Source organism: Kurthia populi (genome assembly GCF_042686175.1).
GTDB lineage: Bacteria > Bacillota > Bacilli > Bacillales_A > Planococcaceae > Kurthia > Kurthia populi.
The window spans coordinates 1-48527 of record NZ_JBHUOR010000017.1 but is presented as its reverse complement, the minus strand read 5'-3'; the positions used below and the strand labels follow the sequence as shown (position 1 = coordinate 48527).

Sequence of the window (48527 nt, the reverse complement as noted above, 5' to 3'; positions counted from 1 at the left end):
TGCTTTGCTAGCGTTATCTTGCTTGATAACATTTTTTCGATTCAATTGAACCGAATTTATTGTGATTACATCTTGCTTGTTCAGTTTTCAAGGTTCATTTCGTTTACCGTTATCTTAACGACTTATATATAATAACACATCTTTTTTAAAGTTGTCAACAACTTTTTTAAAAGAAATTTTATTATGTTTTTGTCGGTCACGCTCTTGGCGACTCAACATAATTTATTATATAGAGATTCCCCATTGAAGTCAACAACTTTTGTGAAATAATTTTAAAGAAAACTATTTGAATGAAAATAACGTATGAAAGCGTATTACGTACGCATTATATACAATACAAAGCCCCTATAAGTTCATTCTTCTATTATTAATCTTTCACTAAAACTTTCTCTATATATAAATCTTTGCTTTTTGAAAGATCAATCGTTTCATCAGAACCTACAATCTTTACAACTGGACGTGTTGGATTATTCTTATTCGTAAAAACAATTTGTCCTATTGAATGATTGGATAACATAACACTCGTTCCTAAGCCAACATCTGTCACACAATCTAATAACGCTTGCACAGGTTCAATATGGAATTTACCGAACTCTTCTTTTTGAATCATTTCAATTACATTAAAGGAAGACGTTGCTTTCTTATATATACGCTCACAAGTCATGGCATGAAATACATCTGCAACAGCTAAAATATGTGCGCACACAGTAATCGTATTACCAACAGAGTTACATGGATAGCCACTACCATCTAAACGTTCATGATGCTGAAAAATCGCAATCTTCATTTCTGTTTTAACTAATGGAAGTTCTTTTACCATAAGAAGACTGTCGCGAGGATGCTCTTTAATCATCTGAAATTCATACTGTGAAAGAGGACCAGCCTTTTCACGAATTTTTTTCGGTATTTTAGCCATTCCACTGTCTGCAATCATAGAAGCAAGTGCCAACTGAATCACCTCACCTTTCGTGTAATTCATTTTTTGCGCGATTACCGCTGTAATAAGTGCTGTTGAAATGGCATGATTGTAAATATAGTCACGTGGATTTGAATATTCGTTCAGTGTAAAAATCCGTAGACGGTAGCGCAGCGTATCATTAATAAGAGGTAGAATGATTTCTCGTACATTTGGAATTGAAATCTTCGCACCTGACTCCCAGCTTAAAAATTCATTTTTAAATTTTTCAACGGCATTACGATAGCGCTTCTTAAATGGTGTTAATGGTTCATCAAAATTGAGCGGTGTTGTAATCATTGTCTGCTGCTCAATAACATCCGTAGACATAACAGGTCCCGTAACATATGCCGTTTTCACCTGAAAGGCATTAAATACTTGAATCACTTCACGCGTTACCTTTGTCCCTTTTTTAATAATTGGTGACTGAGTACTTCCCATAATGTCTTCACACACAATACTTCCTAAGCGAACTTCTGGTATTTTCGTTAACACACCTTCCATATGAACACCTCTTCTTTTAATTTGATTCAAATGCTTCATTAATTTTACTTTTATATAGCATTAGTATTATTTTTTCACTCCAATAATAGGTCAATAGTATCTTATCATATTTTAAATATGATTAACATTATTTAATTTACATAAAAAAAGAGACCAGGAATAAATCCTAGTCTCTTATAGTTATAAATTATTCTTCTGATTCAGACGCTTCATCGCCATCGATATCATCTTCAGGTACTTCTTTTTCTACTTTTGCAACAGTCGCAACATGTTCGCCATCTGATAAACGGATTAAACGAACACCTTGTGTACTACGTCCAATTACAGAAATATCTTCAACGTCCATACGGATCAACATGCCATTATCCGTAATCAGCATAATATCTTCTTCACCAGTTACTGTTTTCACAGCAGCCATTGGACCATTTTTATCTGTTACTTGGATGGTTTTAATACCGACACCACCACGAGTTTGTAGACGATACTCATCTTCTGACGTACGTTTACCGTAACCATTCGCTGTAACAACTAATACTTCTTGACCCGGCTCTAGAATTTCCATGCCGACTACGAAGTCATCATTTTTCAAACGAACACCACGGACACCGCCGGCAGTACGTCCCATTGGGCGAATGTCTTCTTCTTTGAAGCGGACAAGCATCCCGTTATGTGTACCGATAACGATTTCTTTCGTGCCATCTGTTAGACGTACTGAAATTAACTCATCGTCCTCACGTAATGAAATAGCGATTAAGCCGTTCGTACGAATGTTGGCGAATTGCGATAATGAAGTACGTTTTGTTACACCTGTACGTGTTGTAAAGATAAAGTACGCATCTTCTTCGTATGAAGGAACACGAATCATCGCAGTGACATGCTCACCCTTATCAACGTTTAATAAGTTGACGATTGGTAAGCCTTTCGCAGTACGACCGTATTCAGGGATTTCATAGCCTTTTGCTTTGAATACTTTCCCTTTTGATGTGAAGAATAAAATCGTATCATGCGTTGATGTATACAATAGATGTTCTACAAAGTCATCTTCATGCGTATTCATACCTTGTACACCACGACCACCACGTCGCTGACTACGGTAAGTGTTAGCAGGTAGACGTTTGATATAACCATTATGCGTTAATGTAAGTACTGAGTTTTCACGAGGGATTAAATCTTCATCCTCGATCATACCAGCGCCACCTGCGATAATTTCTGTACGACGAGCATCATTGAATTTTTCACGAATTTCGTTTAATTCGGTATGAATGATTTCAATAATTTTTTCCTCATTCGCTAAGATATCACGTAATCGGTGGATTAACGCTTGAAGCTCATTGTATTCTGCTTCAATTTTATCGCGCTCTAAACCTGTTAAACGTTGTAGACGCATATCTAAAATTGCTTGTGCTTGGCGTTCAGATAATTTGAATTCCTCAATTAAACCACGTTTCGCAACATCTGATGTTTGTGAACCACGAATTAGCGCGATGATTGCATCGATATGATCAAGTGCAATACGTAAACCTTCCAAGATATGTGCGCGGTCTTCTGCTTTTTTAAGTTCAAACTCTGTACGACGACGAATGACTTCTTTTTGGTGCTCTAAGTAATGGTATAAACATTCTTTTAGGCTTAATGTTTTTGGTTGGCCATTGACTAAAGCTAATGTATTAATACCGAAACTTGATTGCATCGCTGTTTGTTTGTAAAGGTTGTTCAATACGACATTCGCATTCGAATCTTTACGCACATCGATTGTGACACGCATACCAGTACGGTCAGATTCATCACGTAAACTTGTGATACCATCGATTTTTTTATCACGTACAAGTTCTGCAATTTTTTCGATTAATTTCGCTTTATTGACTTGGTAAGGAAGTTCATTAATGACGATTACTTCTTTGCCACTCGCTTTTTCTTCGATTTCAACTTTTGCACGAATCATAATTGAGCCTCGACCTGTTTCGTACGCTTGACGAATACCGCTACGGCCTAAAATAATACCGCCAGTTGGGAAATCGGGTCCTGGAATAATTTCCATTAGTTCTTCGGTTGTAATCGCTGGATTTTCAGAAAGCGCTAATACACCGTTGATGATTTCACCTAATTGGTGAGGTGGAATATTTGTTGCCATACCTACTGCGATACCAGAAGCACCATTTACTAAAAGGTTCGGGTAACGCGCTGGTAATACAGCTGGCTCTTTTTCATTGCCATCGTAGTTGTCTTTATAATCGATTGTGTTTTTGTTAATATCACGTAGCATTTCCATTGCGATTTTTGACATACGAGATTCCGTATAACGCATCGCAGCGGCGCCGTCACCATCGACAGAACCGAAGTTACCATGACCATCAACGAGCATATAGCGGTAGCTGAAATCTTGAGCCATGCGGACCATCGCTTCGTAAATAGAAGAGTCACCATGAGGGTGATACTTACCCATTACATCCCCGACGATACGTGCTGACTTTTTGTATGGTTTATCAGATGTACTACCTAGTTCTTGCATTCCGTATAAAATACGACGTTGTACTGGCTTTAAGCCGTCACGTACGTCTGGTAGAGCACGTGATACGATAACACTCATCGCATAATCTAAGAATGCCGTTTTAATTGTCTTTGTAATATTTACTCCCTTTACACCGGAGTTATTTGCTTCAGTCAACGTATGTGACCTCCCTTCGCTCACCTAAATATCTAAGTTTTCAACATATACTGCGTTTTCGTGAATGAATTGACGACGTGGTTCTACGTCATCACCCATTAAATCTTCAAATGCGCGGTCTGCTTCAAGCGCATCATCTAACTCTACTTGTAATAGTACGCGGTGCGCAGGGTCCATTGTTGTATCCCATAATTGGTCAGCGTTCATTTCCCCTAAACCTTTGTAACGTTGTACAAGTGGTTTTGGTTGTTGTGGAAGACGCGTTAAAATTTCTTGTAGCTCTGCATCTGAGTAGCAATATTCAACGTGCTTGCCTTGTTTCACTTGATAAAGTGGTGGCTGTGCAATGTACACGTAGCCTGCTTCGATTAACGGACGCATGAAGCGGAAGAAGAATGTTAATAGTAGTGTACGAATATGCGCGCCATCGACATCGGCATCGGTCATGATAACGATTTTGTGATAACGTGCTTTTTCTAAATTAAATTCTTCACCGATACCTGTACCGATTGCGGTAATCATCATACGGATCTCTGCATTCGATAAAATACGATCTAAACGTGCTTTTTCAACGTTTAAGATTTTACCGCGTAGTGGCAAGATAGCTTGGAAGTGACGGTCACGACCAGATTTTGCTGAACCACCTGCAGAGTCCCCTTCTACAATGTAGATTTCACATTCTTCAGGATGACGAGAAGAACAGTCTGCTAGTTTACCAGGTAAGCTTGAAACTTCAAGCGCCGATTTACGACGTGTCATTTCACGTGCCTTCTTCGCTGCAACACGTGCGCGAGAAGCGACTAACCCTTTATCAACGATTGTACGAGCAACCGTTGGATTCTCTAATAAGAAACGTTCAAAGTGCTCAGAGAACAATGAATTTGTAATCGTGCTCACTTCTGAGTTTCCTAGTTTTGTTTTCGTTTGACCTTCAAATTGAGGGTCTGGGTGCTTAATTGACACAATCGCTACTAAGCCTTCACGAACATCTTCACCTGAAAGATTCGCATCCGCAGCTTTTAATAGATTGTTTTTACGTGCGTAATCATTGATAACACGTGTAAGTGCTGTTTTGAAACCAGACTCATGTGTACCACCTTCATACGTATTAATGTTGTTCGCAAATGAGAAGATGTTTGATGCGAAGCCTGAATTGTATTGCATCGCAATTTCGATTGAGATTCCATCTTTTTCACCTTTTAAGTCAATTGCTTCATGAAGCGGTTCTTTTTTCTCGTTGATATGTTCAACGTATGATTTAATCCCGCCTTCGTAATGATAATCATTACGACGTTCTTGTCCTTCACGCTCATCAACGATTGAAATGCGAATCCCGCGGTTTAAGTAAGCAAGCTCACGTACGCGGTGCGCTAAAATATCGTATTCATAAACAGTTGTTTCTTTAAAGATTTCAGGGTCCGCTTTAAAGCGAGTTGTCGTACCATTATGGTCTGTATCCCCGATTACTTTAAGAGGCTGTACTGTTTGACCACGTTCAAAAATAATTTCGTGGATATGACCGTCGCGGTGTACTTGAACGATTGTGGTTGTTGATAACGCATTTACAACCGATGCCCCTACACCATGCAGACCGCCTGATACTTTATATCCGCCGCCGCCGAATTTACCGCCGGCATGTAACACAGTCATAATAACTTCTACGGCTGGTTTCCCCATTTTTTCTTGTGTATCAACAGGAATCCCACGACCGTTATCCTCAACGCGAATCCAGTTGTCTTTCTCGATGGCTACAACGATATCAGTCGCATAACCTGCTAATGCTTCATCAATACTGTTATCGACGATTTCCCATACTAAATGGTGAAGACCTTTAGAGCTTGTTGAACCGATGTACATCCCTGGACGTTTTCGGACAGCTTCTAGACCTTCTAATACTTGTATCTGATCGGCATCATATGCAGCCGGCTTTGTTTCTTCTGCCATTATTACTCCACCTACTCTTTCATGGCGTTCCATTTTTGTTATCGAACCTGACAAGGCTCTGAAAACGCGATGTATTACACGTCTACAGAACCTTGTTTCACATGAAACATCTTCGCTTCACGTATTGTTTCGTGCTCAATTCCATCAACACTTGTCGTTGTCACAAACGTCTGCACTTTCCCACGTATTGTGTTTAATAAATGCGATTGGCGATAGTCGTCTAGCTCAGACAAAACATCATCGAGCAGTAAAATCGGCGCTTCGCCAGTTTCTTGCTGAATTAATTCAATCTCCGCAAGCTTTAATGATAAAGCGGTTGTACGCTGTTGCCCTTGTGAGCCGTATGTTTGTACATCATAGCCATTTACAAAAAATGCTAAGTCATCACGGTGGGGACCAACGAGCGTCACACCGCGCTCAAGTTCTCGTTGTTTTTGTTCGTCTAACTTTTGCAATAAATGTTCGCACATTTGCTGCTCTGTAAAATCTCGCTCCAATCCGCTAACAGGACGATATTTAATCTCGAGCTTTTCAAGTTCTCGTGATATACCGAAATGAATCGGATCTGCCCATTGTTGCAAAAGCTCCATAAATTCAAAGCGTTTACGAATCACTTTCACAGCCGCCGCTACATACTGCTCCGTATAAATCGAGAACAGTGTTTCATCCAACTTTTTACCGCGACTATCTTTTAATAAATGATTACGCTGCTTTAATATTTTTTGAAACGTCACAAGATCGTGTAAATAGACCGGAGAAATTTGCCCAATCTCCATATCTAAAAAACGTCTTCTAACTTGTGGACTGCCTTTTACGACCGTTAAATCTTCAGGTGCAAACATGACAACATTCATTTGTCCGATATAGTCGCTTAGACGACTTTGTTCTAAGTGATTGACCTTCGCTTTTTTACCTTTTTTCGAGATGATAAATTCAAGCGGAAGGCGACCATATTTCTTTTGAATGTCACCTTCTATTTTACCATAGTCTGTGTCCCATCGTATCAATTCTTTCTCGTTTGATGTTCGATGAGATTTTGCCATCGCAAGCACATAAATGGCTTCCATGACATTCGTTTTACCTTGCGCATTTTGCCCGATGAAAACATTGATTTCTTTAGAAAATGTTAGTTCTTCTGTATCGTAATTTCGATAATTTGTTAACTTCAGACGTTCAATGTACATTGGCTACTCTCCAGTAACAATTTCGAAGCGGCCTTCTCCAGGAATATCAACTTCATCGCCAATATACAATTTACGTCCTCGACGGTCTTCTAATTCCTCGTTGACATACACTTCATATTCTTGTAAAAACCATTTCGCTTGACCGCCTGAACTAATAATATCTGCTAATTTTAAAAATTGTCCTAGCGTAATAAACTCATCTTTGATTTTAATTTGATTCAATTTTTTCATCCTCTTCAATTTTGCTCATTATTACTATATTGTACCGAAATTTTGGCTAGAAGTAAAAGAAGCTGAAGTTATTCACAGCGTGCCTTTTTCTCTATTGAAAAAACGAGGACTCAGACTCCCATCCATTCTTGTCGGAGGGGGAGTAGAGTCCTCGTTTTTGTTAAAGTTATCCACATATTGTGGATAACGCTGTTAATAAGTTCGAACTGGTAAGATTAATTGTAAAATAGCATCGTCATGGACAGAACGTAAAATGAACGGACGCATTGCACCTGTGAATTGAATCACTACTTCTTGGCCATCAATGGCTTTTAGCGCGTCCATCATAAATTTCGCACTAAATGAAATGCGTAAATCGTCGCCTTCAAATACTTCAACTGGAATTTGTTCTTCTACTTTACCCACTTCAGGTGAGTTAGAAGAAATTTCGATTGTTTGGTTATCGACAATTGATAAACGGACCACATTGTTACGGTCGCCACGTGCAAGTAATGACGCACGGTCAATCGCTTGTAATAATTCTTTACCGTTTAGTTTAATTGTTGTTTGGTATTCTTCTGGAATTAAACGAGATGTGTCAGGGTAGTTGCCTTCTAATAAACGAGAATAGAACACAACATCATTTGTTTTAAAGACAACTTGCTGTGCATTTAAATAAATATCCACAGATGTTTGATCATCTGGTAGGACTTTACTTAGTTCATTTAAGCTTTTCCCTGGAATTGCAACGCCTGTCATATTCGTTGGTAAATTATCTAAAGCTACTTTACGACGAGCAAGACGGTGACTATCTGTTGCAACGCAAACTAAGTCTTTGTCTTTTACTTGCCAATTTACGCCTGTTAATACGGGACGAGATTCACTTGCTGATACCGCAAATACAGTTTCACGAATAATTTGTTTTAATAAATCCGCTGCTAAAGTGAATTGGCTATCATTCGTTACATCTGGTGTCATTGGATATTCAGAAGCATCTAAGCCGATTAAATGGAAATCTGATTTTCCTGAACGAATACGTGTTTCATAGCTATCTGCTACTTCAATCTCAACATCGTTTGTAGGAAGCTTACGAACGATTTCATTAAACATGCGTGCCTGTAACACGATTGAACCTGGTTCTGTTACATGGATTAACTCTTCACCATCTTTTTCAGCTGGAATGAATGCTTGGATTGTAATATCTGCATCACTCCCTGTTAAAGCTAGTCCATCTTTAGTGGCATCTAATTTAATCCCAGTCAAAATAGGAATCGTTGTTTTTGAACTTACAGCTTTTAAAACGTCATTTACACCATTTAATAAATGGTCACGTTGGATATCAAATTTCATGTAATAAGACCTCTCTTATATTATATATATATTTAGTATTTAAAGAAGAAATAATAGTAGGGCCTGTGGATACTGTGGATAAGTGCCTTCAAGCACTGGTATATCAACAATCCACCTGTGGATAAACTGTGGATAACTCTGTGGATAACTTAGTGACTTATCCACAGGTTAAAAACAGCTTATGACTGGCCTAATGTAATCTTAATCTGTTTCACATCTTCTTGTAAAAGAATATCTTCTTTTAAGAGTGAACTGATTTTTTCATGTGCGTGTAAAACTGTCGTGTGATCTCGACCACCAAATTCATCACCAATTTTCGGCAGTGAATTATCGGTCAATTCACGCGATAAATACATCGCAACTTGACGAGGAAATGCGATAGTTTTCGTACGTTTTTTAGACGCAAATTCATCGATTTCAATATGATAATGTTCGCCAACAGAGCGTTTAATATCCCCAATATTAAGTGAGCTTGGTGCCCCCTCCTGAATGATACTTTTCAGCGCACGTGCCGCCACATCAGGTGTGATGGTCTCCCCTACTAATGAAGAGTAGGCGACAACACGCGTTAAAGCACCTTCAAGTTCACGAATATTTGAATCAATTTGATTCGCAATATATAGCATGACCTCATTTGGCACTGTCAGTTTATCTGCAATGGCTTTTTTGCGTAAAATCGCAATACGCGTCTCTAAATCAGGAGGCGCAATATCCGTAATCAAACCCCATTCAAAGCGTGAGCGTAAGCGGTCTTCTAATGTAGGAATTTCCTTTGGTTGTCGATCACTTGAAATAACGATTTGTTTTGATTCTTCGTGAAGGGTATTAAAGGTGTGGAAAAACTCTTCCTGTGTAGATTCTTTCCCCGCTAGGAACTGAATATCATCAATTAATAGCACATCTACTTTGCGGTATTTGTTGCGGAATTCTTCGGTTTTATTGTCACGAATCGAGTTAATAAACTCGTTTGTGAATTTTTCAGAAGATAAGTAAACGACCTTTGCACTTGGGTTATGCTCTAATACGTAATGCCCGATAGCATGCATTAAATGCGTTTTCCCAAGTCCAACGCCGCCGTAAATAAATAGGGGGTTGTAGGCCTTTGCAGGTGCTTCAGCTACAGCAAGTGATGCTGCATGCGCAAAGCGATTACCCGAACCAATAACGAATGTATCGAATGTATTTTTCGTATTTAACATCGTTGCCTGGTCAAATATCGGCTCTTCTTCCTCTTTTTTCTCTTTAGGTTTAGGTTTCATTGGTTTCGATTCAAAATCCTCTAGGTCGGCATCTTGCTGCACGATAAAGCGAATTTGTAATGATTCGCCCGTTAATTCCTCTAATATAGATGAAATCAACGTTACATAGTGATTCTCTAACCATTCACGACCGAATGAGTTCGGTGCCACAACGGTTACAGCATCCCCAGTATAAGCAAGAAGCTTTGTAGATTTAAGCCAAGTTTCAAAGCTTGGTTTAGAGATTTTTTCTTTCGCTTCAGATAAAACCTTTTCCCATAGTTCATCTAAGTGATCCAAGCTGGCTTCTCCCTTTCTTAAAAAAATATTGTGTGAGAAAATACCACACAATATGGTTCAGTGCATGTATGTTATCCACACTATCCACAAGCAAAAAAAAAACTATCCACACCCTGTGGATGAAAGTTATCCACAGCCTGTGGATAGTGTGGATAAGTTTTGTATATAAAAAGTTATCCACAAGGTTATGCACAGATAGCATACCAAGAAATCGTTATTAAATCAATAGTTTGAAGTACTTATCCACAGAATGTATATTTATACACAAGCAAGTTATGCACACCCTGTGGATTTGTGGATAACCTGTGGATAAGTGCTGTGTATAACTTTTTTACTGAAAAATATTATCCACAGAGTTATCCACTGTTCTTGTGGAAAAGTGAGACGGAATGTGACTAACTTTACCACAGAAAATAATGCATTGCACTCCCCTATTTTCAGAAACATTTTAATAAACAAACTTGACAATAGATAGGAGAAACCACTATAATAGCAAGGACTGTCTGTAATGAATTTTTTTTAATAGACTTTCATGTAGTAGGAGGTGTATATAATGAAACGCACATACCAACCAAAAAAACGTAAACACAGCAAAGTGCACGGATTCCGCGCACGTATGTCTACTAAAAACGGTCGCCGCGTATTAGCAGCTCGCCGTCGTAAAGGCCGTAAAGTTTTATCAGCATAAGTCCACTGACCAATTCAGTGGTCTTTTTTCTTTAAAGAGCTTGATCGAACAAGTTAAAAAGAGGAAGAAGATGAAAGGCGTTCCCAGTGGTCTGAATGGGAACGTCTTTCCGTACTATTACGACAAATTTCTTCTATATACAATAGAGGATAAAGCAGGTGCAAGAATGAAAAAAGAACGCAGAGTGAAGAAAAACGGCGATTTCCAAAAGGTGTTTAAAAAAGGGAAATCGTTCGCTAACCGTCAATTTGTTGTTTACTGTTTGGAAAAGCCACAGCAAACAGAATTTCGCATCGGGCTGTCAGTGAATAAAAAGCTAGGCAATGCCGTAGTGCGTAACCAAATCAAACGCCATATCCGTCAAGCGTTCCATGAACTGGATCAAGAATTGGCCCAGTCCATGGATTATGTCATTATCGCCAGAAAACCGGCGGCCACTATGGACTTTTTCGACACAAAGAAAAGTCTGGAACATGTATTAAAAGTTGCGAAAGTTTTAAAAAGAACGGGTAGAGCAAAACACGTAAACCATGCTAAAATAAATTAAGATTTTCCCACAAAGTGGATAACTTTGTGGATAACTGGATGATGACCTGGAATTTAGGGGGGCTTTAACATGAAACAAGCAACTCAAATCGGCAAGACTGTGGATGAGGCAATCGACTTGGCGCTTAAAGAATTAAATTTAAGTTATGCACAGGTGGATATCTCAATCCTGCAACAACCGAAAAAAGGTTTTTTAGGACTTGGCGCGAAAAAAGCGCGTGTACTTGTCACTGAAAAAGAGTTATCCCCTACCCCAACTGTGGACAAACCACAGGATGTTGTGGAGAGTGTGGATAACCAGGCCGACATATCTACAGATATTGTGGATACAGTGGATAACTCAGTGGATAATGTGGATAACACTTCAGAAAAGTCTGAAAGTTTTCCACAACCAGTGGATAACTCGGTGGATAACTCACAACCAGCGCCAGAAATTATCGAAAAAACGCCAAAGCGCCGCGATAATTCTAAAACAATTGCTGCAGTACAAGAGTACTTATACACAGTAGCTGCTGGTATGGGCATCGATGATTTGACGATGGATGTGGAAGAAAAAAAAGGCAAACTGTTGTTAATTAATTTGAAAAGCGAAAAAGCAGCTCTATTAATTGGCAAGCGTGGACAAACATTAAATTCTTTACAACAATTAACGCAATTAGTCATTTATAAACACACAAATCATTTTCTTATGGTAGAATTGGATGTGGAAAATTATCGTAATCGCCGCGAAGAATCACTTGTTGATTTTGCGAATAATATGGCGGATAAAGCAGTGCGTACGCGCAAGGCAGTCGTGCTTGAACCTATGCCATCGGCGGAGCGAAAAGTCGTCCATCATGCGTTGTCAAAACGTTTGGACGTTGATACATTTTCAGAAGGCGAAAATAATCGCCGTCACTTAGTGATCGAACCAGTTTTATAACGTTTAATAAGGATTGTGAAAGAGTCCTTCTCATATTTTTGAGAAGGGCTTTTATTATTGTATGGAGGAAAATTTTTCCTTCAAACAGCTCGCTATAACGTGAGCGTAGAATATGTTAGAATCAACAGTTAGGAAATTACTTATTCACATGTGGATAACTATTTAGGAGGGAATCTTTTATGGAGTTTGATACAATTGCTGCGATTTCAACCCCTATGGGTGAAGGTGCGATTGCTATCGTACGCTTAAGTGGTGATGAGGCAGTTGCAATTGCCGATAAAATCTTTCATTCACCAAGTGGCAAAAAATTAGTGGACCAAGCGTCGCATACAATTCATTATGGCCATTTAAAGGAAGTCGACACAGGAGAAATCGTCGAGGAAGTGATGTTGTCATTAATGAAGGGTCCTAAAACATTTACGCGTGAAGATGTTGTCGAAATTAACTGTCACGGTGGGCTTGTAACAGTTAATCGCGTACTACAGTTAGTCCTTCGTAATGGTGCGCGCATGGCAGATCCAGGAGAATTTACGAAACGTGCCTTTTTAAATGGCCGTATTGACCTTTCTCAAGCAGAAGCTGTAATGGATTTAATTCGTGCAAAAACAGACCGCGCGATGAATGTCGCACTTGGTCAAATGGACGGTAAATTATCACGCTTAGTGAAATCACTCCGCCAAAAGATTTTAGAAGTTTTAGCTCAAGTTGAGGTAAATATCGACTACCCAGAGTATGACGACGTCGAAGAAGTGACGATTCCGTTAATGCTTGAAAACTGCGGTTGGGTAGAATCGGAAATTACGAAACTTTTAAATACATCTTCACAAGGTAAAATTTTACGTGAAGGATTATCAACGGTCATTTTAGGCCGTCCAAATGTCGGTAAATCATCCCTTTTAAATAATTTAGTGCAAGAAAATAAAGCAATCGTGACAGATGTTGCGGGGACAACTCGTGATATTATTGAGGAATACGTCAATGTTCGCGGCGTACCACTTCGTCTTGTCGATACGGCTGGTATTCGTGAAACGGAAGATATCGTTGAACGAATCGGTGTAGAGCGTTCGCGTGAAGCACTGCGCGATGCCGATTTAACTTTATTGTTAATGAACTATAACGAAGTGCTATCTCCAGAGGATGAGCGCCTGTTTGAAACGGTACAAGATATGAACTATATCGTCGTCGTGAATAAAACAGACCTTGAACAAAATATTGATTTAGACCGTATTAAAGAACTCGCGGCCGGTCATGAAGTAATTACGACGTCGATTTTACAAGACGAGGGCATCGAGCAACTCGAGGAAGCCATCGCGCGTCTATTCTTCTCTGGTCAAGTGGAAGCGGAAGACCCAACTTATGTGTCAAATGCGCGCCACATCGCCCTACTTCACCAAGCGAAGGACCGCATTCGCGATGCCATCGATGCTGCTGAAGCAGGTGTTCCTGTGGATATGATTCAAATGGATTTAACACGCTCTTGGGAAATTCTCGGTGAAATTATTGGGGAAACAGTACAAGATGAATTAATCAATCAGCTGTTCTCTCAATTCTGTTTAGGTAAATAATAAATTCGAAAATAGAGAGGAAGTATATGAGTCATGCAAACTCATGAAGCAGGAACGTTTGATGTTATCGTCGTCGGTGCTGGTCACGCAGGTGTAGAATCTGCATACGCTTCAGCACGTATGGGCGCAAAAACATTAATGCTAACAATTAATTTAGATATGATCGCCTTTATGCCATGTAATCCCTCTGTCGGGGGTCCTGCAAAAGGGATTGTCGTACGTGAAATCGATGCGATGGGCGGTGCGATGGGTAAAATCATCGATAAAACGCATATTCAAATGCGTATGCTAAACACTGGTAAAGGCCCTGCTGTGCGTGCATTACGTGCGCAAGCAGATAAATTCCAATACCAACACGCAATGAAACAGCTACTTGAACAACAAGATGATTTAATGATCCGCCAAGGTATGGTTGAGGAGTTAATGATTGAAGATGGAAAAGTAGTCGGTGTCATTACGCAAACAGGTGACATTTACCGTGCGAAAACCGTCGTGATTACAACGGGTACATTCCTACGTGGTGAAATCATTATTGGGGATTTAAAATATTCTTCAGGTCCAAACAACCAACAACCATCAATCAAATTAGCCGACAACTTAAAAGAATTAGGCTTTGACTTAGTGCGCTTTAAAACAGGTACACCACCTCGCGTCAATAGTAAAACGATTGATTACTCAAAAACAGAAATTCAACCAGGGGATCCAGAACCACGTGCATTCAGCTTTGAAACAACTGAATTCATTACAGACCAAATCCCTTGCTGGTTAACTTATACTAGCGAAGAAACACATAAAATCATTAACGATAACCTAGATCAATCACCAATGTATACAGGTGTGATTGTAGGTACAGGTCCTCGTTATTGCCCATCAATTGAAACAAAAATCGTTCGTTTTGCTGACAAACCTCGTCACCAACTATTCCTAGAACCAGAAGGTCGTAATACGGAAGAAGTTTATGTACAAGGGTTATCAACAAGCCTACCAGAGCACGTACAACGTAAAATGCTTGAATCAATTCCTGGCTTAGAAAAAGCAGAAATGATGCGTGCTGGTTACGCAATCGAGTACGATGCGATTGTACCGACTCAATTATGGCCAACACTTGAAACAAAACGTATCCAAAACTTATACACAGCTGGACAAATTAATGGTACTTCAGGTTATGAAGAAGCGGCTGGTCAAGGGATGATGGCTGGTATCAACGCAGCAGCTCGCGCCCTAGGTAAAGAGGAAATCATTTTAAACCGTTCAGAAGCATACATCGGTGTATTAATCGATGACCTTGTGACAAAAGGAACAAATGAACCTTACCGCCTACTAACTTCTCGCGCCGAGTACCGCCTATTATTACGTCATGATAATGCGGATATGCGTCTAACTGAAAAAGCGTATAAAGCGGGTCTTGTATCAGCAGAGCGCTTCGAAAAATTTGAAGCGAAAAAAGCGCTAGTAGATGCCGAAATAAAACGTTTACGCGAGTTTGGTATTAAACCACGTCTTGTAAACGAACAACTGACAGCACTAGGTAGTAGCCCATTAAAAGATGGTATTCACGGTACGGATTTATTAAAACGTCCTGAGCTTGATTATAGCTTCGTTGCAGAAGTAACAGATGCACCAGAGCTTGATGAAGAAGTAACTGAACAAGTTGAAATTCAAGTGAAATATGAAGGCTATATCGAAAAAGCAATGCAACAAGTAGAGAAAATGAAAAAAATGGAAACAAAACGTATTCCAGAAAACATTGACTACGATGCCATCAGCGGTATTGCTTCAGAAGCAAAAGAAAAATTAAAAGAAGTTCGCCCATTATCGGTTGCACAAGCATCTCGTATTTCAGGTGTAAACCCTGCCGATATTTCAATTTTACTTGTGTATATTGAACAAGGTAAAATCGCGAAAATTCATTAATCAACCAAAATAATCCACAGCCTGTGGATTATTTTGTGGATAAAAGGAGAAAACGATGAACGAACAGCAATTTTTCGATGCATTAAAAGAAAAAGGCATTGAGTTATCCACAGAACAACTTCAGCAGTTTAAAACATATTTCGAAACATTAGTAGAATGGAACGAAAAAATGAATCTAACTGCTATCACAGATTTAGAATCGGTTTATTTAAAACACTTTTATGATTCAATCAGCGCAGCATTCTACGTTGATTTCACAAAAGTAACGACTCTTTGTGACGTTGGCGCTGGCGCTGGCTTCCCAAGTATCCCAATTAAAATTTGTTTCCCACATCTTCACATCACGATTGTGGATTCATTAAATAAACGTATCCAGTTCCTCAATCACCTAAGCAAAGAGCTAGGCTTATCTCATGTGAATTTTGTGCATTCACGCGCTGAAGATTTCGGTCGTAATCCACAATATCGCGAGCAATTTGACTTAGTGACAGCACGTGCCGTTGCACGTATGTCTGTGTTATCAGAGCTTTGTGTACCACTTGTCAAAGAAGGCGGCCAATTTGTCGCAATGAAAGCTGCTAGTGGCGAAGATGAAGTGAAGGATGCGAAAAAAGCATTAACAACACTTGGTGTAAAACTTGATGAAGAGCATCATTTCTTATTACCAGTGGAAGAAAGTGATCGTGTGATTTTCACGTTTAATAAAGTGAAAGCGACACCGAAAAAGTACCCTCGTAAACCGGGTGTACCGAATAAATCACCTATTCAATAAGCCTTAAAAAGAATCGTACCATGGTGCGATTCTTTTTTTGTGTGTTACGTCATGAAAACGAGCAAATGGGAGTCGGACTTTCTTTTTTCCACACTTAGTCATGTATTTTTGAGGGAAATTCACTATAATGGTAAGTAGCAAATATCGAAAAAGGTGGTGCTCGTAAATGAGAAGTGCTTTTTCACGATTTTTTGGTAGTAGCGACCAGACGCCAACTAAAAATCATGAATCAGTAGTACAGCTTCCAATGGATAAAATTCAACCGAATCGCTATCAACCGCGAACGATTTTTGATAGTGGCAAATTAGCAGAGCTTGCACAAACAATTGAGTCACATGGCGTGATTCAGCCGATTGTTGTGCGTGAGGTAGAGGACGGGATTTTTGAAATTATCGCAGGAGAGCGTCGTTATCGTGCGATGCAATCCTTAAATTGGACAGAGGCACCTGCAATTATTCGTGAAATGAGCGAACGTGAAACGGCATCGATTGCGTTGATTGAAAACTTACAGCGCGAAGAATTGACGGCGATTGAGGAGGCCCATGCGTATCAGGCATTACTTGAAATGCATGAGCTGACACAAGGTGCGCTCGCAGAAAAACTAGGAAAAGGTCAATCAACGATTGCGAATAAACTGCGCCTGTTGAAATTGCCGCAGGAAATACAAGACGCGATTTTAAATCGCCAAATTTCTGAGCGTCACGCACGCGCCCTTATTCCGTTGAAAGATGAAGCGCAGCGTCTACTACTTTTCAATGAAACATTAGAAAAAGATTATAATGTGCGTCAGTTGGAGCAACGTATTGAACAGCTGACCGAAGCAGATAAAAAGCCGAAGAAAAAGCGTGTGCGTCGTATCGTTAATAAAGACGTACGCATCGCGCTTAATACGATTCGTGAATCGGTGTCGGTTATTCATGATAATGGCATTGCGATTGATACGCAGGAAGAAGAGAACGATGATTACTTCCAAGTAACGGTACGCATCGCGAAAAAGAAATCAAAATAACAACGTAGCGATGACGCCAGAAATGGTTTTGTTATCGCTATTTTTTTTTGCGCATTTTTCTCCTGCATTCACGATAACCTCAGGAAGCGGGTTTTAGATACGACATATTTTTGGATATGCGTCAGAGCTATGTATATAGGGCTGTAAATCTAGTGATTATTTCGCCAAAACGCCCTTTTTCAAAGATATTTATTAATTCTGTGGTGATAGTTACGATAACTTTGTACAGATGATGAATAAAAACGGGCAAAAAACACCCCATACGGGCCGATTTTGAACCCATTTTGCGTTATTTCGGGAACCTTTTTGCCTTTGTAACATCAAATCGGAGTTTGTATTTGTCGCTTTTTATGAAAACTGAATAAATGACAGTGCAGCGCGATTGTATAAACTATTTGTGCAAAAAACACCCCTCGGAGAAGCCGAAAGGGCGATTTTTCACTTATTTTGGGGTAGTTGAGGACATATTTAATAATTAAAAATAGTAACGATATGAGGAAAAATAGTGAATAAAAATTTTCATTGACAGACTTTTGCAGGATACTTATTAGTTTGTCTTTTTTTCGTAAGTGAAATGGCTTGCTTTGGCACTTATTTTAAACTATGTTGTAGTCAAAACACGCTTTCTAAGGTGAGAGGCTATTTCTGATAAACGATTTCGTGACATTTTTTATGTTCTGAAATAAGAAATTTTAGGATATCTGTTACACTAAAGGAAATGCATGAAAGGGGGAATCATTGTGGAGGAGACATTTATTGATGTAGCAGATGGCGATATTGTGGAAAATATAGCGGTGCGAAAAATCCGACCAAATCCGTTTCAGCCTCGTCGTATTTTTAATGAGGAGGCGCTTGAAGAATTATCACAATCGATTAAAGAGCACGGGATTTTGCAGCCGATTATCTTGCGAAAAACCGGTAACTTCTATGAGATTGTTGCAGGGGAACGACGCTTTCGTGCAACGAAAAAAGCTTTGATTCCTGAAATTCCAGCGGTTGTGCGTAACTACAATGACCGCGAAATGATGGAGCTTGCGACGCTTGAAAATTTACAGCGTGAAGATTTGACGCCGATTGAAGAGGCGGAATCGTATCGTAAGCTGATGGATGCGCTAAATATGACGCAGGAAGTACTTGCAGAGAGACTCGGTAAGAGTCGTTCATACATTGCTAATCATGTGCGCCTATTAACGCTACCAGAGGATATTCAAAAGATGGTAGATTGCGGCGAATTGTCGATGGGGCATGGTCGCGCATTAATCGGTATTAAGCGAAAAAATATTATTCCGATTGTGGCGAAAAAAGTTGTCGACCAGCAGATGAATGTCCGTCAGCTAGAGAGTTATGTACATGCGCTAAATAAAGATGTTTCACGTGTAACTAAAAAGAAATCGGTTAAAAACTTGTACTTGGACGAGGCGGCGGCAGAACTGCGCGATTATCTAGGTACAAGCGTATCGATTAAGTCATCAAAAAATAAAGGGAAAATTGAAATCGACTTTTTCTCAGACGAAGATTTGGAGCGTATTATCAATTTATTAAAAGAACGCGGGGAATAGAGAGTGATTTTACTAGGTTCATTAATTAATGGCGCACTCATTTTACTTGGAGGGTTTATTGGTCGTCTGCTGCAAAATATTCCAGATCGCGTCAAAGAGACGGTCATGCTTGTCATTGCACTAGCAATTGTTGTGCTTGGTGTGCAAATGGGGATTCAGAGCGATAATTTTATTATTGTCATGGTAAGTCTCGTGTTTGGGACCATTATCGGCGAGTTAATTGACATTGATGGAATGTTGAACCGACTTGGTCAATGGATGGAAGGCAAGCTCGATGGGGGTAAGCTATCGAATAAAGAGGCGAATAAGGGAAGTCTTGCGCAGGGCTTTGTGACAGGAACCTTGATTTTTGTTATTGGCTCGATGAGTATTATTGGAGCGCTTGATGGGGGTTTACGTAACGACCATTCAGTATTAATTACAAAGGGAATCATCGATGGTTTTACAGCGATGATATTAGCGTCAACAATGGGTGTTGGTGTGTTGATAGCGGCAATACCAACTGTGCTATATGAAGGGCTTATTGCGATTTTTGCAGGCTTCATTAGTGCATTTATTCCGCAGGAGGCACTTGATTTATTTTTAAAGCAATTAACAGCGACAGGTGGGATTATGATTGCGGCCATTGGATTGAATATGCTTGGTTTAACGAAAATACGCGTAGCGAATACGTTGCCGGCGATTCCAGTTGTGGCAATTATTGTCGCAATTATGTACGTTCTCTAAATTCCGCATAAAATCAATCGAAATTGCGACGTATTTTGACTATAATGAATGATAGACAAAACAGCTATTTACGTTTCGTAGATGGCTGTTTTCAATATGAAGAAGAGGAGACGACTTATGTTACAGAATGCATATGATACAGTGATGAATTATATCATCGATGAAAAAATGTGGATTACACTTGGCGTAAACTCGTTGAAAATTATTAGCATTATTCTTGGTGCGATGATTATCGTCCGTATTGCACGCGCTGCGATTACAAAAACGTTTACGATGCGTGTGAGTCTAACTGACAAGCTACAAGCTGGCGGTTATAAAACGTATAATGCAGATCGTCGTTATCGAACGGTACTTCGTCTATTGAAGAGTATTGTTGGGTATGTCGTGTACTTTATCGCGGGCGTGGCCTGTTTATCGGTTGTTGGCATTAACATCACCGGTTTAATTGCCGGTGCTGGGGTTGTTGGTTTAGCAATCGGTTTTGGTGCGCAAAGCTTAGTGAAAGATGTCATTACAGGATTTTTTATTATTTTCGAGGATCAATTTGGTGTAGGAGATTATATTCGTTTAACGAATATTGAAGGAACCGTACTTGAAATTGGTCTGCGTACGACGAAAATTAAAGGAGCGGGTGGCGAAATTAATATTGTGCCAAACGGTTCAATTACTGAAGTTATCAACTATTCGATTAATAACTCAACAGCAATTATCGATGTCAGTGTGGCGTATAGCTCAGACATTAATAAAGCTGAGGAGCTCATTATAGATTATTTACGTACATTACCTCAAAAGGATGAAAATATCGTTGGAGAACCGACACTTCTAGGTGTGCAAAGTGTCGTTGGCGCAGAAGTGGTTTTACGAATTTCTGTTGAAACATTGCCGATGCAGCATTTTGGTATCTCACGTATGATTCGCCGCGATGTGAAGGAGATGTTTGATGCAAATGGTATTGACATTCCGTATCCGAAAATGATGGTTTATGAGCGTGAAGCAACACCGATTTCAGAGGAGGGCGAAGAGTAGTGGAAGCGAAAACGTATAAGTTAAATGATGTCGTCGAAATGAAAAAGCAACATCCATGTGGCACAAATGCATGGAAAATTATTCGCTTAGGTGCAGATATCCGCATTAAATGTACAGGTTGCCAGCATAGTGTGCTGATTCCTCGTCGTGAGTTTGAGAAGAAATTAAAAAAAGTGCTTATTGAGGCACCAGAACAATAATAGACTTTTACGTGCTGAAAAATTATAATAGACAGGTTAAACACGTAGGAACAATTTGAAAGGTTGTGGATGAACATGGCTTTAACAGCCGGTATCGTAGGTTTACCTAACGTAGGGAAATCAACATTATTTAACGCAATTACAAAAGCAGGCGCGCTTGCAGCGAACTATCCGTTTGCAACAATCGACCCAAACGTAGGGATCGTAGAAGTGCCAGATGCTCGTTTAGATAAATTAACTGAATTAGTAGAACCAAAGAAAACAGTGGCAACTTCATTTGAATTCACTGACATCGCTGGTATTGTACAAGGTGCTAGCCAAGGTGAAGGTTTAGGGAATAAATTCTTATCTCATATTCGTGAAGTAGATGCGATTACACAAGTTGTACGTTGCTTCGAAGATGAAAACATCACACATGTTGCAGGTAAAGTAGACCCACTTAGTGACATCGAAGTAATCAACTTAGAATTAATTCTTGCCGATTTAGAATCAGTTGACAAACGCTATGCGAAAGTAAGTAAATTAGCGAAACAAAAAGATAAAGAGTCAATGGAAGAAGCAGCTGTACTTGAAAAAGTAAAAGAAGCATTCGCAAACGAAATGCCAGCTCGCTCAGTTGACCTAAGTGATGAAGAGAAAAAAATCATCAAAGGCTTAAGTCTATTAACGCTAAAACCAGCATTATACGTAGCAAATGTTGCAGAAGATGAAGTAGCAGACGCTGACAACAATGAGTACGTGCAACAAGTACGTGACTACGCTGCAAAAGAAGGCGCTGAAGTAATCGTTGTTTGTGCGAAGATTGAAGAAGAAATCGCGCAATTAGATGACGATGAAAAAGCAATGTTCTTAGAAGAGCTTGGTATCGAAGAATCAGGTTTAGATAAATTAATCAAAGCGGCATACAGCCTACTTGGTTTAGCTACTTACTTCACTGCAGGTGTACAAGAAGTACGCGCATGGACATTCCGTAAAGGCATGAAAGCACCACAATGTGCCGGCGTTATCCACTCTGATTTCGAACGCGGGTTCATCCGTGCCGAAACGATTTCATTTGAGGACCTAGTTGCTTACGGTTCAAAACCAGCCGCAAAAGAAGCTGGTCGCCTTCGTCTTGAAGGGAAAGAATACGTTGTACAAGATGGCGACGTAATGGAATTCTTATTTAACGTTTAATCAAAAAAGGACACGGCCTTAGCTGGCGGTGTCCTCTTTTTTTTCGACTGGATGAAGTGTATATAGATGGAGCCGTGGAAATTTCTCATCATCTTTTACAAGGCAGTTTTTCGGATATTTTAACAGTCCGGCATACATCGCAAAGTCACCCACTGCGCCAGCGATTAGCCAAGCACCTGCTAGCACGAGCATCTGACTTTGAAGCCAGAAGCCTAAAATGACGGGTACGACCCCCGTTAGCCAAAACGGGAGTAACAGCGCCTTTCTCATCACAGCGTTTGGAAGTAACTCCGTCGTTGTGGCATAGGCAATGCCCATTTTTAAATTAACGCCGTATTTAAGCGATGATAAGGGCACACGTCCAAAGAGTACAAAGCCGATGAGATGGCAGATTTCATGGAGCACAATTAAGAGCATATAGAGCCCAGCAAATAATAAAAGATCGACTAAAAAGCGCCATGATTCAAAATGATTGGTAAAACCAAAAAAGTAGGCATAGATGCCAACTAAAATGACCGATGCACCGATTGTGACCCATAAATTTTGTTTGCCTACTTCGTGCATATCTAGCTCGATAACAGCGAATTTTACTGGTTCTCGCATGACCCCACCTCCTAACCTTTAGTATTGCAAAACGTTCATAAAATAGCGAATAATAATCGTTGCGAACAAAAGTCGAATATGGTAATATTTAAAGATGTGAGTAGTACACGTTACTAACTCTCCTTGCCTATCTACGGTAGGTAGGCCAAAGACCATGAGGAGGTGCAAATACAAATGCGCAAATACGAATTAATGTACATCATTCGTCCAAACATCGAAGAAGAAGCTAAAAAAGCTCTAGTTGAACGTTTCAACGAAATCTTAACTTCTAACGGTGCTGAATTAGTTGAATCTAAAGATTGGGGCAAACGTCGTCTTGCTTACGAAATCAATGACTTCCGTGAAGGTTTCTACCAAATCATGAAAGTTAATGCTCCAACTGAAGCTATCAACGAATACACTCGTCTAGCTAACATCAGCGAAGACATCATCCGTCACATCGCTGTACGCGAAGAAGAAAAATAATCAGTTATAATATATAAAGTAAGGAGGTTGTATTCTGATGATTAACAATGTCGTATTAGTCGGTCGCTTAACAAAAGACCCTGAACTTCGCCAGACACAATCTGGTGTTGCTGTAGCTCGTTTCACACTTGCTGTAAACCGTCCTTTTTCTAGCCAAAATGGTGAAAAACAAGCGGACTTCATTAGCATCGTTGTTTGGCGCAAACAAGCGGAAAACTGTGCACAATTCCTGCACAAAGGAAGCTTAGCGGGCGTTCAAGGACGTATCCAAACAGGTAGCTATGAAGGCCAAGACGGTAAACGTGTCTACACGACAGAGGTGATCGCTGATAACGTTCAGTTCCTAGAACCGAAAAACGCTAACAGCAATTATCAACAAGGTCAAGGCGGTTTCCAACAACAAGGTGGATACCAACAACAGCCTTATAATGGCGGCAATCAAAACCAATTTGGTGGCAACCAGTTCGGTAATTCTCAACAAGGCGGTTATCAACAACCATCTTATCAACAGAATCAGCCAACTAATCAAAACTACACAAACATGAATGAGGATCCTTTTGCAACACCAACTGACAACAAAAAAGTTGATGTGTCTGAAGACGATCTTCCATTCTAATTTTAAGAAGGAGGGAAATTGAACATGGCACCACGTCGAGGAGGCCGCAAACGCCGTAAAGTTTGTTATTTCACATCTAATAACATCAAACACATCGATTATAAAGATGTTGATTTATTAAAAAAATTCATCTCAGAACGAGGCAAAATCTTACCACGTCGCGTAACTGGTACTAGCGCTAAATACCAACGTAAATTAACTCTAGCTATCAAAACTGCACGTGTAATGGCTTTACTTCCATTCGTAGCTGAAGAAAAATAAGACACTGTTCTTAGAGAGACTAGGCATTCGCTTGGTCTCTTTTCTTATGCTCTTTTTTAAAGAAATAAGGTGTAATTTTACTTCCTATCGTACGATTTTAGGGACCAATGACCTCTGTCGTTTTTTTGTTAGGTACTATGAAACATGGTACAATGGGAAGATGAAATATTAAAAGTTTCTCTTAAAAAAGGAAGGTACAACATGCCAGAAAATCGTACGCGTCGCCTTACACATGGCGCGATGATGGTCGCTATTTTTACGGTGCTTCTTGCGGTATCTACATATATTCCGCTTACATCGATATTGATTACTTGGGTGCTACCATTACCAATTGCTTGGTATAGCGCAAAGTATAATATGAGCTCATCAGTTGCTGTAACAATTGCTGGGATTATGTTGTCATTTATCGTTGGAGGCGGCTTTTTAGCGCTACCAGTAGCCTTTATGTATGCTGTGATTGGCCTCGTGCTTGGGACGATGCTTCGTCTAAAGAAAAACAAGGCGACTATCTTTTTAGCAACCAGTGGCGCGATTCTTGCAACATTCGCCATCGTTTATTTTGCTTTTGTAAAAATCTTAAATATTAATATTATCCAGCAAACACTCGACCTCTCGATGCAATCATTTGATACATCACGTAAAATGATGGAGGCGTCAAATGTGCCTGCTGACCAGTTGGCAAGCTTTGAAAAACAGCTTGAGTTAATGGAGAAGACAGCTACGTATTTAGTACCTTCTCTACTCGTATTTGCGGTCCTTGGCATCGCATTTATTATTCTTGCAGTGAATTTGCCGCTGTTAAAACGTTTAAAACTAGAGGTGCCAAAATTTAAACCGTTTCGTTATATGCAGTTACCACGTTCGATTCTTTGGTATTACTTCATCGTTCTTATTATTTCGTTGTTTGTAAGACCAGAAGAGGGTACATATCTTTATGTGGCAATTTTAAACTTATCCTCTATTTTGACAATGCTATTGGCACTACAAGGCTTGTCACTGATTCACTTTTTCATTTTGGAAAAGGGAATGCCAAAAGGTGTGGTAGTGATCGCAACAATTATTGCGCTGCCGTTTTTACAGTTTGTTTCACTAATTGGCTTAGTGGATTTAGGATTTAATGTTCGTGGATTTATCACTGGTGAGACAAAGAAATAGGAGTTGATTTTTTGGATACTCTATTTAGAAAAAGGCCGGTTCGATATCCGCTCATCATCTTGTCATTGCTTGCGGTCATTAGCATCGTTGTTATCGTCATGAAATTCCCGATAATAGGTGCCATTTATGGAGTCGTTATTATTGTCGTACTAGCGATTGCATTTAAAGCTGAAAGTGAAGCATATGAGCAAACAGAGAAGCATATCGAACTCTTATCCTACAGACTAAAGGAAGTCGGGGAAGAGGCATTATTAGAAATGCCACTTGGGGTGTTATTAATAAATGATAATTTCCAGGTGGAATGGGCAAACCCATTTATGAAGCGTGTCATGCAGGTAGATACACTTGTAGGAATCGATTTACTAGAGATTTCTGAGGAACTACAGGCACTTGTAAAGCATGCGGATTTAAATGAAACGACGGTTACAATTAAAAATCGTCAGTATCAAACACTTTATAAACGCAATGAAAAGCTCTTATACTTCTTTGATATTACAGAGCAAGTTGAAATTGAAGAACTGTATTATGATGATCGGACGGTTATCGGGATTTTATTTATTGATAACTACGATGATATTACTGAAAATATGGACGATCAGCATAAGAGTCAAACGAATGCGCTTGTGACATCGCTTGTGAATCGCTGGGGAAATGCACATGATATTTACATTAAACGTATTTCCACAGACCGCTTTATTGCGATTATGAATGAGTCGATTTTACAACAGCTTGAGAAAAAGAAATTTGCGATTTTGGATGACATTCGCGAAGAAACAGCGCAGCAAAGTCTACCACTGACGCTAAGTATTGGTATCGGTGCGGGTTCGCCCTCTCTATCAGAGCTTGGTGAGCTTGCGCAGTCGAGTCTTGATTTAGTACTTGGGCGAGGTGGGGACCAGGTGGCGATTAAGCAGCCTGATGGTAAGGTGAAATTTTACGGCGGGAAAACAAACCCGGTTGAAAAACGTACGCGTGTGCGTGCACGTGTCATTTCCCATGCGCTACGTGATTTAATCCAAGATAGTGACCAAGTGTTTGTTATGGGACATAAAATGCCGGATATGGACGCGATTGGTGCGGCCATTGGTGTGCGTAAAATGGCCGATATGAATAATATAAACGGCTATGTGGTCATTGATTTTGATAATATCGACAACAGTACAACACGTCTGATGCGTGTCATTAAGGAAAAATCGGATTTATTCGATAAATTCTTAACGCCAGAGCAGGCGATGGAGCGTATGACGGAGAAATCATTATTAGTCATTGTCGATACGCATAAGCCGTCGATGACGATTGATGAGCGTTTATTAGAGCGTACCGATAAAGTCGTCGTTATCGACCATCACCGACGTGGTGAGGAGTTCGTTAATAGACCGATGCTTGTTTATATGGAGCCATATGCTTCATCAACAGCCGAACTTGTGACCGAATTACTCGAATATCAGCCAAAAAATGATAAACTAACTATGTTGGAAGCAACATCTCTTCTTGCGGGAATCATCGTTGATACGAAAAGCTTTACGCTTCGTACAGGGGCGCGTACATTTGAGGCTGCATCTTACCTTCGTACAAACGGCGCAGACACTGTGCTCGTGCAGAACTTGCTGAAGGAAGATATGGATACGTATATTATGCGTTCAAAAATTGTCGAAACGGCAGAGATTTATCACAAGACGATTGCTATTGCTCGTGGGCAAGGGACAAAAGTATATAACTCAGTATTGATTGCACAAACAGCGGATATTTTATTGTCGATGCAAGGCATTTCCGCATCCTTTGTTGTCGCGCATCGTGCAGATGGCCGTATCGGTATTTCTGCACGTTCATTAGGGGATATTAATGTACAACTCGTAATGGAAGAGCTTGGCGGCGGTGGGCATTTAACGAACGCCGCAAGTCAGCTTGAAGCGGATACAATTGAAGAGGCAATGACACGCTTAAAAACAGCAATCGATCATGTAATAGAAGGGAGCTCGGAATAATGAAAGTTATTTTCTTAGAAGACGTAAAAGGTAAAGGTAAAAAAGGTGAAGTGAAAGAAGTATCGGATGGATACGCACGTAACGTTTTACTAAAACAAAAAAAAGCAGTTGAAGCAACAAGTGCTGAAATGGCGAAATTACGCGCTAACAATAAACGCGCTGAAGAAAACGCTGCACAAGAGCTTGAAGATGCAAAACAATTAAAAGAAACATTAGAAAAATTAACAATTGAATTAACAGCGAAACCAGGGAAAGATGGTCGCTTATTCGGTTCAATTACATCAAAACAAATTGCTGAACAACTGCAAAAAGATCACGGCATCAAAATCGATAAACGTAAAATGGATTTAAAAGATGCTATCCGTACATTAGGTGTAACGAATGTGAACGTAAAATTACATCATGAAGTAACGGCTGTTCTTAAAGTACATGTTGCAGAAGAAGCGTAAGAAAGGGAGACGCGTATGAACGAAATGGACCGCGTCATGCCTCACAATGAGGAGGCGGAGCAATCTGTTATCGGTGCTATTTTCTTAGAGCCACAAGCACTTGTGACTGCATCGGAGGTATTGGTGCCAGAGGATTTCTATAATGCTGCACATAAGCTCATCTTTGAAACGATGCTCACATTGAACGACCAACGTACAGCGATTGATACAGTGACGGTAGCAGAAGAGCTATCGAACAAAAATATGCTGGATGATGTCGGTGGTATCATGTACATTACGGAAATTGCGAGTGCGGTACCAACTGCAGCAAACGTCGCGTTTTACGCAAGCATTGTTGCGGAAAAATCGGTACTACGTCGCTTAATTCGTACCGCTACAAAAATCGTTGAAGATGGCTATACGCGTGAGGATGAAGTCACTGAGCTTTTAGGCGAAGCGGAGAAGCAAATCATGGAAGTGGCGAGCCGTAAAAACTCGTCTGACTTCAAGCACATCAAGGGTGTTCTTGTAGAAACGTATGACCATGTGGAGCAACTTCAAAACCGCCAAGGAGATATCACAGGGATTCCAACAGGCTTCCGAGATTTAGATAAGTTAACGGCAGGATTTCAGCGTGGCGATTTAATTATCGTTGCGGCACGTCCATCGGTAGGTAAAACGGCGTTTGCGCTAAATGTAGCACAGGCGGTTGGTACAAAAACCGATGAAAATGTCGCCATCTTCTCACTAGAGATGGGTGCAGAACAACTTGTTATGCGTATGCTTTGTGCAGAAGGAAATATTGATGCACAGGTGCTGCGTACGGGTGCACTAACGACAGAAGACTGGGGTAAATTGACGCTTGCGATGGGTGCACTATCGCGTGCGGGCATTTACATTGATGATGCGGCTGGCATTCGTATAAATGATATACGAGCAAAATGTCGTCGTCTGAAACAAGAGCATGGCCTTGGCATGATTTTGATTGATTATCTTCAATTGATTCAAGGACCCGGAAAAGCCGGTCAAAACCGTCAACAAGAAGTATCGGATATTTCACGTTCATTAAAAGGGCTTGCCCGTGAATTAGAAGTTCCTGTAATCGCGCTATCTCAGTTATCTCGTGGTGTTGAGCAACGTCAAGACAAGCGCCCGATGATGAGTGATTTACGTGAATCAGGTTCGATCGAGCAAGATGCTGATATCGTAGCCTTCCTATATCGTGAAGACTACTATGATAAAGAAACTGAAGATGCTAACACAATTGAAATTATCGTAGCAAAACAACGTAACGGTCCAACCGATACGGTAAAACTGGCATTTAAAAAAGAATACAATAAGTTTGTCAGTGTGGATTGGTCTCAACAAATGCCACCGTCAAGCTATTAATTTTCTCAAAACACGAACAATGATGTCTGACCTTGGCATCACGTTCGTGTTTTTTCGCATTTTCGGTTGACTATTATCGATTTGGTTGATACAATAAGTCTGTTTGAATCAGGGCATACATAATTTGCCTGACGGAGGTGCTGATTAAATGACATCAGTTGTAGTAGTAGGAACACAATGGGGAGACGAAGGTAAAGGTAAAATTACTGATTTCCTATCTAAACAAGCAGACGCGATTGCCCGTTACTCAGGTGGCGACAACGCAGGACACACAATTCAATTCGAAGGCGAAACGTATAAATTACACTTGATTCCATCAGGTATTTTCTATAGCGACAAAACGTCAGTAATGGGTAACGGTATGGTTATCAACCCACAATCTTTAGTTAAAGAATTGACTGGTCTTCAAGACCGCGGTATCGATACTTCTAACTTACGTATCTCTAACCGTGCTCACGTAATTCTTCCTTACCACGTGTACCAAGATAAAGTGGATGAAGAATCACGCGGCGACGCTAAAATTGGTACGACTTGTAAAGGTATCGGACCATGTTACACAGACAAAGTACAACGTATGGGTATCCGTGTAGCTGATCTTTTAGATAAAGAAGTATTTGAACAAAAACTTCGCTCTAACCTAGAAATGAAAAACCGTCTATTCACGAAATTCTATGAAGTAGAACCTTTAAACTTTGACGATATGTTCGAACAGTTCTACGAATATGGCCAACAAATCGCGAAATACGTAACAGATACTTCTAAAGTATTAAACGACGTAATCGATTCAGAAGGCAAAGTATTATTTGAAGGCGCTCAAGGCGTATTATTAGACGTTGACCATGGTACGTACCCATACGTAACATCTTCTAACCCTGTAGCGGGTGGTGTTACAACTGGTACTGGTATCGGACCTTCTGCTGTAACACGCGTAATCGGCGTTTCAAAAGCGTACACTTCTCGTGTAGGTGATGGTCCATTCCCTACTGAATTATTTGACGAAGTAGGTCACCAAATCCGTGAAGTAGGCCGTGAATACGGTACAACTACAGGCCGTCCACGTCGTGTAGGTTGGTTTGACTCAGTAGTCGTACGTCACTCTCGTCGTGTATCTGGTATTACAGACTTAGCACTTAACTCAATTGACGTATTAACAGGTTTAGATACAGTTAAAATCTGTGTAGCATATGATTACAATGGTGAACGCATCACTGAATATCCTGCAAACAACCACATCATCGAAGATTGTAAACCAATCTACGAAGAACTTCCTGGTTGGGAAGAGGATATCACAGGCGTACGCCGTCTAGAAGACCTTCCAGAAAACGCACAAAACTATGTGAAACGTGTAAGCGAATTAACTGGTATTAGCATTGCGACTTTCTCTGTAGGTCCAGACCGTGACCAAACAAATGTATTAGTAGACGTTTGGGATAACTAATCCATTTAAGCATTGCAATTGTTTAAATTTTCCTCTATCATCGATAATAGAAGTAAGAAATGAAATACGGTACTATTGCTCCCTATCTTTTAGATAGTGAAGCGTTTCAATAACGTACAAAATAATTGCAGAAAAGGCATCCGCTCGGCAAAGGCGGGTGTCTTTTTATTTCATCAAAAAAGAGGTCAGGAGTAATTCCTGGCCTCTTGCATTTTAGTGAATGTTTTTCTTTTTAAAGCGACCGCCGCGCACTTCGGCGATATTGCCAATTGCAAGGAAGGCAGTCGGATCCTTCTCTTCAACAATCGAGATGAGCTTTGATTCCTCAAGACGTGTGACAACGGTGAAGATGACATTTTTCGGGTCTCCCGTATAGCCACCAGCACCATTTAAAAACGTTACACCACGTCCTAGACGATTCATAATAGCAGAGCCGATTTCCTCGTATTCGTCGCTAATAATGTAAATCGCCTTAGACTCTTCAAGCCCTTCAATGACAATATCAATCGTCTTATAGGCGATAAAATAAGCGAGCATTGAATACATCGTTTGCTCCCAATTAAAAACAAAGCCGGCGACGATGAAAATGAGAATATTAAAGAACATAATGATTTCTCCAACAGAAAAAGGCAACTTTCGGTTGAATAAAATCGCCATAATCTCTGTACCGTCGAGTGAGCCACCGTAGCGAATGACGATACCGACACCTGTACCGAGAATGACGCCACCAAAGACGGTGCTAAGCAGCAGGTCATCTGTAAAGGCGGCAACAGGGTGCAGCATGATTGTCGCAAACGATAGCACCGTAATACCGAGTGCTGTCGATAATGCGAATGTTTTACCGATTTGCTTGTAGCCAATAAAGAAAAAAGGAATATTCAAAATAAAAATAAAGACGCCTAATGGAATGCCAAAAAGATGTGAGGCAATGATTGAAATGCCGACAATACCACCATCTAAAATTTTATTCGGTACGAGAAATTGTTCGAGGCCAAGTGCCATAATAATGGCACCGATAATGACCATGATAATGCGCATGAAGACTCGAGACTTTGGTACGGGTTTCGAGAGAGGCTGCGCATGCTTAAGCGGATTGTCCATAAGTACCTCCTCATCTTTAATAACTACCTGTCTTTATTTTATTATAAAATTGTCATGTTTGTCTTTAATTGGAAGGTTATTTTTCAAGTTCGTTACAAGTGTGTAAAATCAGTAAACTAGCTAGTTCTTTTATGATACGTTAAAATAAGGGAATGGGAATCTTTAGATATTCCTAGTAAATAACGTCAAAAATATATTGATATAGATTATATTTCGAAAGGAAGAAACAGTTTGGAAAAAACAATTTTAGTTGTAGATGATGAAAAACCGATTGCAGATATTCTGCAGTTTAACTTAATTAAAGAGGGCTACAAAGTAGTTTGTGCATATGATGGTGAGGAAGCACTCGAGAAGGTAGAGGAAGTTCAACCGGATTTAATGCTGTTAGATATTATGCTACCAAAGCGCGATGGGATGGAAGTATGTCGTGAAGTACGTAAAAAATACGATATTCCAATCATTATGCTAACAGCGAAGGATTCAGAAATCGATAAAGTATTAGGCCTTGAATTAGGTGCAGATGACTATGTCACAAAACCATTTAGTACACGTGAATTAATCGCGCGTGTAAAAGCCAATATGCGTCGTCACCAAGCCGTGGCGCAGCCAGAGGAAGAAGTTGAAGAAAACAATGACATTGTTGTTGGTTCATTAACCATTCAACCAGATGCCTACTTAGTGCTAAAACGCGACCAAACAATTGAATTAACACACCGTGAATTTGAATTACTGCATTACTTAGCGCGTCATATCGGTCAAGTGATGACACGTGAGCATTTACTACAAACTGTGTGGGGCTATGATTACTTCGGTGATGTCCGTACAGTCGACGTAACGATTCGTCGTCTACGTGAAAAAATCGAGGACAACCCAAGTCATCCTGCATGGATCGTGACACGTCGTGGTGTCGGTTACTATTTAAGAAACCCTGAACAGGAGTAGGAGCCAATGCAAAAAGTGAGATTCTATAAATCAGTACAAATGAAAATTGTACTGATTTATATGCTTTTAATCATCATTGCGATGCAAATTATGGGTCTCTACTTTGCCAATAAACTAGAAGCTACGCTGAAGACGAATTTTGAAACATCAATTTTAGAGCGCCTGAAAATTGTAGAGTTTAGCATCAAGGAAGAGATGAATAAAACGCAAAATGAAGATGGTACCCAGCTTGAAGACAATCTATCATCGATTATTAATGGGCTATCATCGGGTGATATTACAGAAGTACAAATTATCAGTACACATTCGCGTATTTTAGCGACAAGTGATGAGAATAACCAAAAGAGCATAGGCCAGCGCTCAAGTGAGGCTATTGTCCAGTCAGCGCTCAATTCTGCGACACAAATGGAAAACATCGCACTCGATGATTCCTCTAAGCGTATTTGGGTTGTGGCGAAGCCGATTCAGTCCGGTGGCAAGGTCATTGGCGCGTTATATGTGAAGGCAAATATCGAATCGGTATTTGACCAGATGAATACAATTAACAAAATTCTTGCTGGTGGTACTGCACTCGCACTATTAATTACGATGGTGCTCGGAATCTTCATTTCAAAAACGATTACGAAGCCAATTTCAGACATGCGTCGCCAAGCACAGGCAATGGCGAAGGGAAACTATTCGCGTAAAGTAAAAGTGTATGGTGATGACGAGATTGGTCAGCTTGCGGTAGCGTTTAACCATTTAACGAACCGACTGCAAGAGGCACAATCGACGACGGAAGGGGAAAAGCGTAAGCTCGCATCTGTATTAACGAATATGACAGATGGTGTGATTGCGACTGACCGTAAAGGGAAAATTATGTTGATTAATGCCCCAGCGCAAAAGCTATTAAAGAGTGAGCAAAACGAGTTAATGGGTCGTTCACTTACAGCAGTGCTTGGGCTAGATGAGGAATATACATTTGAGGATTTAATTCATATGCAAGAATCGATTAACCTCAACTTTAGCACATTAGAACAGCCGTATATTTGGCGTGCAACATTTTCAGTTATTCAAAAGGAAACAGGCTTTGTTAACGGTCTGATTACGGTGCTGCATGATATTACAGAGCAAGAAAAAATCGAAATGGAGCGCCGCGATTTCGTATCGAATGTATCGCATGAGCTGCGTACGCCGCTAACGACGATGCGTAGTTACTTAGAGGCATTATCTGACGGTGCAATCAATGAGCCAGAGCTTGGGAAGCAATTCCTTAGTGTGGCACAGACGGAGACAGAGCGTATGATTCGTCTTGTGACGGATTTACTGCAGCTGTCACGTATGGATAGCCGCGAATATGAGCTGAATACTGATTTTGTGGATTTTGTGAAATTCTTTAATCGGATTATCGACCGCTTTGAAATGGCGAAATCAAAGGAAATTACGTTTATTCGTGAGCTTCCGGTGACGCCATTATATGTGGAGATTGATACGGATAAGGTGACGCAAGTAATCGACAATATTATTTCGAATGCGCAAAAATATTCACCAGATGGTGGGAGCATTCGCTTTACGGTAACAGCAAATGACGGCGAACTCCTTGTCGAAATCAAAGATACAGGAATGGGGATTCCAAAAGAGCAAGTGGACCGCATCTTTGACCGTTTCTACCGTGTTGACCGTGCGCGTGCTCGTTCGATGGGTGGTACAGGTCTTGGCCTGGCCATTTCACGCGAAATGATCATTGCCCATAACGGGAAGATTTGGGCGGAAAGTATCGAAGGAAAAGGGACATCCATCTTCTTTACACTGCCATATGGTCTTGTAGATGAGGAGGATGAATGGGATTGATGAAATATATTGAGCCAATCAAAACATTTGTGTTAATCATCCTTGTGCTACTAAGTATTACGTTAACGTTTTCAATTTGGTCATACAGCCCAAATTACCAAACAATCGAAAAAACAGTCCCACAAAATGTGGTAATTGATAAAAAGAAAACCATCTCACAAGTCGTGAAACCATATAAACTCATTGCCCAGCACGACGATGAATTTTCAGGTACGGTGAAGACAAGTGATATCGATGCATTATACGATGTGCTTAAAAACTCACAGCTATCGGATTTATCGATGATTAGTGAAAAGCTATCACACGAAAAAATGTATGAGCTAATGAAGGCGAATGATACGGTATCTCTTATGTTTTCAGATGAAGTACCGATGTCGATTTTCCAAAGTATTTTACCGACTGTGAATAAAAAAGTGTCAGGCATTGAGTTTTCACAAATGATAATTTCATTAAAGAAACCAAATAATGAAAGCATTAATGATAATGAGCTAGACGTTTATTTTGCATCACCAGAAACACATGAACTCTATAGCGCGAAGCTGCATCTTAAAAAATCAGAAGCATTCATTGCGAAACAGTTAAAAATGACGAAGAAATATGATGAATATACCGTCATTGAAACATCTAGTGACCGTATCATGTATGTGCTTGCTGATAAGCCAAAATTTGCGAAGCAGCAATACTTTGCGCGTAATGTTAGTGCGAAGGTCGATCAATTTAAAAATGCCTTGTTCACGAATCCTAAAATCGTAAAAACGAGTCAGGACTCCATGACGAATATTGATAAATACTCTGATGACCGCTCTGTTATGACGATTTACAATAACCAGTACACATTGAACTTTGCGAATATGTCTGCTGAAAGCGATGAACGAATTTCAAAATCACATTTAATTGATCATACGATGAGCTTCGTCAATGAGCATGGTGGCTTCACGAATGACTATCGCTATGAAAGCGTCAATTACGGCGAGCAGAAGGTACTGTATCAGCTCTTTATGTCTGATTTACCGGTAGAGCCAGCGACGCAAACGACATCAACGGAAATCGAAGTGAAAATTAATAATGGCACAGTCGCGCGTTATGCACGTCCTTATTATCAGCTTGAAACGATTCCAGATGATGAAAGCAATAACTTAACGATGCTCAAAACAGCGCGTCAAGTGTATCGTATGCTTGTGACAGAACAGGTTGTAAAAAGAAATCAGATTGAAGATTTACGCCTTGGGTACAGTATGTCGTTTAAAGAACGCGATAATGGTGCCGTCGTCTTTACGCTTGAGCCAACATGGTTTTATAAAGTAAAAGAGGACTGGATTACGGTCGCGCCAGAACAAGCGACTGTTGGAGGTGACCAATATGGATTGGAATAAGACGAAAACGATTTTTATTATCGTCTTTTCGATTTTAAATGTCTTTCTTTATTCGATGTATGTCAACAGCTACAATGAGGCAAAAAAACTCGAAACACTTGGCCAAATCAATGTAGATGATGAGCTAAAAGCATCGCATATTACAATTGACCAACTTCCAACAGATGTCAAAAAAATCTCGTATATTTCCGGTAAAACAAGACCGTTTGAAGAAGCGGATTTAGCATCTTATAAAGAGAATCAAAAGTTTGTTATTAGCACATCGGGGTTAATTCTTCGAAGCGCGCTGATTACACCTTATCCAGTAAAGGAATTTAATGAGCAGTCATTAAGTGCATTTGTTGCGAGCTATGTGCCACTAGGTGAGGAGTATAAGCTATTTTCAATTGATAATGAAAAACGGATTGCTATCTTCTTCCAAACAATTCAAAACCATACGATTTTCTATAATGAAAGTGCGTATATTAAAGTTACATGGAATGAAGACAATGCGATTACCGGTTATGAACAAACGGCCTTTCAAAATTTAAAAACATTCGGTGAGAAAAATACACTAATCGGTGCGAATCAGGCTGTGAAAACTTTATTTGAAAAAGGCTATTTACCAGAGTATGCACATGTAAAATCTGCAGAGCTTGGCTACTCAACGCTTGTGCCACTAACAGAAACGCGTGTATTGTCGCCAACTTGGCGCATCCATGTGGAACTAAAAGAGAAAGATGATACAATAAGAGAAGCCGATTTCTTCGTGAACGCCAATGCAGTCGATGGACAAGTGATCGATATGCAGGAAAACAAGGAATCAATTGAATCAAATTAAGGGGTTTTAGCGATGAATTTTAGTGTTTTAGCAAGTGGGAGTACAGGAAACTCCATTTATGTTGAGAATGGTCAGCACGCGTTTATCGTCGATGCGGGTTTAACCGGTAAAAAGATGGAAGCGCTACTTGCACAAATCGACCGTGAGGCAAAACAGCTAAGCGGCATTCTTGTGACGCATGAGCATTCAGATCATATTAAAGGAGTTGGCGTGCTTGCACGTAAGCATAACATCCCTGTATTCGCGAATGCTAAAACATGGGAAGCGATGAACTCATCGATTGGGAATATCCCCCTTGACCAACGCTTTGAATGGAAGACCGACGAAGTGAAAACATTCGGTGGACTCGATATCCAGTCGTTTGCGGTGTCTCACGATGCGGCAGAGCCGATGTTCTACACATTCCAAGAAGATGGCCGTAAACTCGTTGTAATGACGGATACGGGCTATGTGAGCGACCGTATGAAAGGGTTCATTTCAACAGCTGATGCGTATGTGTTTGAAAGCAACCATGACGTGAGCATGCTGCAGATGGGGCCATACCCGTGGAAAATCAAACGTCGTATTTTAAGCGATGTTGGCCATGTGAGTAATGAGGATGCAGCGGTTGCGATGAGTGAAGTCGTTGCTGAAAAAGAAACACAAATTTACTTAGCCCATTTAAGTAAAGATAATAATATGAAAGAGCTCGCACGTATGAGCGTCTCTCAAACGCTTGAATCATGTGGTATTCGTGCTGGTGAATTTCTGCACTTACATGATACAGACGCTGAGAAGCCGACACCACTTGTGCTTGTTTAGACAAAAAACCTCCAGAGATGGAGGTTTTTTTTTAATGGAAAGCGGGCACATTAATTTTGAACAAATTTTTAAGTGATTTTAATCTAATTTTCATGTTCGGCTATTAAACTATAACTAACAACAAAATACGTAGGAGGTAACAATTATGGGGTATTACGACCAAGATCCAAATCAAGCGCCAAGACGCAGTAAAGGAGGCAGTAAGGCAGGCTATTTCTTTACAGGGCTTATTGGTGTACTCATCGGCGCATTACTTGTGTGGCTGATCATTCCAAATGTGATGAATACGACAAATAATGTAGCGAGCAATTCAGAAACACAAGTTCAAACAACAGAGCCCGTTCAACTTTCAACGGACGTTTCAACGGATACAACGAAGGTTGTCGAAAAGGTTGATAGCGCGGTTGTTGGCGTTGTAAATATGCAAAAAACACAGCAGGACCTATGGGGTTTATCACCATTCGGTGGTAGCCAACAAGGTGGTACAACACAGGATAATAACGAATCATCCATTACAGAAGAAGCGGGCACAGGCTCAGGCGTTATCTATAAAAAAGATGGCGATAAAGCATATGTTGTTACAAATAATCACGTTGTCGAAGATGCAGATGAATTAGAAGTAAAATTAGCAGATGGCACAAAGGTCAAGGCTGAATTAGTCGGTACTGATATTTGGACAGACTTAGCTGTTATTTCGATTCCAAGTAAGGATGTAAAAGCTGTCGCAACATTTGGTGACTCATCAAAACTGAAAAAAGGTGAATCGGTTATCGCGATTGGGAACCCACTTGGCCTTGATTACTACGGCTCTGTGACAACAGGTGTTATCTCAGGCTTAAACCGTTCTGTACCGGTTGATTTAAATTCTGACGGCACAGCAGACTGGAATGCCGATGTTCTTCAAACAGACGCGGCCATTAACCCAGGGAACTCAGGCGGCGCGCTAATTAATATGGCAGGCCAAGTCATCGGTATTAACTCAATGAAAATCTCAAATACACAAGAATCTGTAGAAGGTATCGGCTTTGCGATTCCAAGTGATACAGCCGTACCAATTATCAATGAGCTTGAGAAAAATGGTAAAGTGGAACGTCCATCGATGGGGATCACATTAGCAGATCTAACAGATGTCCCTTCTTACTACCAACAAGGACAATTAAAATTACCATCAGATATTACAAAAGGTGTCGTTATTTCGGGTGTTCAAAGTGGCACAGCTGCCGCAAAAGCGGGTCTTGAAAAATACGATGTCATCGTCGAAATTGATGGTCAAAAAATAGACGATGCGATCGGTCTTCGTAAAATTTTATACAACGATAAAAAAGTCGGCGATGAAATGAAAGTGAAGGCATATCGTAACGGGGAAATAATTAATAAAACATTAACACTCACTGGCTCATTGAGCGAAAGTAAGTAATCCACAAGATGTGGATAACTCAGTGGATAGAAAAGTCGCACAATGCTTTTCTATCCACTTTTTGTTTGTTAAAATGGACATAACAACGGATAGACGTGAAAGGACGTAATTAAATGAAAACATATAGCTGTGAGGACCACGTAGGCCACGCGCTTGACATGTTTGTAGCGAATGAGAAAGATTTTCCAATTATGGATAAACTCGAAGAAAACGACGAAGAAACGCAAAAATGTGCGTATTGTGACGCGAAAGCAACATATATTGTGGCGAACAAATGAGCCCCTACAATATCTAGTGTAGCCTGTGGATAACTTTCAGAATTCTGTGGATAACTCAGATAATTGCTTTGTAAATTTAAGGAGGAACTCGCATTGAGCGTGACCATTATTTCGGTTGGGAAATTAAAAGAGAAATATTTAAAGATGGGCATTGAAGAGTATGTGAAGCGTCTAAATGGCTACACAAAAATCGATTTAGTTGAGGTGCCAGACGAAAAAGCACCCGAACAATTAAGCGATGCCGAGATGGAGATTGTGAAGAAAAAAGAAGGCGAGCGCATCCTAGCAAAGATTCCACAAGATGCCTACGTTTTTGCACTCGTAATCAACGGCAAAATGCGCTCATCTGAGCAGCTCTCAAAAGACATCGAAAACTGCATGACATACGGCCATAGTAAAATCGTCTTCGTCATCGGCGGCTCACTCGGACTACATGATGATGTTCTAGGCCGCGCAAATGACCTGTTATCATTCGGTAAAATGACGCTGCCTCATCAGTTAATGAAGCTTGTGTTAGTTGAGCAGGTGTACCGTAGTTTTAGAATTATGAAAAATGAGCCTTATCATAAGTAGGTGTAGATTTTAAATTCTTATTTTTAAGATTAATTATACTGTATATAATTACATTATTTGGTATATAATGATTCTATAAGCATTAGGGAGGGATAAGCTAGTATGGTAACATCAGATTTCTTTGAATTTTTTGACGAAGAAGAAGCAAATATATTTATTGAACAAGCAGAATATATTGATGAAAATGAATTTTTAAAGTGGAGTATAGCTCATCCAGATGAGAAGCGAATTTTGAAGAAACTTTCCTCTGGAGGAGCAAAATTACTAGTGGGACCACGTGGCTGTGGTAAAACAACTTTGATGCTTAAAACATATTATAAATTACTATCTAATATAGATTGTGAGAACTCTAAAGACTCATTACCTATTTATGTGAATTTCAAATCAGCTTTAAAAGTAGAGCCAATGTATAAAGCAAATGTTAATTCGAGTTTTTGGTTTAATCAATGGATTTTATATAAGTTATATCAAGGATTATATTCATTAGGGGAACAAATTAATCAAGTTCAAATCTTTGAGGATAAATTAATTTTTTCAAAAGAACAAGTTAATTTACATCTTAATGATATAGAATATCGTTTTTCAGAACTCTCATCTGAAAAAGATATTTTAACAATTGATATGTTGGAAGATGAAATTAGTAAGATACTTAATATTTTTGGAAAGCAACATTGTGTATTGCTTTTAGATGATGCTGCACACGCGTTCTCTCCAGAACAGCAAAGAGACTTCTTCGAATTTTTTAGAAAAGTAAAAGGAAAGAAAATTTCACCTAAGGCAGCTGTTTATCCAGGTGTTACAAACTATTCAGCAAACTTTCATGTTGGACATGATGCTGAAGAAATAAATGTTTGGTTAGATGTTAATACGCAAGGATATTTACAATTTATGTTCAAACTTTTAGAGAAACGTTTACCATCAAATATATATAATAGTTTGTTCAAAAAACAAAATATATTAGAAATAATCGCTTTTGCATCATTTGGTATGCCGAGATCTTTTTTAAATATGGTTAGAGAATTGTATAAAAAAGATGACAACGAGGAAATTGTTTATAGTCTACAAAAAAGGACTATGTCAAATATAATAAAAAAGAATGTTAAACAAACTATAGGCATTTATAATTCATTACAGTATCAGTTACCAACATATAATAAATTTATTATAAATGGTGAAGAAATATTTAAGGATATAGTTAACTCATTAAAGGAATATAACAAAGAAAAAGAGTTAGAAGAACAAACTACAACAATTGCAATTTCTAAAGATACACCAGTAGAACTTAAGAAAGTTATCAGTTTTTATCAATATTCAGGATTAGTAATGCCTATTGGAGAAAGAAGTAAAGGTCCTCTTGAAGGAGTATATGAATTATATTTAATTCACTATGGTGTATTGATTGAAAATAATGTATTCTTGGGTAAAAAATCTATATCAATAAATGATTTACAAACATCACTTAAAAGTAGAAACTCCAAATTTTTCAAAAAAATATCTTCTTCAAGTCTCTTAAAAGATAAAGATGCTAAAATTCTATTTCCATTAGCATTACCTCCATGCCAACAATGTAAAACAGCTAGACAAGATGAAGATGCTCGATTCTGTTACAACTGTGGGGCAATATTAAAAAGTGTTTCTGTATTTGAATCTCTGGTAACAAACGATATTGATAAACTACCATTAACAAAACAACGTGTTAAATCAATAAAAGAGCAATCTACTATTAGAACTATCAAAGATATATTAATGGATACTGATAATAAGGAATTAAGAAGAGTTAAGCAAATTGGTGAAGTATGGGCTGAAAGAATATTTTCTTATGCAGAGGAGTTCATTGTATGAGTAAAAATAGAATTCCTGAATGTGTAAACGAAGTTCTGCCAAACTACAATCTACCGGATTTAAATAATTTCATTGAACTTGGAAATTATAGTGATATATCACCTATTGATGAATTCAAGGCTCGATTTAAAAGTATTATTCAATTAGCAAATCCAAATTTTTTTAATGAGTATAACGAAATAGCAACAAGTATGCTTTTAAGTTTAATATCACTAACTGAAAATTATTTTAGAAATATTATTTCTAGATGTATATTAATTTGCCCTGTAGCTCAAAAAGCATCAGCTTCACAAAATATTAATCTAGGTTCGGTACTTTGGCATGGAGCTAATAATTTAATTCATGGTATTTCAGAAAATACTTCTTTTGCTAGTGGTTCTGAAATAAAAAGTATATCCTCAAAGTTTATTGGTTTTCAGGTTCAAAAAAATAGCTTATTAGATTCGGTGTTAAATGAATTTGATAAAATTTGCCACTTTAGACATGCTGTTGTACATTCTGATGGGAATTTAGCTGGGAAAAATGCGACAGCTTTATCATTAACAAAAGTAGAAGATAAAGTGAGTATCAAATTAGATTATCATAATTTTCAAGAAATCTCGGCTTTATGTCTAACTCTTGTTACTAATTATAATGATGAGCTTTTTAAAGAAATTAGTGATAGATGGGCTGTAGTTAGAAGAAGAGAATTTGGCCTTGATAATACTAATGAAAGGGAAGAGTTTATAAAGATTTGGAACTTATTCCTTTCTACTTTAGATGAATCAAACAATACAATTAGAACTAGACTAACTTTAGATGATTGTATTTCACAAATAAAAAGTATCTATCAAGTATAAGAAATAATCGTATTTACATTATTTCCAGTGAGCTTTATCATAAATAAGCACTAAACAAAAACCCTCCCCTTTCACCAACAGGGAGGGTTTTTCAATTCAACGATATTGCTGACCTTTACCTAGCTTATTTTCCTTCACCCAACCCTTATATTTCATCCATTCAATCAGCAGCGTAGAGAACATAACCGTAATGGACGGTACCAAATAATGAATGGGCGCTGTGATAAATAATTTAATCAGCCATACGCCAGCAGCAATCGACAGCCAGTACAGTAAAATCCACTTTATACGTGAACGAAGGTATTGTTTCGTAGTCATAGATTATCTTCCCGTTTCGGCATCAGTACATAGGCTAGCATTTTCGTTTCAGCATCATACGTAAGGAAAACCTTTTTTTCAATTGAATAAAAGTTAACTGCTTCAATATGAAGAAGATGCTTGTCCCAATATTTAAATTGGATGTAATCTACCTCGCCATTAAGCGTGCTAGAAATGGATTGTACTACGTTATATACATCGCCTTCTATGTCACATAAGGGCTTTTCTAGTGTGTAAATTTGATAGTAACTTGCAATGAGTAATATACCTTCAGGTGTCAGTGTAATATCACGCATTGTCCCACCAAAGGAGTAATAGTCACAGATAGCATAGCTGTCAGGATTTTGACGATTGATTTCGTAGAGCAGGATATCTGTTAGCACATAGCAGTAATCGTTATTCGGCGATAGAGCTGTCGCAACTGGTTTTCCTCTGAACTGACCATAGGTATCATTATAAAATTCATCCTCAAATTTTACCCATGTCCATGTATCATTTTCGTGCGGACCCTCATAAACTTTTTCCTCATACATCCCTGCTAGGGGCATCTCTGTTAATTGCGCTGTTTGAATCATTATCCATGCTCCTTTTTCAATCTAGTGACCTCCATTATATAGAATAATAGGCGTGCTTTCGAATTTCCGTTATAATCCTAGTAACAAAGAGAGGAGAATTTCATGACTACACTTGCACTAATCGGTACCGGCGTCGTAGGGGAGCGCATTATTAATCAGGCGCTGAAGCTTGGTACATATGACATCGTCGGGATTTTTGATGAAAATACAGCGCGTATGGAGAAACTTGCGGCAACATATAATTTACCAATAGCAGCGTCACTTGAAGCACTACTCGATCTCACACCGGACTGGGTTTATATCGGCACACCGCCAGTAAGCCATGCACCGCTCGCGGAGAAAATCGCTGCGCGTGGTTTGCATATTTTATCAGAAAAGCCGCTTGCACATGATGCATCAGACGGTGAAAAAATGGTTGCGGCAGTTCAGGCAGCAGGCGTAAAATCTGCGATGAATTTTCCGCTTATGTACGGCGCTGCTGTTCAAAAGATACGTGATATTTTAGAGGCACAGGAGCTTGGTGAAGTTACGCGTATTGAGCTTCATACGCATTTCCCGCACTGGCCACGTCCTTGGCAGCAAAATCCATGGATTGCGACGCGTGAGCAGGGTGGCTTTATTCGTGAGATTTTCACGCATTATCTACAGCTGACAAACCACTTATTCGGTGGCATCAACATCATTGCGCATGATACGACCTATCCAAAGGACAGCACACGTTGTGAGACAAGTGTTGCAGCTCTTGCGAAAACGGATGCGGGGATTCCAGTTGTCATCAATGGCATGTCGGGTGCAGCGCAAATTGAGCGCATTGATTATAAAATCTTTGGTACGAAAAAAATGCTGACATTACGTAACTGGGGCGATGTATTGGTAAGTGAGGCAGATGCGCCTGAAGTACAGCTTGAGCTTGGTGCCGAAAAGCAGTTACTAGAAGCAGTCGCAAATGACGGCTTTGTGGTGACCTTTGAAGAAGGCTTAAAAGTGCAGCAGTGGATTGATGAATTACTCAAATAGGTGTACGCTAGAATGGTTCAACCAAGGAGGTATAGAACATGAAATACGATGCACATCAGATGAATCAATTAGTAAAGAAACACCCTGAATTACAAAAAGAATTAAAATCATTGATGAAAGATATGGGATTAGAACGTCATCTTGCGGTAAAAGCACTTTACCACTCACAAGTATCAGATGGCGGTACGTACCAAACTCAATATCAAGATTTAAATAAATAATCATTTTGGAGTCCACTTCGGGGGCTCTTTTTTTAATATACAAAAGTGGGTATAGATACATATGAAAAAATGGATAGTCCTTATTGCCGTATGTTTTTTAGTCGCGTGCCAACAACAGAAGGGAGACAACACAATGTCACTTATTGAAGCAGTAGACCAGCAAAATGAACAGCAAGTACATGAGCTCTTAGCGCAATCTACCGAGGTTGATATCCAAAATGATAAGGGAGAAACACCGCTCCTTATTGCGACGCATCAAAATAATGTCGCCATCGCGAAGGCACTCATCGATGCCGGCGCAGATATTAATAAGCAAGATGCCATTCAGGATAGCCCGTATTTATACGCAGGCGCACAGGGCAAGACCGAGATTTTGGCGTATATGCTAGCGCATCGTGAGCCAGATCAAACGGTTGTCAATCGCTATGGTGGCAATGCACTTATCCCTGCTGCTGAGAAGGGGCATCTTGAGAATGTGAAGCAATTACTTGAGGATGGACGTGCCGATATTAACCATCAAAATAACTTTGGCTATACAGCACTCATTGAAGCAGTAGCGCTGACAGATGGCTCCCCGCTTTACCAAGATATTGTCGCAGAGCTGTTAAAACATGATGCCAATACCGAGCTACGTGATAATAACGACAAAACGGCACTCGATTATGCGAAGGAAAAAGGCTATACAGAAATCGAAGCCATGCTTAAAAAGTAACATTGTCTAATATCTTGATGTTATGATAAGAATAATTATGATATCGAGAAGAGGGACATATATGAATTTGACGACGATTAAAACCCAGCTTCAACAGACTCAGCCGGCATTTATTGGGGAAGACTCAGCCTTTCGCTCAGCCGTTGTCGTGCCACTCGTTGAAGTGAATGACGAGCTGCATGTATTGTTTGAGGTACGCTCACTCACTATGCGTAAGCAACCGGGGGATATTAGCTTTCCAGGTGGTAAAATCGACCCGACAGATGCCAATCCAGAAGAGGCGGCACTGCGTGAATTATATGAGGAATTAAGTGTACCGCCATCATCGGTAGACGTATTATCAGAGCTTAGCCCACTCATTATTTCGCCGACCTTTGTCATTTATCCATTTGTTGCGAAGGTGGATATACGTGAAGTGAATACATTCAATCGGGATGAGGTCGCAGAAGTTTTCATCGTGCCACTTAATTGGCTACTTGAATGTGACCCAGAGCTTCACCATGTGATGATGAAACCAACGCCAAGCGAGGGGTTCCCCTTTGATAAAATCATGAAGGGCGAAGACTACGAATGGCGTGCTCGCGCGATTGATGAATGGTTTTTTGAATACAATGATTATGTTATTTGGGGTCTTACGGCGCGTATTTTAAAATATTTCTTAGAGCGCATCGAAGCATAAAAAACAGCGGACTTTTTAGCAGTTCGCTGTTTTTATATGTACGGTAAGCAAACACTAAGCTTTTTGTGCCACTTCAGCATCGACTTAAGCTATAATAGATAGAAAGCGCTTTAATTTTAACGTTCTAGTTAAATAAAGTGTTGGATAGATTGTCATCTCTTTACGTAATAGATTAGGGGATTTGGTCATTTAATAGGTAGAAATCGTACGTATTAAATGATTAACTGTTTTTAGAAAGTACAAAAAATGCACGAATTTCTCACTTTTTGCTAGGTTAAATAGTGTATAAACCGGGTATCGTACAATTTATTTTAATCAATAAATAATTATGATACACTGTAGTAAGGTAAATTATTGATACAGAAATGGTGTGTGACTGAGTCGCGCTTTGGCTAGCTTGTTGCGGTAACATGGATAGCTCGCCAACATCCTTTCTGCAAATCTTATGGTATAAGGAAGGTAAACATGAGTAACAAACAAACTACAACAGACGTTATCTTAGTTGGTGCTGGTATCATGAGTGCGACATTAGGTACTCTTCTTAAAGAATTAGCACCTGATTGGAAAATCAAAGTATTTGAAAAGTTAGACAAACCAGGTCTTGAAAGCTCAAACGAATGGAACAACGCGGGTACAGGTCACTCAGCTTTATGTGAACTTAACTACACTCCTGAAAAAGACGGTGTAATTGATACAACAAAAGCAATCAATGTAAACGAACAATTCCAACTTTCTCGTCAATTCTGGTCTTATTTAGTAGATCAAGGTCGTATTGCTGACCCAACAGAATTCATCATGCCAATCCCACACATCAGTATGGTACAAGGCGCTGATAAAGTTGAATTCTTGAAAAAACGTTTCGCTGCTCTTAAAGACAACCACCTATTTGAAGGTATGGAGTTCTCTGAAGACCCAGAAACATTAAAAGAATGGTTCCCATTAATTATGAATGGCCGTACTAGCCAAAGCCCAATCGCTGCAACTCGCATCGAATCAGGTACTGACGTAAACTTCGGTTCATTAACTCGTATTTTAATGGATAGCTTCGAAAAACAACCAGGCGTTGAAGCAACTTATAACGCTACAGTTCAAGACGTTAAGCAAAATGCTGATGGTCTTTGGGAAGTTAAAGTAAAAACTGCAGATGGTAAACTAGAATATGTAACATCTAAATTCGTATTCTTAGGCGCTGGTGGCGGTAGCTTACACCTATTACAAAAAACAGGTATTCCTGAAAGCAAACATGTTGGTGGTTTCCCAGTAAGTGGTCTTTGGTTAGTATGTAACAACCAAGAAGTTATCGATCAACATCATGGTAAAGTTTACAGCACAGCTGAAGTAGGTGCTCCTCCAATGTCAGTACCTCACTTAGATACTCGTTACATCGACGGTAAAAAATCGTTGCTATTCGGACCTTTCGGTGGATTCTCACCTAAGTTCTTAAAAACAGGTTCTAACATGGATTTAATTAACTCAGTTAAACCAAATAATATCTTAACTTTACTTGCTTGTGGCGCGAAAGAAATGGGCTTAACTAAATATTTAGTACAACAAGTTATGTTAAACAAAGAACAACGCGTAGATGAATTACGTAAATTCGTTCCAGAAGCAAAAGATTCTGAATGGGAAATCGTAGTTGCAGGTCAACGTGTACAAGTAATTAAAGATACTGAAAAAGGCGGTAAAGGTACGCTTCAATTCGGTACAGAAGTAATCACTGGCGCAGGCGGTTCAGTTGCAGCATTACTAGGTGCATCTCCAGGTGCTTCTACAGCTGTTAAAGTTATGCTTGACGTTATGAGCAAATGTTTCCCAGAACAAATGCCAGAATGGGAACCAAAAATCAAAGAAATGATTCCTTCATACGGTCAAAAACTAATCGACAACCCAGAATTATTCAAAGAATTACACGCAGCTTCAAACAAATCACTTAAATTACATGACTAATTAAGTGTATTAAGCCCCTCGTTTTTGGACGAGGGGCTTTTTCTATATTTTTGTTAATTTCCCATCAAATGTATATGGAAAATAAAATTTNAAATCCAAAATAAAGGACATAAGCATGGATAAGTTTACACGAAAAACATCATTTGAACAATGGTTTTCACCGATTTCCTCTAAAAAGATTGAGGAATTGGTGGAAGCCTATCAATTAAATTACTATACAAAGAAGCTACACATCGCTTCATTCTTGAAATTATTCGTATTCGCGCAGCTCAATGAAACCGAGAGTCTGCGTGCAGTTAGTGAGACCTTGTTTTCTGACGATCTTCAAAAAGCAACGAATTTAAAATCGATTAGCTTTTCTCAACTGGGACGCCGATTGAATCAAATTCCAACAGAAGTGTTTCAGGAGCTCTTTCTCGATTTAGTTGCCCAAATCCATGAAAAATCGC

General features: G+C 39.5%; 47 protein-coding genes. 36 read left to right on the top strand and 11 right to left on the bottom strand.

The annotated features are described in order from the left end of the window. Positions 1–367 precede the first annotated feature (367 nt). The 7 genes from ACFSY7_RS02740 to dnaA all read right to left on the bottom strand — a co-directional run bounded on the left by ACFSY7_RS02740 (position 368) and on the right by dnaA (position 10350). Positions 368–1459 (bottom strand): HD-GYP domain-containing protein, encoded by a 1092-nt coding sequence (locus tag ACFSY7_RS02740; protein ID WP_380146722.1) that lies wholly within the window; start codon positions 1457–1459, stop codon positions 368–370. Between the two features lie 187 nt (positions 1460–1646). Continuing rightward, positions 1647–4124, bottom strand: coding sequence for a DNA gyrase subunit A (gyrA, locus tag ACFSY7_RS02735; protein WP_380146720.1), 2478 nt, complete (start codon positions 4122–4124; stop codon positions 1647–1649). 24 nt (positions 4125–4148) lie between these two features. Next, the gene (gene gyrB / locus ACFSY7_RS02730) at positions 4149–6068 is read right to left on the bottom strand and encodes a DNA topoisomerase (ATP-hydrolyzing) subunit B (RefSeq protein WP_126989922.1); all 1920 of its coding nucleotides are present in this window, start codon (positions 6066–6068) and stop codon (positions 4149–4151) included. 74 nt (positions 6069–6142) lie between these two features. After that, positions 6143–7252: a DNA replication/repair protein RecF gene (gene recF, locus ACFSY7_RS02725; RefSeq protein ID WP_126989923.1), complete on the bottom strand. Its 1110-nt coding sequence runs from the start codon at positions 7250–7252 to the stop codon at positions 6143–6145. 3 nt (positions 7253–7255) lie between these two features. Next, a complete protein-coding gene (gene yaaA / locus ACFSY7_RS02720; RefSeq protein WP_126989924.1) occupies positions 7256–7474 on the bottom strand; it encodes a S4 domain-containing protein YaaA in 219 nt (72 codons plus the stop codon). A gap of 201 nt (positions 7475–7675) precedes the next feature. Continuing rightward, entirely contained in the window at positions 7676–8812 is a 1137-nt protein-coding gene (gene dnaN / locus ACFSY7_RS02715; RefSeq protein WP_126989925.1) for a DNA polymerase III subunit beta, read from the bottom strand. Between the two features lie 179 nt (positions 8813–8991). Beyond that, complete coding sequence (gene dnaA, locus ACFSY7_RS02710; protein ID WP_126989926.1) at positions 8992–10350, bottom strand: chromosomal replication initiator protein DnaA; 1359 nt, start codon at positions 10348–10350, stop codon at positions 8992–8994. A gap of 553 nt (positions 10351–10903) precedes the next feature. Between dnaA and rpmH the strand changes: the two genes are divergently transcribed. The 12 genes from rpmH to ychF all read left to right on the top strand — a co-directional run bounded on the left by rpmH (position 10904) and on the right by ychF (position 22453). After that, positions 10904–11038, top strand: a complete 135-nt coding sequence (gene rpmH, locus ACFSY7_RS02705) for a 50S ribosomal protein L34 (protein WP_077590837.1) — start codon at positions 10904–10906, stop codon at positions 11036–11038. Between the two features lie 166 nt (positions 11039–11204). Beyond that, the gene (gene rnpA, locus ACFSY7_RS02700) at positions 11205–11585 is read left to right on the top strand and encodes a ribonuclease P protein component (RefSeq protein WP_126989927.1); all 381 of its coding nucleotides are present in this window, start codon (positions 11205–11207) and stop codon (positions 11583–11585) included. Between the two features lie 69 nt (positions 11586–11654). Continuing rightward, positions 11655–12506, top strand: a complete 852-nt coding sequence (gene jag, locus ACFSY7_RS02695; RefSeq protein WP_126989928.1) for an RNA-binding cell elongation regulator Jag/EloR — start codon at positions 11655–11657, stop codon at positions 12504–12506. Between the two features lie 179 nt (positions 12507–12685). Continuing rightward, positions 12686–14071, top strand: coding sequence for a tRNA uridine-5-carboxymethylaminomethyl(34) synthesis GTPase MnmE (gene mnmE, locus ACFSY7_RS02690; RefSeq protein ID WP_126989929.1), 1386 nt, complete (start codon positions 12686–12688; stop codon positions 14069–14071). Between the two features lie 33 nt (positions 14072–14104). After that, the gene (gene mnmG / locus ACFSY7_RS02685; RefSeq protein WP_380146718.1) at positions 14105–15985 is read left to right on the top strand and encodes a tRNA uridine-5-carboxymethylaminomethyl(34) synthesis enzyme MnmG; all 1881 of its coding nucleotides are present in this window, start codon (positions 14105–14107) and stop codon (positions 15983–15985) included. 55 nt (positions 15986–16040) lie between these two features. Beyond that, positions 16041–16757: a 16S rRNA (guanine(527)-N(7))-methyltransferase RsmG gene (gene rsmG / locus ACFSY7_RS02680; protein ID WP_380146717.1), complete on the top strand. Its 717-nt coding sequence runs from the start codon at positions 16041–16043 to the stop codon at positions 16755–16757. Between the two features lie 166 nt (positions 16758–16923). Next, the gene (gene noc / locus ACFSY7_RS02675) at positions 16924–17766 is read left to right on the top strand and encodes a nucleoid occlusion protein (RefSeq protein ID WP_126989932.1); all 843 of its coding nucleotides are present in this window, start codon (positions 16924–16926) and stop codon (positions 17764–17766) included. Between the two features lie 740 nt (positions 17767–18506). Then, complete coding sequence (locus ACFSY7_RS02670; protein WP_380146716.1) at positions 18507–19325, top strand: ParB/RepB/Spo0J family partition protein; 819 nt, start codon at positions 18507–18509, stop codon at positions 19323–19325. Positions 19326–19328: 3 nt separating this feature from the next. After that, the gene (locus ACFSY7_RS02665; protein ID WP_126989934.1) at positions 19329–20051 is read left to right on the top strand and encodes a DUF554 domain-containing protein; all 723 of its coding nucleotides are present in this window, start codon (positions 19329–19331) and stop codon (positions 20049–20051) included. Positions 20052–20168: 117 nt separating this feature from the next. Beyond that, complete coding sequence (locus ACFSY7_RS02660; protein WP_126989935.1) at positions 20169–21077, top strand: mechanosensitive ion channel family protein; 909 nt, start codon at positions 20169–20171, stop codon at positions 21075–21077. After that, on the top strand, positions 21077–21277 hold the full coding sequence (locus ACFSY7_RS02655) for a DUF951 domain-containing protein (RefSeq protein ID WP_126989936.1): 201 nt from the start codon (positions 21077–21079) through the stop codon (positions 21275–21277). Before ACFSY7_RS02660 ends, ACFSY7_RS02655 begins: the two co-directional genes overlap by 1 nt. A gap of 75 nt (positions 21278–21352) precedes the next feature. Then, positions 21353–22453: a redox-regulated ATPase YchF gene (gene ychF / locus ACFSY7_RS02650; protein WP_380146724.1), complete on the top strand. Its 1101-nt coding sequence runs from the start codon at positions 21353–21355 to the stop codon at positions 22451–22453. Between the two features lie 18 nt (positions 22454–22471). Here ychF and ACFSY7_RS02645 read toward each other — a convergent pair whose 3' ends face one another. Beyond that, complete coding sequence (locus tag ACFSY7_RS02645; RefSeq protein WP_126989938.1) at positions 22472–23056, bottom strand: DUF3267 domain-containing protein; 585 nt, start codon at positions 23054–23056, stop codon at positions 22472–22474. A 174-nt stretch (positions 23057–23230) separates the two neighbouring features. On the opposite strand from ACFSY7_RS02645, the gene rpsF reads away from it, so the two are divergent. From rpsF to ACFSY7_RS02605, 8 genes are all read left to right on the top strand, one after another. Beyond that, positions 23231–23521: a 30S ribosomal protein S6 gene (rpsF, locus tag ACFSY7_RS02640; protein ID WP_126989939.1), complete on the top strand. Its 291-nt coding sequence runs from the start codon at positions 23231–23233 to the stop codon at positions 23519–23521. Between the two features lie 37 nt (positions 23522–23558). Further along, positions 23559–24137, top strand: coding sequence for a single-stranded DNA-binding protein (locus ACFSY7_RS02635; RefSeq protein WP_126989940.1), 579 nt, complete (start codon positions 23559–23561; stop codon positions 24135–24137). A gap of 24 nt (positions 24138–24161) precedes the next feature. Next, on the top strand, positions 24162–24398 hold the full coding sequence (gene rpsR, locus ACFSY7_RS02630; RefSeq protein WP_126989941.1) for a 30S ribosomal protein S18: 237 nt from the start codon (positions 24162–24164) through the stop codon (positions 24396–24398). 201 nt (positions 24399–24599) lie between these two features. Then, entirely contained in the window at positions 24600–25553 is a 954-nt protein-coding gene (locus tag ACFSY7_RS02625) for a YybS family protein (RefSeq protein WP_380146715.1), read from the top strand. An 11-nt stretch (positions 25554–25564) separates the two neighbouring features. Next, complete coding sequence (locus tag ACFSY7_RS02620; protein ID WP_126989943.1) at positions 25565–27538, top strand: DHH family phosphoesterase; 1974 nt, start codon at positions 25565–25567, stop codon at positions 27536–27538. Next, entirely contained in the window at positions 27538–27987 is a 450-nt protein-coding gene (gene rplI / locus ACFSY7_RS02615; RefSeq protein ID WP_126989944.1) for a 50S ribosomal protein L9, read from the top strand. The genes ACFSY7_RS02620 and rplI overlap by 1 nt, the downstream gene beginning before the upstream one ends. A 15-nt stretch (positions 27988–28002) precedes the next feature. Continuing rightward, positions 28003–29355: a replicative DNA helicase gene (gene dnaB / locus ACFSY7_RS02610; protein WP_126989945.1), complete on the top strand. Its 1353-nt coding sequence runs from the start codon at positions 28003–28005 to the stop codon at positions 29353–29355. A gap of 148 nt (positions 29356–29503) precedes the next feature. Further along, on the top strand, positions 29504–30793 hold the full coding sequence (locus ACFSY7_RS02605; protein ID WP_126989946.1) for an adenylosuccinate synthase: 1290 nt from the start codon (positions 29504–29506) through the stop codon (positions 30791–30793). A gap of 213 nt (positions 30794–31006) precedes the next feature. Here ACFSY7_RS02605 and ACFSY7_RS02600 read toward each other — a convergent pair whose 3' ends face one another. Continuing rightward, positions 31007–31831 (bottom strand): YitT family protein, encoded by an 825-nt coding sequence (locus ACFSY7_RS02600; RefSeq protein WP_370323590.1) that lies wholly within the window; start codon positions 31829–31831, stop codon positions 31007–31009. Between the two features lie 294 nt (positions 31832–32125). Here ACFSY7_RS02600 and yycF point away from each other — a divergent pair, with 294 nt between their 5' ends. The 10 genes from yycF to ACFSY7_RS02550 all read left to right on the top strand — a co-directional run bounded on the left by yycF (position 32126) and on the right by ACFSY7_RS02550 (position 42609). After that, positions 32126–32836 (top strand): response regulator YycF, encoded by a 711-nt coding sequence (yycF, locus tag ACFSY7_RS02595; RefSeq protein ID WP_126989948.1) that lies wholly within the window; start codon positions 32126–32128, stop codon positions 32834–32836. A gap of 6 nt (positions 32837–32842) precedes the next feature. Continuing rightward, the gene (gene walK / locus ACFSY7_RS02590) at positions 32843–34666 is read left to right on the top strand and encodes a cell wall metabolism sensor histidine kinase WalK (protein ID WP_380146714.1); all 1824 of its coding nucleotides are present in this window, start codon (positions 32843–32845) and stop codon (positions 34664–34666) included. Beyond that, positions 34666–36039: a YycH family regulatory protein gene (locus tag ACFSY7_RS02585; protein ID WP_380146723.1), complete on the top strand. Its 1374-nt coding sequence runs from the start codon at positions 34666–34668 to the stop codon at positions 36037–36039. The genes walK and ACFSY7_RS02585 overlap by 1 nt, the downstream gene beginning before the upstream one ends. Beyond that, entirely contained in the window at positions 36026–36859 is an 834-nt protein-coding gene (locus ACFSY7_RS02580; RefSeq protein WP_380146713.1) for a two-component system regulatory protein YycI, read from the top strand. Before ACFSY7_RS02585 ends, ACFSY7_RS02580 begins: the two co-directional genes overlap by 14 nt. 12 nt (positions 36860–36871) lie before the next feature. Further along, positions 36872–37660 carry an MBL fold metallo-hydrolase gene (locus tag ACFSY7_RS02575; protein WP_380146712.1) on the top strand — a complete coding sequence of 263 codons (789 nt, stop codon included), beginning with the start codon at positions 36872–36874 and terminating at the stop codon, positions 37658–37660. Positions 37661–37805: 145 nt separating this feature from the next. After that, positions 37806–39077, top strand: coding sequence for a S1C family serine protease (locus tag ACFSY7_RS02570; RefSeq protein WP_380146711.1), 1272 nt, complete (start codon positions 37806–37808; stop codon positions 39075–39077). A 113-nt stretch (positions 39078–39190) separates the two neighbouring features. Beyond that, positions 39191–39355, top strand: coding sequence for a CxxH/CxxC protein (locus ACFSY7_RS02565; protein ID WP_126989954.1), 165 nt, complete (start codon positions 39191–39193; stop codon positions 39353–39355). 93 nt (positions 39356–39448) lie between these two features. Beyond that, the gene (gene rlmH, locus ACFSY7_RS02560) at positions 39449–39928 is read left to right on the top strand and encodes a 23S rRNA (pseudouridine(1915)-N(3))-methyltransferase RlmH (RefSeq protein WP_380146710.1); all 480 of its coding nucleotides are present in this window, start codon (positions 39449–39451) and stop codon (positions 39926–39928) included. A gap of 102 nt (positions 39929–40030) precedes the next feature. Next, positions 40031–41770: an ORC-CDC6 family AAA ATPase gene (locus ACFSY7_RS02555; RefSeq protein ID WP_380146709.1), complete on the top strand. Its 1740-nt coding sequence runs from the start codon at positions 40031–40033 to the stop codon at positions 41768–41770. Beyond that, positions 41767–42609 (top strand): hypothetical protein, encoded by an 843-nt coding sequence (locus ACFSY7_RS02550; RefSeq protein ID WP_380146708.1) that lies wholly within the window; start codon positions 41767–41769, stop codon positions 42607–42609. The genes ACFSY7_RS02555 and ACFSY7_RS02550 overlap by 4 nt, the downstream gene beginning before the upstream one ends. Positions 42610–42705: 96 nt before the next feature. Here ACFSY7_RS02550 and ACFSY7_RS02545 read toward each other — a convergent pair whose 3' ends face one another. After that, the gene (locus ACFSY7_RS02545; protein ID WP_380146707.1) at positions 42706–42927 is read right to left on the bottom strand and encodes a hypothetical protein; all 222 of its coding nucleotides are present in this window, start codon (positions 42925–42927) and stop codon (positions 42706–42708) included. After that, entirely contained in the window at positions 42924–43502 is a 579-nt protein-coding gene (locus ACFSY7_RS02540; RefSeq protein WP_380146706.1) for a hypothetical protein, read from the bottom strand. Before ACFSY7_RS02540 ends, ACFSY7_RS02545 begins: the two co-directional genes overlap by 4 nt. Positions 43503–43604: 102 nt before the next feature. On the opposite strand from ACFSY7_RS02540, the gene ACFSY7_RS02535 reads away from it, so the two are divergent. From ACFSY7_RS02535 to ACFSY7_RS02510, 6 genes are all read left to right on the top strand, one after another. Then, entirely contained in the window at positions 43605–44519 is a 915-nt protein-coding gene (locus ACFSY7_RS02535) for a Gfo/Idh/MocA family protein (protein ID WP_380146705.1), read from the top strand. 38 nt (positions 44520–44557) lie between these two features. Next, positions 44558–44740 (top strand): hypothetical protein, encoded by a 183-nt coding sequence (locus tag ACFSY7_RS02530; protein ID WP_126992046.1) that lies wholly within the window; start codon positions 44558–44560, stop codon positions 44738–44740. Between the two features lie 61 nt (positions 44741–44801). Next, positions 44802–45452, top strand: a complete 651-nt coding sequence (locus ACFSY7_RS02525; RefSeq protein ID WP_380146704.1) for an ankyrin repeat domain-containing protein — start codon at positions 44802–44804, stop codon at positions 45450–45452. Between the two features lie 61 nt (positions 45453–45513). After that, positions 45514–46131: an NUDIX hydrolase gene (locus tag ACFSY7_RS02520; RefSeq protein ID WP_380146703.1), complete on the top strand. Its 618-nt coding sequence runs from the start codon at positions 45514–45516 to the stop codon at positions 46129–46131. A 450-nt stretch (positions 46132–46581) separates the two neighbouring features. After that, complete coding sequence (gene mqo / locus ACFSY7_RS02515) at positions 46582–48078, top strand: malate dehydrogenase (quinone) (RefSeq protein ID WP_126992042.1); 1497 nt, start codon at positions 46582–46584, stop codon at positions 48076–48078. A gap of 115 nt (positions 48079–48193) precedes the next feature. Beyond that, on the top strand, positions 48194–48527 hold a 334-nt coding region (locus tag ACFSY7_RS02510), incomplete at its 3' end, for a DUF4372 domain-containing protein (RefSeq protein WP_380146702.1).

Bases quoted from the DNA above. Each gene is read 5' to 3' on its own strand.
- ACFSY7_RS02740 (WP_380146722.1), bottom strand. From the start codon at position 1,459: ATGGAAGGTGTGTTAACGAAAATACCAGAAGTTCGCTTAGGAAGTATT.
- gyrB (WP_126989922.1), bottom strand. From the start codon at position 6,068: ATGGCAGAAGAAACAAAGCCGGCTGCATATGATGCCGATCAGATACAA.
- recF (WP_126989923.1), bottom strand. From the start codon at position 7,252: ATGTACATTGAACGTCTGAAGTTAACAAATTATCGAAATTACGATACA.
- dnaN (WP_126989925.1), bottom strand. From the start codon at position 8,812: ATGAAATTTGATATCCAACGTGACCATTTATTAAATGGTGTAAATGAC.
- rpmH (WP_077590837.1), top strand. From the start codon at position 10,904: ATGAAACGCACATACCAACCAAAAAAACGTAAACACAGCAAAGTGCAC.
- rnpA (WP_126989927.1), top strand. From the start codon at position 11,205: ATGAAAAAAGAACGCAGAGTGAAGAAAAACGGCGATTTCCAAAAGGTG.
- jag (WP_126989928.1), top strand. From the start codon at position 11,655: ATGAAACAAGCAACTCAAATCGGCAAGACTGTGGATGAGGCAATCGAC.
- mnmE (WP_126989929.1), top strand. From the start codon at position 12,686: ATGGAGTTTGATACAATTGCTGCGATTTCAACCCCTATGGGTGAAGGT.
- mnmG (WP_380146718.1), top strand. From the start codon at position 14,105: ATGCAAACTCATGAAGCAGGAACGTTTGATGTTATCGTCGTCGGTGCT.
- rsmG (WP_380146717.1), top strand. From the start codon at position 16,041: ATGAACGAACAGCAATTTTTCGATGCATTAAAAGAAAAAGGCATTGAG.
- noc (WP_126989932.1), top strand. From the start codon at position 16,924: ATGAGAAGTGCTTTTTCACGATTTTTTGGTAGTAGCGACCAGACGCCA.
- ACFSY7_RS02660 (WP_126989935.1), top strand. From the start codon at position 20,169: ATGTTACAGAATGCATATGATACAGTGATGAATTATATCATCGATGAA.
- ychF (WP_380146724.1), top strand. From the start codon at position 21,353: ATGGCTTTAACAGCCGGTATCGTAGGTTTACCTAACGTAGGGAAATCA.
- ACFSY7_RS02645 (WP_126989938.1), bottom strand. From the start codon at position 23,056: ATGCGAGAACCAGTAAAATTCGCTGTTATCGAGCTAGATATGCACGAA.
- rpsF (WP_126989939.1), top strand. From the start codon at position 23,231: ATGCGCAAATACGAATTAATGTACATCATTCGTCCAAACATCGAAGAA.
- ACFSY7_RS02635 (WP_126989940.1), top strand. From the start codon at position 23,559: ATGATTAACAATGTCGTATTAGTCGGTCGCTTAACAAAAGACCCTGAA.
- rpsR (WP_126989941.1), top strand. From the start codon at position 24,162: ATGGCACCACGTCGAGGAGGCCGCAAACGCCGTAAAGTTTGTTATTTC.
- ACFSY7_RS02625 (WP_380146715.1), top strand. From the start codon at position 24,600: ATGCCAGAAAATCGTACGCGTCGCCTTACACATGGCGCGATGATGGTC.
- rplI (WP_126989944.1), top strand. From the start codon at position 27,538: ATGAAAGTTATTTTCTTAGAAGACGTAAAAGGTAAAGGTAAAAAAGGT.
- dnaB (WP_126989945.1), top strand. From the start codon at position 28,003: ATGAACGAAATGGACCGCGTCATGCCTCACAATGAGGAGGCGGAGCAA.
- ACFSY7_RS02605 (WP_126989946.1), top strand. From the start codon at position 29,504: ATGACATCAGTTGTAGTAGTAGGAACACAATGGGGAGACGAAGGTAAA.
- ACFSY7_RS02600 (WP_370323590.1), bottom strand. From the start codon at position 31,831: ATGCGCATTATCATGGTCATTATCGGTGCCATTATTATGGCACTTGGC.
- walK (WP_380146714.1), top strand. From the start codon at position 32,843: ATGCAAAAAGTGAGATTCTATAAATCAGTACAAATGAAAATTGTACTG.
- ACFSY7_RS02585 (WP_380146723.1), top strand. From the start codon at position 34,666: ATGAAATATATTGAGCCAATCAAAACATTTGTGTTAATCATCCTTGTG.
- ACFSY7_RS02580 (WP_380146713.1), top strand. From the start codon at position 36,026: ATGGATTGGAATAAGACGAAAACGATTTTTATTATCGTCTTTTCGATT.
- ACFSY7_RS02575 (WP_380146712.1), top strand. From the start codon at position 36,872: ATGAATTTTAGTGTTTTAGCAAGTGGGAGTACAGGAAACTCCATTTAT.
- ACFSY7_RS02570 (WP_380146711.1), top strand. From the start codon at position 37,806: ATGGGGTATTACGACCAAGATCCAAATCAAGCGCCAAGACGCAGTAAA.
- ACFSY7_RS02565 (WP_126989954.1), top strand. From the start codon at position 39,191: ATGAAAACATATAGCTGTGAGGACCACGTAGGCCACGCGCTTGACATG.
- ACFSY7_RS02555 (WP_380146709.1), top strand. From the start codon at position 40,031: ATGGTAACATCAGATTTCTTTGAATTTTTTGACGAAGAAGAAGCAAAT.
- ACFSY7_RS02550 (WP_380146708.1), top strand. From the start codon at position 41,767: ATGAGTAAAAATAGAATTCCTGAATGTGTAAACGAAGTTCTGCCAAAC.
- ACFSY7_RS02545 (WP_380146707.1), bottom strand. From the start codon at position 42,927: ATGACTACGAAACAATACCTTCGTTCACGTATAAAGTGGATTTTACTG.
- ACFSY7_RS02540 (WP_380146706.1), bottom strand. From the start codon at position 43,502: ATGATTCAAACAGCGCAATTAACAGAGATGCCCCTAGCAGGGATGTAT.
- ACFSY7_RS02535 (WP_380146705.1), top strand. From the start codon at position 43,605: ATGACTACACTTGCACTAATCGGTACCGGCGTCGTAGGGGAGCGCATT.
- ACFSY7_RS02530 (WP_126992046.1), top strand. From the start codon at position 44,558: ATGAAATACGATGCACATCAGATGAATCAATTAGTAAAGAAACACCCT.
- ACFSY7_RS02525 (WP_380146704.1), top strand. From the start codon at position 44,802: ATGAAAAAATGGATAGTCCTTATTGCCGTATGTTTTTTAGTCGCGTGC.
- ACFSY7_RS02520 (WP_380146703.1), top strand. From the start codon at position 45,514: ATGAATTTGACGACGATTAAAACCCAGCTTCAACAGACTCAGCCGGCA.